Annotated in this window: 53 protein-coding genes and 1 pseudogene (1 of these 54 running past the window's edge); 16 read left to right on the top strand and 38 right to left on the bottom strand. The window is 54.9% G+C overall.

Features of this window, described 5'->3' with window-relative positions; genetic code table 11:
- Positions 1-103 precede the first annotated feature (103 nt).
- The 6 genes from tal to pdxA all read right to left on the bottom strand — a co-directional run bounded on the left by tal (position 104) and on the right by pdxA (position 5,821).
- Positions 104-1,054 (bottom strand): transaldolase, encoded by a 951-nt coding sequence (gene tal / locus HMPREF3178_RS28260; RefSeq protein ID WP_017146113.1) that lies wholly within the window; start codon positions 1,052-1,054, stop codon positions 104-106.
- A gap of 30 nt (positions 1,055-1,084) precedes the next feature.
- Positions 1,085-1,543: a ribose 5-phosphate isomerase B gene (gene rpiB, locus HMPREF3178_RS28265; RefSeq protein WP_004101165.1), complete on the bottom strand. Its 459-nt coding sequence runs from the start codon at positions 1,541-1,543 to the stop codon at positions 1,085-1,087.
- Positions 1,544-1,571: 28 nt separating this feature from the next.
- The gene (locus tag HMPREF3178_RS28270; RefSeq protein WP_016807640.1) at positions 1,572-1,946 is read right to left on the bottom strand and encodes a PTS glucitol/sorbitol transporter subunit IIA; all 375 of its coding nucleotides are present in this window, start codon (positions 1,944-1,946) and stop codon (positions 1,572-1,574) included.
- A gap of 1 nt (position 1,947) precedes the next feature.
- Positions 1,948-2,967, bottom strand: coding sequence for a 2-keto-3-deoxygluconate permease (locus HMPREF3178_RS28275; RefSeq protein ID WP_004101158.1), 1,020 nt, complete (start codon positions 2,965-2,967; stop codon positions 1,948-1,950).
- A gap of 92 nt (positions 2,968-3,059) precedes the next feature.
- Positions 3,060-4,778: a four-carbon acid sugar kinase family protein gene (locus tag HMPREF3178_RS28280; protein ID WP_004101151.1), complete on the bottom strand. Its 1,719-nt coding sequence runs from the start codon at positions 4,776-4,778 to the stop codon at positions 3,060-3,062.
- Positions 4,779-4,813: 35 nt separating this feature from the next.
- Entirely contained in the window at positions 4,814-5,821 is a 1,008-nt protein-coding gene (gene pdxA / locus HMPREF3178_RS28285) for a 4-hydroxythreonine-4-phosphate dehydrogenase PdxA (RefSeq protein ID WP_023320718.1), read from the bottom strand.
- A gap of 241 nt (positions 5,822-6,062) precedes the next feature.
- On the opposite strand from pdxA, the gene HMPREF3178_RS28290 reads away from it, so the two are divergent.
- Positions 6,063-6,857, top strand: coding sequence for a triose-phosphate isomerase (locus tag HMPREF3178_RS28290; RefSeq protein WP_070585663.1), 795 nt, complete (start codon positions 6,063-6,065; stop codon positions 6,855-6,857).
- A 41-nt stretch (positions 6,858-6,898) separates the two neighbouring features.
- Positions 6,899-7,861 carry a sugar-binding transcriptional regulator gene (locus HMPREF3178_RS28295; RefSeq protein ID WP_004101147.1) on the top strand — a complete coding sequence of 321 codons (963 nt, stop codon included), beginning with the start codon at positions 6,899-6,901 and terminating at the stop codon, positions 7,859-7,861.
- 89 nt (positions 7,862-7,950) lie between these two features.
- Here the strand turns inward: HMPREF3178_RS28295 and HMPREF3178_RS28300 are convergent, their stop codons facing one another.
- The 7 genes and pseudogenes from HMPREF3178_RS28300 to HMPREF3178_RS31990 form a co-directional block, all read right to left on the bottom strand.
- Positions 7,951-8,262 carry a hypothetical protein gene (locus HMPREF3178_RS28300; RefSeq protein ID WP_017146115.1) on the bottom strand — a complete coding sequence of 104 codons (312 nt, stop codon included), beginning with the start codon at positions 8,260-8,262 and terminating at the stop codon, positions 7,951-7,953.
- Between the two features lie 43 nt (positions 8,263-8,305).
- Positions 8,306-9,136 (bottom strand): Sir2 family NAD+-dependent deacetylase, encoded by an 831-nt coding sequence (gene cobB / locus HMPREF3178_RS28305; RefSeq protein ID WP_004101139.1) that lies wholly within the window; start codon positions 9,134-9,136, stop codon positions 8,306-8,308.
- A 14-nt stretch (positions 9,137-9,150) separates the two neighbouring features.
- Positions 9,151-10,062, bottom strand: a complete 912-nt coding sequence (nagK, locus tag HMPREF3178_RS28310; protein ID WP_004101137.1) for an N-acetylglucosamine kinase — start codon at positions 10,060-10,062, stop codon at positions 9,151-9,153.
- 48 nt (positions 10,063-10,110) lie between these two features.
- On the bottom strand, positions 10,111-11,355 hold the full coding sequence (gene lolE, locus HMPREF3178_RS28315) for a lipoprotein-releasing ABC transporter permease subunit LolE (RefSeq protein WP_016807634.1): 1,245 nt from the start codon (positions 11,353-11,355) through the stop codon (positions 10,111-10,113).
- Positions 11,355-12,056 carry a lipoprotein-releasing ABC transporter ATP-binding protein LolD gene (gene lolD / locus HMPREF3178_RS28320; RefSeq protein ID WP_017146116.1) on the bottom strand — a complete coding sequence of 234 codons (702 nt, stop codon included), beginning with the start codon at positions 12,054-12,056 and terminating at the stop codon, positions 11,355-11,357. Before lolD ends, lolE begins: the two co-directional genes overlap by 1 nt.
- On the bottom strand, positions 12,049-13,248 hold the full coding sequence (gene lolC / locus HMPREF3178_RS28325; RefSeq protein WP_017146117.1) for a lipoprotein-releasing ABC transporter permease subunit LolC: 1,200 nt from the start codon (positions 13,246-13,248) through the stop codon (positions 12,049-12,051). The genes lolD and lolC overlap by 8 nt, the downstream gene beginning before the upstream one ends.
- 192 nt (positions 13,249-13,440) lie before the next feature.
- Positions 13,441-13,521: pseudogene (locus tag HMPREF3178_RS31990) on the bottom strand (hypothetical protein); the annotation flags it as partial.
- A 39-nt stretch (positions 13,522-13,560) separates the two neighbouring features.
- Here HMPREF3178_RS31990 and mfd point away from each other — a divergent pair.
- A complete protein-coding gene (gene mfd / locus HMPREF3178_RS28330) occupies positions 13,561-17,007 on the top strand; it encodes a transcription-repair coupling factor (RefSeq protein ID WP_017146119.1) in 3,447 nt (1,148 codons plus the stop codon).
- Between the two features lie 164 nt (positions 17,008-17,171).
- On the top strand, positions 17,172-18,131 hold the full coding sequence (gene ldtC, locus HMPREF3178_RS28335) for a L,D-transpeptidase LdtC (RefSeq protein ID WP_004112192.1): 960 nt from the start codon (positions 17,172-17,174) through the stop codon (positions 18,129-18,131).
- Positions 18,132-18,351: 220 nt separating this feature from the next.
- Here ldtC and bhsA read toward each other — a convergent pair whose 3' ends face one another.
- The gene (gene bhsA, locus HMPREF3178_RS28340) at positions 18,352-18,609 is read right to left on the bottom strand and encodes a multiple stress resistance protein BhsA (protein WP_004131427.1); all 258 of its coding nucleotides are present in this window, start codon (positions 18,607-18,609) and stop codon (positions 18,352-18,354) included.
- A gap of 249 nt (positions 18,610-18,858) precedes the next feature.
- Between bhsA and HMPREF3178_RS28345 the strand changes: the two genes are divergently transcribed.
- A complete protein-coding gene (locus HMPREF3178_RS28345) occupies positions 18,859-19,494 on the top strand; it encodes a TetR/AcrR family transcriptional regulator (protein WP_004101129.1) in 636 nt (211 codons plus the stop codon).
- A 367-nt stretch (positions 19,495-19,861) separates the two neighbouring features.
- Positions 19,862-22,039 (top strand): TonB-dependent siderophore receptor, encoded by a 2,178-nt coding sequence (locus tag HMPREF3178_RS28350; protein WP_016807630.1) that lies wholly within the window; start codon positions 19,862-19,864, stop codon positions 22,037-22,039.
- A gap of 56 nt (positions 22,040-22,095) precedes the next feature.
- On the opposite strand, the gene HMPREF3178_RS28355 is transcribed toward HMPREF3178_RS28350, so the two are convergent.
- The 8 genes from HMPREF3178_RS28355 to hinT all read right to left on the bottom strand — a co-directional run bounded on the left by HMPREF3178_RS28355 (position 22,096) and on the right by hinT (position 28,207).
- Entirely contained in the window at positions 22,096-22,635 is a 540-nt protein-coding gene (locus HMPREF3178_RS28355; protein WP_004101127.1) for a glycine zipper 2TM domain-containing protein, read from the bottom strand.
- A gap of 229 nt (positions 22,636-22,864) precedes the next feature.
- The gene (locus tag HMPREF3178_RS28360) at positions 22,865-24,169 is read right to left on the bottom strand and encodes an NAD(P)/FAD-dependent oxidoreductase (RefSeq protein WP_004101125.1); all 1,305 of its coding nucleotides are present in this window, start codon (positions 24,167-24,169) and stop codon (positions 22,865-22,867) included.
- 233 nt (positions 24,170-24,402) lie between these two features.
- Positions 24,403-24,945 (bottom strand): alpha/beta hydrolase YcfP, encoded by a 543-nt coding sequence (ycfP, locus tag HMPREF3178_RS28365; protein WP_004101110.1) that lies wholly within the window; start codon positions 24,943-24,945, stop codon positions 24,403-24,405.
- 36 nt (positions 24,946-24,981) lie between these two features.
- Positions 24,982-25,992, bottom strand: a complete 1,011-nt coding sequence (gene nagZ, locus HMPREF3178_RS28370) for a beta-N-acetylhexosaminidase (RefSeq protein WP_029779317.1) — start codon at positions 25,990-25,992, stop codon at positions 24,982-24,984.
- 31 nt (positions 25,993-26,023) lie between these two features.
- Positions 26,024-26,842 (bottom strand): thiamine kinase, encoded by an 819-nt coding sequence (gene thiK / locus HMPREF3178_RS28375; protein ID WP_016807627.1) that lies wholly within the window; start codon positions 26,840-26,842, stop codon positions 26,024-26,026.
- Positions 26,823-27,458 carry a penicillin-binding protein activator LpoB gene (gene lpoB / locus HMPREF3178_RS28380; protein WP_004101106.1) on the bottom strand — a complete coding sequence of 212 codons (636 nt, stop codon included), beginning with the start codon at positions 27,456-27,458 and terminating at the stop codon, positions 26,823-26,825. The genes thiK and lpoB overlap by 20 nt, the downstream gene beginning before the upstream one ends.
- A gap of 12 nt (positions 27,459-27,470) precedes the next feature.
- Positions 27,471-27,845, bottom strand: coding sequence for a YcfL family putative periplasmic lipoprotein (locus HMPREF3178_RS28385; protein WP_014228846.1), 375 nt, complete (start codon positions 27,843-27,845; stop codon positions 27,471-27,473).
- A 5-nt stretch (positions 27,846-27,850) separates the two neighbouring features.
- Positions 27,851-28,207 carry a purine nucleoside phosphoramidase gene (hinT, locus tag HMPREF3178_RS28390; RefSeq protein WP_004112181.1) on the bottom strand — a complete coding sequence of 119 codons (357 nt, stop codon included), beginning with the start codon at positions 28,205-28,207 and terminating at the stop codon, positions 27,851-27,853.
- 353 nt (positions 28,208-28,560) lie between these two features.
- Between hinT and fhuE the strand changes: the two genes are divergently transcribed.
- Complete coding sequence (gene fhuE, locus HMPREF3178_RS28400; protein WP_017146122.1) at positions 28,561-30,744, top strand: ferric-rhodotorulic acid/ferric-coprogen receptor FhuE; 2,184 nt, start codon at positions 28,561-28,563, stop codon at positions 30,742-30,744.
- A 99-nt stretch (positions 30,745-30,843) separates the two neighbouring features.
- Here fhuE and ptsG read toward each other — a convergent pair whose 3' ends face one another.
- The 6 genes from ptsG to pabC all read right to left on the bottom strand — a co-directional run bounded on the left by ptsG (position 30,844) and on the right by pabC (position 36,847).
- On the bottom strand, positions 30,844-32,277 hold the full coding sequence (gene ptsG, locus HMPREF3178_RS28405; RefSeq protein WP_004101102.1) for a PTS glucose transporter subunit IIBC: 1,434 nt from the start codon (positions 32,275-32,277) through the stop codon (positions 30,844-30,846).
- A gap of 298 nt (positions 32,278-32,575) precedes the next feature.
- Positions 32,576-33,370, bottom strand: coding sequence for a metal-dependent hydrolase (locus tag HMPREF3178_RS28410; protein WP_004112178.1), 795 nt, complete (start codon positions 33,368-33,370; stop codon positions 32,576-32,578).
- A gap of 10 nt (positions 33,371-33,380) precedes the next feature.
- Positions 33,381-34,385, bottom strand: a complete 1,005-nt coding sequence (gene holB / locus HMPREF3178_RS28415; protein WP_017146123.1) for a DNA polymerase III subunit delta' — start codon at positions 34,383-34,385, stop codon at positions 33,381-33,383.
- Positions 34,382-35,023, bottom strand: a complete 642-nt coding sequence (gene tmk / locus HMPREF3178_RS28420; RefSeq protein ID WP_017146124.1) for a dTMP kinase — start codon at positions 35,021-35,023, stop codon at positions 34,382-34,384. The genes holB and tmk overlap by 4 nt, the downstream gene beginning before the upstream one ends.
- On the bottom strand, positions 35,013-36,035 hold the full coding sequence (yceG, locus tag HMPREF3178_RS28425) for a cell division protein YceG (protein WP_017146125.1): 1,023 nt from the start codon (positions 36,033-36,035) through the stop codon (positions 35,013-35,015). Before yceG ends, tmk begins: the two co-directional genes overlap by 11 nt.
- A 2-nt stretch (positions 36,036-36,037) precedes the next feature.
- Positions 36,038-36,847, bottom strand: coding sequence for an aminodeoxychorismate lyase (pabC, locus tag HMPREF3178_RS28430; RefSeq protein WP_004112174.1), 810 nt, complete (start codon positions 36,845-36,847; stop codon positions 36,038-36,040).
- A gap of 394 nt (positions 36,848-37,241) precedes the next feature.
- On the opposite strand from pabC, the gene HMPREF3178_RS28435 reads away from it, so the two are divergent.
- The 6 genes from HMPREF3178_RS28435 (at position 37,242) to HMPREF3178_RS28460 (ending at position 43,195) form a co-directional block, all read left to right on the top strand.
- Positions 37,242-37,784, top strand: coding sequence for a fimbrial protein (locus HMPREF3178_RS28435; RefSeq protein ID WP_004112172.1), 543 nt, complete (start codon positions 37,242-37,244; stop codon positions 37,782-37,784).
- Between the two features lie 76 nt (positions 37,785-37,860).
- Positions 37,861-38,535 (top strand): fimbrial biogenesis chaperone, encoded by a 675-nt coding sequence (locus HMPREF3178_RS28440; protein WP_004101093.1) that lies wholly within the window; start codon positions 37,861-37,863, stop codon positions 38,533-38,535.
- Between the two features lie 34 nt (positions 38,536-38,569).
- Positions 38,570-41,122 carry a fimbria/pilus outer membrane usher protein gene (locus HMPREF3178_RS28445; protein WP_017146126.1) on the top strand — a complete coding sequence of 851 codons (2,553 nt, stop codon included), beginning with the start codon at positions 38,570-38,572 and terminating at the stop codon, positions 41,120-41,122.
- A 20-nt stretch (positions 41,123-41,142) separates the two neighbouring features.
- The gene (locus HMPREF3178_RS28450) at positions 41,143-42,120 is read left to right on the top strand and encodes a fimbrial protein (RefSeq protein WP_017146127.1); all 978 of its coding nucleotides are present in this window, start codon (positions 41,143-41,145) and stop codon (positions 42,118-42,120) included.
- 13 nt (positions 42,121-42,133) lie between these two features.
- Entirely contained in the window at positions 42,134-42,643 is a 510-nt protein-coding gene (locus tag HMPREF3178_RS28455) for a fimbrial protein (protein WP_017146128.1), read from the top strand.
- Positions 42,644-42,724: 81 nt separating this feature from the next.
- On the top strand, positions 42,725-43,195 hold the full coding sequence (locus tag HMPREF3178_RS28460; RefSeq protein ID WP_224226410.1) for a fimbrial protein: 471 nt from the start codon (positions 42,725-42,727) through the stop codon (positions 43,193-43,195).
- 102 nt (positions 43,196-43,297) lie between these two features.
- Here HMPREF3178_RS28460 and fabF read toward each other — a convergent pair whose 3' ends face one another.
- The 8 genes from fabF to yceD form a co-directional block, all read right to left on the bottom strand.
- Entirely contained in the window at positions 43,298-44,539 is a 1,242-nt protein-coding gene (gene fabF, locus HMPREF3178_RS28465; RefSeq protein WP_004101085.1) for a beta-ketoacyl-ACP synthase II, read from the bottom strand.
- A gap of 89 nt (positions 44,540-44,628) precedes the next feature.
- A complete protein-coding gene (acpP, locus tag HMPREF3178_RS28470; RefSeq protein ID WP_000103754.1) occupies positions 44,629-44,865 on the bottom strand; it encodes an acyl carrier protein in 237 nt (78 codons plus the stop codon).
- Between the two features lie 210 nt (positions 44,866-45,075).
- Positions 45,076-45,810, bottom strand: coding sequence for a 3-oxoacyl-ACP reductase FabG (gene fabG, locus HMPREF3178_RS28475; RefSeq protein WP_004101082.1), 735 nt, complete (start codon positions 45,808-45,810; stop codon positions 45,076-45,078).
- A gap of 12 nt (positions 45,811-45,822) precedes the next feature.
- A complete protein-coding gene (gene fabD, locus HMPREF3178_RS28480; RefSeq protein ID WP_004112164.1) occupies positions 45,823-46,752 on the bottom strand; it encodes an ACP S-malonyltransferase in 930 nt (309 codons plus the stop codon).
- Between the two features lie 15 nt (positions 46,753-46,767).
- Positions 46,768-47,721 (bottom strand): beta-ketoacyl-ACP synthase III, encoded by a 954-nt coding sequence (locus tag HMPREF3178_RS28485; RefSeq protein WP_004101080.1) that lies wholly within the window; start codon positions 47,719-47,721, stop codon positions 46,768-46,770.
- Between the two features lie 53 nt (positions 47,722-47,774).
- Positions 47,775-48,872, bottom strand: a complete 1,098-nt coding sequence (gene plsX, locus HMPREF3178_RS28490) for a phosphate acyltransferase PlsX (RefSeq protein WP_024274027.1) — start codon at positions 48,870-48,872, stop codon at positions 47,775-47,777.
- 202 nt (positions 48,873-49,074) lie between these two features.
- A complete protein-coding gene (rpmF, locus tag HMPREF3178_RS28495; protein WP_004101077.1) occupies positions 49,075-49,248 on the bottom strand; it encodes a 50S ribosomal protein L32 in 174 nt (57 codons plus the stop codon).
- A 16-nt stretch (positions 49,249-49,264) separates the two neighbouring features.
- Positions 49,265-49,786: a 23S rRNA accumulation protein YceD gene (yceD, locus tag HMPREF3178_RS28500; RefSeq protein WP_004101075.1), complete on the bottom strand. Its 522-nt coding sequence runs from the start codon at positions 49,784-49,786 to the stop codon at positions 49,265-49,267.
- A 141-nt stretch (positions 49,787-49,927) separates the two neighbouring features.
- On the opposite strand from yceD, the gene HMPREF3178_RS28505 reads away from it, so the two are divergent.
- Both HMPREF3178_RS28505 and HMPREF3178_RS28510 read left to right on the top strand, forming a co-directional pair.
- The gene (locus HMPREF3178_RS28505; RefSeq protein WP_004101073.1) at positions 49,928-50,512 is read left to right on the top strand and encodes a Maf family protein; all 585 of its coding nucleotides are present in this window, start codon (positions 49,928-49,930) and stop codon (positions 50,510-50,512) included.
- Positions 50,513-50,734: 222 nt separating this feature from the next.
- Positions 50,735-51,880, top strand: coding sequence for a dienelactone hydrolase family protein (locus HMPREF3178_RS28510; RefSeq protein WP_017146131.1), 1,146 nt, complete (start codon positions 50,735-50,737; stop codon positions 51,878-51,880).
- Positions 51,881-51,891: 11 nt separating this feature from the next.
- Here HMPREF3178_RS28510 and rluC read toward each other — a convergent pair whose 3' ends face one another.
- Positions 51,892-52,845, bottom strand: coding sequence for a 23S rRNA pseudouridine(955/2504/2580) synthase RluC (gene rluC / locus HMPREF3178_RS28515; protein WP_115240149.1), 954 nt, complete (start codon positions 52,843-52,845; stop codon positions 51,892-51,894).
- Positions 52,846-53,542: 697 nt separating this feature from the next.
- On the opposite strand from rluC, the gene rne reads away from it, so the two are divergent.
- A complete protein-coding gene (rne, locus tag HMPREF3178_RS28520) occupies positions 53,543-56,797 on the top strand; it encodes a ribonuclease E (RefSeq protein ID WP_017146133.1) in 3,255 nt (1,084 codons plus the stop codon).
- A 35-nt stretch (positions 56,798-56,832) separates the two neighbouring features.
- Here rne and HMPREF3178_RS28525 read toward each other — a convergent pair whose 3' ends face one another.
- On the bottom strand, positions 56,833-57,671 hold the 3' portion of the coding sequence (locus HMPREF3178_RS28525) for a LysR family transcriptional regulator (protein ID WP_004112158.1). Its footprint extends 97 nt past the window's final position; only the last 839 of its 936 coding nucleotides appear in the window; its start codon lies beyond the right edge, outside the window; it ends in the stop codon at positions 56,833-56,835.

Genomic DNA, 57,671 nt, shown 5'->3' on the forward strand with positions numbered 1-57,671 from the left:
CGGATTTGGCTTTCTGTACTGCGTCCATGCTCAGGGCTCGCAGCGCGTTGGCGCAGAGGCTGCGGGTGGTTTTTGTGGTATTCATAAGTCTCTTTTCCTGCCCTTACAGCATCTGCTGAATCTGATTTTCCAGTTTGACCTGATCGACCGCGAACAGGCGGATACCTTCCGCCAGTTTTTCCACCGCCATCGGATCCTGATGATGTTGCCAGAGGAACTCCGCCTGAGTCATCGGGCTGGGGCGGGTTTCCGTCACGCAGCCGGGCGCCAGCTGGCGACTCAGCGTCCCTTCACTGGCGGCCAGCTCATCAAGCAGCGCCGGGGAGATAGTCAGGCGATCGCAACCTGCCAGCGCCTGGATCTGCTCGATACGGCGGAAGCTGGCCCCCATCACCACGGTGTCGTAGCCGTGCGATTTGTAGTACTGATAAATCTGGCGCACGGAAACCACGCCCGGATCGCTGTCGACCTGATACTCCGGCTGCGGTTGGTTTTTCTGATACCAGTCGTAAATACGCCCCACGAACGGCGAGATTAAAAAGACGCCGGCTTCGGCGCAGGCCCGCGCCTGGGCAAAGGAGAACAGCAGGGTCAGGTTACAGTTGATACCGCTTTGTTCCAGCTCCTCTGCGGCGCGAATCCCCTCCCAGGTGGCGGCAAGTTTGATGAGGATGCGTTCCGGCCCGACGCCGTTCTTTTCATACATCTGAATAAGCTTGCGCGCCTTCGACACGCACATCCCGCGATCCCAGGCAAAACGGGCATCGACTTCGGTAGAAATACGCCCGGGCACATGACGCAGCACCTCGGTACCGATATCCACCGCCACCTGATCGCAGGCGTTTATCAGCTGCGTTTCCGGGCTGCCGCCCTGCCGACGCGCCTTGCCGATGGCGTCGGCAATGAGCGCCTGATACTGCGGGAGCTGCGCGGCCTTCAGCACCAGTGAAGGGTTGGTAGTCGCATCCTGCGGGGCAAATTTTTTGATCGATTCGATATCGCCGGTGTCGGCAACCACCGTGGTGTATTTTTTCAGTTCGTCTAACTGGCTCATAGTCTGTTCCTTATATTACGACTGCGGATATTAATCTCTGGCGTGCTGGTGTTCGTAATAGTCGATACGCTCCACTTTCGACGCGGAGCCGCCGCCTTCATATTCGGATTCAAGCCAGGCCTGAATAATTTTTTTGCCCAGCTCCGGGCCAATCACGCGCGCGCCAAGAGTGATAATCTGCGCGTTATTACTTTTGCGCGCCCGCTCGGCGGAGAAAGTATCGTGGCATTGGGCGGCTCGTATCCCCGGCACTTTATTCGCCACAATGCTCATTCCAATACCGGTGCCGCAAATCAGGATGCCGCGATCGTGCTCGCCCTGCTTTATTGACATTGCCACCGCATGGGCAACATCCGGGTAGACCATGCTGCCCTGGCGTTTATCGCTGCTGTAATCCGCGACCTTAATTCCCTGCCCATTCAGATAAGCGACGATAGCGTCGCGAAAAGCATAGGCGGCATCATCCGCACCAATAGCGATTGTTTTCATGATAATTTCCTTAATTTAGCTGTACGTCTTAATTTAGTTCCGGATAGAAAAAGATTTGGTCGCCACGCTGAATATTCTGGGGGACGTCACCACTGAGATGCACCATCCCCGGTAATTCAGCGGTGGCAGCGCCATCAAATTTTAAAGTGATATGGCCAAGCTGTTTTAAATTTGCCGTTGCAACACCACCTACCGCCGTGACTCGATAAATAGTCTCATTTATTTTCATTATCTGCCCGGGTACCAATTCAGCTGTCAGCTCACTGCTCTGATGTACGGCGCAATACATCGCAATATCGTCAGGAACGGATTCAGAAAATAAAATCAGCTGATGCTCCTGTAGATAGTCTTTGACATATTTCCCGACAGCCGTGATAAGTAATGAATACAACGGCGCAGTCATATTATTTGTTCCCTTTGGTGGCAGGCGAAGATAACGTCACTTTCTCTTCACTGGTTTCTTCTTTTACCGGTTCAACCCTCGGCGCGCGCTTTTTCAGACGCTTATCAAACCAGGCCACCAGTATCGGCGCGGTAATCATGGTGATGATGCTCGCCGTCGCCAGCTGCGCGGTCGCGGCATCCACGTACATCGCCAGCGAGGGATCGGCCTGAGCCACCATTGCCGGCGTCAGCGCAGAGCTGGCGGCGGTTGTCCCCAGCGCGGCGCCCAGCGCGGTTTTCTTCTTCAGGAACAGGTTGTAGATAAAATAGAACACAATGCCGGTTAGCGCAGAGATAATGCCAAGCAGGATCCCGGACAGTCCGGCGGTAAAGACCGTGTTAATGCTGGAATTGGCGCCGATGGCAAACGACATAATAATGATAATCAGCGGCTGAGCGGCGGCGCACAGCTGTTTGAAACGCTCATCAAGGTTGCCCCACAGCATACCAATCAGCAGCGGGATAAGCATCGATAGCAGCGCGGCGAAAGGAATATTGGCCAGGCCGCTGACCCCCAGCACCATCATGGTAACAAAGGGCCCATCCTTGACGCAGAAGACGGAGATCGCCCCGGCATCGCTGGCATCGCCGTAGTTGCTGCACAGCGCGATATACAGCGAGCTGTTGGAGCTGGTTAAACAGGCAATCAGCGCCAGGGTCGAAATACCGAGGAAACCGTTGGGGCCAAACATCGCCCCGGCCACCCATACGGCCAGCGCGCCGGCGAGGCATTTCAGCAACAACAGCACCGCGCCTTTATAGAGCGGCAGGCCGGCCTGGCGGATATTGATCGAGGTACCACAAATCAGCAGAAAAATCCCCATCATTGCGCTGGAACCGACTTTGAATAATGCGGTCGTCGGGCCGCCGATGCCCAGGACTTCTGGAGCAAAGGTATTAATAAGAATCGCCACGAGCAACGGAATAATAATTAAACCGCCTGGCACCTTATTCATCTTCTCTAATATATTTATGTTCATAGGGTAACTCATAAATTATGATTTAACAGAGATAACGACGCAATACTACCCGGACGACCATTACGTCGCTTTTTATTTATATGACCTGTGGGTTATAGCTGCGCTTCTTTATAAATTCTTTCAACAATCGTGCTAATAATATCTTCTGGTCCGGTTAAACCGCCTTTGCCGACGCAAATCAATCCCGCATAATCGCCGCCGATAATACGCACCATATCGGTTTGCGGTATCACGTAGTCGATCATTTCAATGCCGGTCGCGCCAAGCTCTTTAAGAACATTTACCATCGTATCGCCGCCGGTCATATACAGGCCTTTAATTTCTCCGGCTGCGCAGTTAAGCACTTCACGAACAATATTCCCCAGTCCCTGGTTAATATTTTCCGCAGCCTGTCCGTGGGCCAGCCCAAAGCGCTGCTCTTCTTCCTGAAGATTCAGCAGCCGCCCGGTTAACGCGGATTCAAAAACGAAGATAGCGTTCTGCTGCGCCGGCACGCACTGCCGGGCATGCTGCACCACGCGATTCACTTCGATTTCAGCGGCGTTTTTCCTGTCAACCAGCAGTTCGGCATCAACAGGGATGTGACACACTCTTTCATCATTAGCGATCAGATGCTGAAGCTGCTTTTTGGTCACCGGCGTGGCGCTACCGGCAACCACCAGAATCGAACCGCGCGGGTTTTCCGCCCCTGACGACGCTGTCGCGCTGCTGCGCGCTTCCCGCATCAGGCCACGACGGACCGCAAGCCGCTCGGTAAAAGGCCCCGGGTCGACTGCCAGCACGTTCCAGTTCAGCGCCACCACCGCCCCGGCAATCGCATCGACATCGTCAACAGTAATCGCATCGACGACGATCACCCGCACGCCGCGCTGCTGCTGTTCCTGGAGATCCCGCTGCAGTTGCTCCTCGCCTTTCATCACCGAGGCCAGCGCGATATGCCCGACCTGATGATGGGTCTGCGCCGCCAGCAATCCCGGCACCCAGGATTCGGTAACCGGAGTACGCACATCGCGTGCGACATCGGTTCGCGAAAGCGCGACGGAGTCAATTACCGAATAGCCGCCAACCAGAATACGCCGCGACTGCGGCATCGCCGGCACGACGACGGCAACCGTTTCCAGCGGCAATTGTTCCAGCATGGCATCAATTTCAAAGCCGATGCCGCCGCGCAGCGTGGTATCAATACGCTTGGTAAAGTAGTGCGCGCCGCGCGCCTGCAGCTGCTTCACCGCGGCGCTGACCTGCTGCTGGGCTTCCGCTTTCGGCAAAGGACGGCTGTCGCTGCTGACGACCATCGCCGGATACTCCACCTCATTGCGGGCGAAGGATTCAGTATCGAAGAACGCGGCGGTTTTTAACCCGCTACGCGCCAGCAGCACCCCGACGGTGGTCGCACCGGTCAGATCGTCGGCCACGATCCCCAGCTTACCGCCTTCCCCCTGCGGCCAGATCATTTCAATACAGGCGGGCGTCACGCCGGAGACGTAGATCCCTTCATGAATAAACTCCGCCAGCGGACCACTTTTACCGGTGGGATGGAGGTTAATCGTCGGAATACCGCGTTTGGGATAGAGACCGCAGCGTAGCGTGCCGCCGCAGTCGATAACCATCAGGCCGATCTCCTCTTCCGGCGGCTCGCCGTTTTTAAATACGTCGACGGAAGGCCAGCCAGTCAGTTCGCTCAGGCGCTCAACGACCGGGGGACAAATCCCCCCGGTGATATAAGCAATCTTTTTCGCCTGGCTAATATTAATGGTCAGCGGCCCGCCCCAGCCCTTACAGCCTTTGCTAATTAACAGATGTTTTTCCATTTCTCTGCCCTTTTGCTTCGCATTAACCTCAGCGATTAGTGGTTTTTCATTTTCCAGTAGCTCACCGCGGCCATCGTGGACTCCAGCATACTGACGGTGCCCGCTTTACCGGTGCCGGCAATATCAAACGCCGTGCCGTGGTCTACCGAGCTACGCATAAACGGCAGGCCAAAGGTAATGGTTACGGAACGCTCAAAATCGAGGGTTTTACAGGCGATATGCCCCTGATCGTGATAAAGCGAGAGGATGGCGTCATAGCGCCCCTGTTTACCCAGATGGAAGACGGAATCTGCCGGCACCGGGCCGATGGCGTTAATCCCCATTTCCTGCGCCGCTTTGACTGCCGGGATGAGGTTATCGGCTTCTTCGTGGCCAAACAGGCCGTTGTCTGAACCATGCGGATTCAGCGCGGCTACCGCAATGCGCGGATTTTTGATATTCAGCGCGGTAAACTCATGGTGGATCTGCTGCACGCAGGCCAGAACGCGCTCTTTATTGGCGTAATCGCAGGCGTCTTTAAGCGCCATATGACGGCTCACGAAGAAGACCCGCAGGTTATGAACGTGGAACATGGTCAGGCCATAATCGGATTGCGTTTCAACCTGATAGATCTCGGTATGACCCGGCAGTTTACACCCCGCCAGCTTGATTGCTTCTTTATGAATCGGCGCGGTAGAGACCACATCGATCAGGCCGGCTTTCCCCAGTTCGATAGATTTCAGCACATAGTCCAGCGACATCTGCCCCGCCAGCTTCTGCACTTTGCCCCATTCAATGCTCTCGCAGTCATACTCACCGGTTTCCAGCACGTCCACCGTACCCCAGTTGAAGCGAGCTTCCTGCGGATGGCTAATTTTGTTAATCGGAAAATCACAGCCCATGATTTTCATTGCTCTGGCGATAATCGGCGCTGAGCCAATCAAAAAAGGTTTGCACTCGTCGTAGACGCTTTTCTCCATCATCGTCGCGACTGAAATCTCCGGACCAATCCCGGCAGGGTCGCCAATGGTAAGTGCGACAACTGGCTTTTTCTCTTGTGACATCGTGGACCTCTCGTAGTGAAGTTCGGCTTGTTCATATGTTCAATGGTGAATCATATGCTCAAAACATTACCTGATGATTGAGAGGTTATTGGTGATTTAGATCACATAAAAAAATCCATAGATTTATTTTATAAAAAATGTGATCTAACATATGTTCATTGGGTGATAAAAAGTTCAACCTCTCTCATAAGCGAAAGCCATTTCACGACAAGCTATTGATTTACCTATTATGGAGAACAAGATGGAACAAATCTGGTTAGGAACCAGCTGGAAAATGAATAAACCGTTATCGCAAGCCATGGCCTTTTGTGAAACGCTGGCGCAGCGGTTACCGCAGGTGAGGCATCCGAAAATCCAGCCGTTTATTATTCCCCCTTTCACCGCCATTTATCCCGTCAGCCAGTATCTACAGCAGCATCAGATCCCCTGCCTGACCGGCGCGCAGAATATGCATGAAGCGGAAAACGGCGCCTGGACCGGTGAAATTTCCGCCGCCATGCTGGCTGAAACCGGCGCCTCCCTGGTCGAGCTTGGTCACTCCGAGCGTCGCGGCGCGTTCAATGAATCCGACGCCGCCATTAACCAAAAAGTGCATCGCGCCCTGCGTCACGGGCTTCGACCTCTGATCTGTATCGGCGACAGCGCCGATGAAAAACGCTGGCAGGTCTCACGGGAAACGGTAGTGAGGCAGATGAAAATCGCGCTTTCTGGCCTGAATGAACAGCAGGTTTTACACACTCTGGTTGCCTATGAGCCCCTATGGGCTATCGGCGAACACGGCACGCCGGCGACGCCGGAGCAGGCCGCAGAGATCCACCGGGCGCTGCGTCAGGCGTTATGCGAGACCTTCGGCGAAGAAATCGGACGGCGCATTCCCCTGCTGTACGGCGGTAGCGTCAATCGGCAAAATGCCGTAGAACTGCTTCAGCAGGATGACATTAACGGACTGTTTATTGGCCGCGCGGCATGGGATGCCAACGGCTATTGCGACATTGTTCAACGCGTTACAGAGGAATTTATTCTTCAGGCGCAGTAGTATTAGGGAGACATCAAAGATGGAAACACCAGGCGATAACTATGACTGAACAAGACTCAGATTATGCGCTGCTGACAGAAATTGCCGTGGCCTATTACGATCAGGAGCAAACCCAGGAAGAGATTGCAAAACGCTTTGGGATCTCACGCATTAAGGTCGGTCGGTTGCTGAAAAAAGCTCGCCACGAAGGGATTGTCGAGATCAGCGTGAAATACCACCCGGTCTTCAGCTCCCAGATTGAGCAGCAGTTTATCTCCCATTTCGGCATCAAGCGCGCGCTTATCGCCCTGGACCATCACGACGAGGATGAACAGCGCCAGCAGGTCGCGGCGCTGGTCAGCAACTATCTCGCCGGGATCCTCAAAAGCGATATGACCGTGACCGTCGGGCAGGGTCGCAACGTCGCCGCCGTGGCCAACCACGTGGGGATCTTTCCAGAGCGCAACTGTCGCTTTATTTGCGGTATCGGCGGCACCAAGCGCGACAACCAGCTGATCGATGCCGATCACATCAGTCGAAACCTGGCGCGTAAATTCAACGGTTTTAGCGAAACGCTGTACGCCCCGGCCTATGTCGAAACGCCGGAACTGCGCTCAGCGTTTATGCAAAACCGGCTGATTAAAGCCACGCTCGAACAGGCAAGCAAGGCGGATGTAGCCATCATTGGCCTTGGCGATATGAACGAAAATAGCTTTATGGTGCAGCTCGGCTGGTTCTCCCCGCAGGAAATTGCGACTGCGCGCCAGGAACAGGGCGTAGTGGGCGATCTCGCTGGCTATAGTTTTTTCAATATTCAGGGTAAACCGGTTGATACGGTGATGAACGATCGGGTTATCGGCCTGAGCCTTGAACAGCTTCGCGCCATCCCGTGCGTGATCGCCATTGCTTCGGAAAGCACCAAGGCAACGGCGATCCTCGGCGCGCTGCGCACCGGCGTAATTGATGTGCTGGCCACCAGCGCATCTAATGCCCGGGCGGTGATCAATATGCAGAAGGCGCTATGAATAAAGGGCGCCGAGGCGTCCTGAATTTCATGAGCGGCCTGCCCAGGCGATTGCCGTACGCTTTTTCCGGGCGGTGGCAAAAGCCGGGATTATTTCTTGCCCTGATTTTTCGTTAAGACAGCATCAAGCTTGCCCGCAATATACTTCAGCGGCTTCCACAACGCGCCCAGCACGATAAGCGGCCCGAACCACGCCGAACCGCCCTGCGCGCTCTGGCCCTCAATCAGCAGATACAGCAGATGAAACAGGCAGGAAGCCGCGGATACGACGCCGAGAATAAGAGAGAGGATGAACAGAATATTTCTGCTATCAGAAAGACGAGGCAGGCCATACTGACTCCACAGGCCAACCCCCACTGCGGCCAAAAATATCGCAGCAGATAGTGCTAATGGGCTATCCATAGCCACTCCTGTTTTCCGTAACGCGGTATTGGTGAGGTTGCGTCTACCCGGCCAGCTGTTTCAGCAGCTTTTCCACAAAGCGCGGCACTTCTTCGCTTGCCGGGCCATAGTGTTTCTCGGCAAATTCGCTGCCTACCTGGCTTGGTTCGAGATTTAGCTCAACCGTGTGGGCGCCCTGCAGCCGCGCTTCATGGACAAACCCTGCCGCCGGATAAACGTGCCCGGAAGTACCGATGGCGATAAAGATATCCGCCTCCGCCAGCGCCAGGTAGATTTCATCCATATCCAGCGGCATCTCGCCGAACCACACCACGTGCGGGCGCAGCGGCGCGGGAAACTGGCAGCAGTGACACTTATCTTCCGTCGTCACATCACCGGTCCACGCCACCACCTGGCCGCTCCACGAACAGCGCACCTTCAGCAGCTCGCCGTGCATATGGATCACCCGACGGTTGCCCGCGCGCTCGTGCAGATTATCGATATTCTGGGTCACCAGTAGAAAATGGTCACCCAGTCTCTCTTCCAGCCGCGCCAGCGCCTGATGCGCCGCATTGGGCGCAATGTCCGGACTTTGCAGCTGACGACGGCGATCGTTGTAAAACGCCTGCACCAGCGCCGGGTCGCGGGCGAACCCTTCCGGCGTGGCGACGTCTTCTACCCGATGCTCCTCCCACAGGCCGTCGGCGGCGCGGAAGGTTTTAATTCCCGACTCCGCCGAAATACCCGCGCCGGTTAGCACCACGACTCTTGGTTTTTCCATCGTTTCAGGTGTCTCCTTATCTTCGCCGAAGAAAATCCGCTGACGCAGACGGTCTCGTAACCGACGCTTATTGCGGCGAAATCGGCTTAATCGATGTAAGCGGCGCGACTGCATAGCTACCTCTGTCGTTAATGAGTCAGATGAAGGAAGGCCGCACCGCGCATACCTCCCGCATCGCCATGACGCGCGCGTTCGATGCGCGGCACGCTGGCAACGGGGAGCAGATGTCGCGGCAGGCGCTGCGCCAGCCCTTCGGTTATTGCTGTAAAGTTAGACAATCCCCCGCCCAACACCAGCAGATCCGGGTCGACAATCGTTAAAATATTGCCCAGGCACACCGCCAGCAGATCGAGATAGCGCTCAACGTGCTCGCGCGCCTTCGCGTCGCCCTGCTGCCAGAGCGCGACGATCTCGGGTGAGGTTAAGGATTGTTGGTAAAAATGGTGGTACAGCCAGGCAAAGCCGCGTCCGGAAAGGTAGTTTTCAATGCAGCCCAGTTGGCCGCAGCCGCAGCGCGTAAGCGGGAAATCGCGCCCTACGACTTCCAGCGCATCCACCGGCAGGCGGATATGGCCGAATTCGCCGGTTATATAGCGATGCCCGGTAATCGATTTACCGTTAAGCACCAGCCCGCCGCCAACGCCGGTGCCGAGGATCATCCCCATCACCAGCGGGTATTGGGTAAATTCGTCGTCCCACGCTTCGGAGAGGGCAAAACAGTTGGCATCGTTATCAAGCCGCACATCGCGCCCCAGCCGCTCGCTCAGATCGGCCCGCAGCCGTCTGCCGCTGGCGGCAGGGACGTTGGCGGCATATAGCGTACCGTCTTCCGTCTCCGGCATGCCGGGAATACCGATGCCCACCGAACCCTGACAGCCGAAGCGCTGGTCGGCCTCCGCCACCAGCGCTTCTACCGCTTGCAAAAAATCTTCATAGCTCTCTTTTGGCGTGGCGACGCGTTTTTCCCACTGCAGCCGCCGCGCGTTATCAAATACGCCCAACGCTATTTTGCTGCCGCCAATGTCAAATCCATAGTACATTTCAGCCATTCCTCTTTACCGATCGGCAACGCCGACCATGACGATAAATTACTGGCCACTCAGCACCCTCGCCGGGTCAATGCGGCTGGCGCGGCGGGCGGGATACCAGCTGGCCAGCAAACTCAGCAACAGTGCCGTCACCAGCACGTAAACGACGTCCAGCCAGTGCAGTTCAGACGGCAGGAAGTCAATAAAATAGATGTCGCCGGAGAGGAATTTATGCCCGATCAGATCCTCAATACCGTTAATGATTGCGGTCAGCTTAAATGCGCAGATAATGCCAATAGCCACGCCAATCAGGCTACCTACCGAACCGGCAAGTAAACCATACCATACGAAAATCGCGCGGATCAGCCCGTCTTTTGCGCCAAGCGTGCGCAGCACCGCAATATCGCCGCTTTTATCTTTCACCGCCATCACCAGGGTCGAGACGATATTAAAGCAGGCCACGCCAATCACCAGCACCATCGCCAGATACATAATGGCGCGAATCATCTGAATATCCCGGTACATATAGCCGTAGGTACCGATCCAGCTTTTGATGTAAACGTAGCTGTTGGTCACTTCGCCCGCATCGCGTACCAGCGTATTGGCATGAAACACGTCGGTCACTTTGATAGCGATCCCCGTCACGCTGCTGCCCATATCCAGGTACTGCTGCGCATCCTGCATGGGAATCATGGCAAAACTATGATCGAGCTGGCCGCTGAGCTGCAAAATGCCGGTAACATGAAGCCTGACGCGCTTTGGCTGCAGCAGCTGGTGCTCGGCATCGGAGTTAGGGATCATGATCGACACCCAGTCGCCCTGCTTGACGTGCAGCGCATCGGCAACGCCCTTACCGAGGATCACCTGCTGCTCGCCGGCTTTAAAGCTGGCCCACGCATTGTTCTGCACAAAGTTGGGTAACGAACTGAGACGACTTTCCTGCTGCGGGTCGACGCCTTTCACCTGAATTGCGCGCATGTTGCTGCCGCTCTCCACCAACCCGGTGAAGTTAATATAAGGCGCCGCGGCAACGATGCCTTTGACCTTCTCAACCTTCGCCAGCGCCTCGTTCCAGTTGTTCCACGGCTGGTTTACCGGCTCAATTTCACCGTGCGGGACCACCGCCAGAATGCGGTTATTGAGCTCGCGTTCGAAGCCGTTCATCGCGCTCAGGCCAACGATCAACACCGCCACGCCCAGCGCGATACCGATGGTCGAAATAACCGAAATCAGCGACACCATCCCACCGCGCCGCCGTCCACGGCTAAAGCGCAGAGCAATTAATAACGATAACGGAGAAGCCATTACTCAGCCCCCATCAGGGAGAGTTCGGCTGTCAGGCGCCCGTCGCGCATCTCCAGCTGGCGGCTCATGCGTTTTGCCAGCTGGAGGTCGTGCGTCACCACCAGGAAGGCGGTACGCTGGGCGATGTTCAGCTCGCCAAGCAGCTGAAAAATGCTGTCGGCGTTGCGGGCGTCAAGGTTACCGGTGGGTTCGTCCGCCAGCACCAGACGCGGTTTATTAACCAGCGCACGAGCAATCGCGACGCGCTGACGCTCGCCGCCGGAGAGCTCCGACGGACGGTGATCGCTACGGTGCTCAAGCCCAACGGAGCGCAGCATCGCTTTCGCCTGACGCTCGATATCCGCCGCCTTCTGTTTACCAATCAGCAGCGGCATCGCTACGTTTTCCAGGGCAGTGAAATCCGGCAGCAGATGGTGAAACTGATAGATAAAGCCCAGTTCGCGATTGCGCAGATCGGCGCGGGCGGCGGCGGAGAGCCGGCTCATTGGCTGGCCGGAAAAGATAACGTCACCGGAGGTTGGCGTGTCCAGCCCGCCCAGCAGATGCAGCAGCGTACTTTTGCCGGAACCGGAGGTACCGACAATCGCCATCATCTCGCCCTCTTCAATGCTGAAGCTGACATCGTGCAACACGTCGGTTTGCACGGTGCCTTCCTGATAGCGTTTGCACAGGTTGTCGCATTGCAGCAGGATCTTATTCATAACGTAAAGCCTCAGCGGGTTGAGTGGCGGCAGCGCGCCATGAAGGATACAACGTAGAGAGTAATGCCAGCGCCATGGCCACGAGGGCAATGACGATGACCTGCAGCGGCTCAATAGCCACCGGCAGCGCGGCGCCGTCGAGGAACGCGCCGATAATCGGCATCAAATTATTGAGCTGGCTGGCAAGCAGCGCGCCCAGCCCGGCGCCGAGCAGCGCACCGACGATCCCGGCGCTGGCCCCCTGGACCATAAATACCAGCATGATCTGCCGCGGCGTCAGGCCGAGGGTCTGCAGGATCGCCACTTCACCCTGTTTTTCCATCACCATCATGCCCAGAGAAGTAATGATGTTAAAGGCGGCCACGGCGATAATCAGGCTCAGCAGCAGGCCCATCATATTTTTTTCCATCCGCACGGCCTGGAACAGTTCGCCTTTTCGCTCTCGCCAGTCCTGCCATTTGGTGCCTTCCGGCAGTTTCTGCTGGCTGAGCGTGTCGACCTGCAGAGGCTGATTCAGCCACAGACGCCAGCCGGTAATGTTCCCCTGGGGGTAACGCATCAGGCGAGAAGCATCGTCGATATTGGTCAACATCTGATAGCCATCGACTTCGCTGCTGGCGGCAAAGGTACCGATCACGTTGAACAGGCGCTGGCTGGGAAGCCGCCCCATCGGGGTAAACTGGCTGGCGGAAGGCACCATCACGCGGATCCGATCGCCGCGGTTGACCCCCAACTGCCCTGCCAACTGCTCACCCAGGATGACGTTATATTTTCCGGCCTGCAGATCGCTCTGCTTCACGTTAACCAGATAAGGGGTCAATGGATCTTTTTGCGCCGGGTCGATGCCGAGCATCACGCCAACCGCTACGCTGCGGGCGCTTTGCAGCACCACATCGCCGGTGGTCAGCGGCGCCACGCGGGTGACGCCCTGTAGTCTGGCTGTGCTTTCCGGCAGTTTTTGCGGGTTTATAGACCCCTGCTGTGCGCTGAGAATGGCCTGCGGCATCAGCCCCAGGATGTTGTTTTGCAGCTCGCGCTCAAAGCCGTTCATCACCGAAAGAACGGTCACCAGCGCCATCACGCCAAGCGTAATGCCAATAGTGGAAAGCCAGGAGACGAAACGACCGAAGCGGTCGGCTGCGCGCCCGCGCATATAGCGAAGGCCGATAAAAAGTGCGGCAGGTTGATACATGTAATCCATCTGATTGCTGATAGCCGATGTCCGATGTCCGAGTATATAAGCGATTATGAGCAGCGTAAATGACTGAAACCTGTAGATTTTATTGGCAAAATCAGTAAAAAATCAATATAAACAACAACATAGAAACATAAGTCGTTATTTAACTTTACGCTTATCGGAGTTCGTTACATTTTCGTCCGTAACATGACATTTGCGATACGGGTTGGCGAATCCTGGTCGATCGCTGATAATCAGACTATTGAATATCAGCGAGTTGCCCTCCATATCGGCAGAGCGAATCCTCAAGAGATCATGATACCGTCTATGCCTGAACAATACCGATACTCTCTGCCGGTTAAAGCCGGCGATCAGCGCCAGCTTGGCGAACTGACCGGCGCGGCCTGCGCCACTCTGGTGGCTGAAATGGCCGAGCGCCACGGCGGCCCGGTGGTACTGATAGCCCCCGATATGCAGAACGCCCTGCGTCTGAATGATGAAATCAGGCAGTTTACCGACAGCATGGTAGCAGGCCTGGCGGACTGGGAAACGCTCCCCTACGATAGCTTCTCTCCGCACCAGGATATTATCTCTTCACGTCTCGCCACCCTGTACCAGCTCCCGACCATGGAACGCGGCGTGCTGATCGTCCCGGTCAGCACTCTCATGCAGCGCGTCTGTCCGCATAATTTCCTCCACGGCCACGCGCTGGTGATGAAAAAAGGCCAGCGGCTGTCGCGGGATGCGCTGCGCTCGCAGCTGGATAGCGCCGGCTATCGTCACGTCGATCAGGTCATGGAGCACGGCGAGTACGCCACGCGCGGCGCATTGCTTGATCTGTTCCCGATGGGCAGCGAGCAGCCCTACCGTCTCGATTTTTTTGATGATGAGATCGATAGCCTGCGTCTGTTCGACGTCGACAGCCAGCGAACGCTGGAGGAAGTCGCCAGTATCAACCTGCTTCCGGCGCACGAATTTCCGACCGACCAGGCCGCTATCGAGCTGTTTCGCAGCCAGTGGCGCGACCGCTTCGAGGTTAAGCGCGACGCCGAGCATGTTTATCAGCAGGTCAGTAAAGGCACGCTGCCTGCGGGGATCGAATACTGGCAGCCTCTGTTCTTTAACGAACCGCTGCCGCCGCTGTTCAGCTATTTCCCGGCGAAAACGCTGATCGTCAACACCGGCGATCTCGAAGCCAGCGCCGAACGCTTCCAGAATGAAACCCGCGCTCGCTTTGAAAATCGCGGCGTTGATCCGATGCGTCCGCTTTTGCCGCCGGAGCAGCTGTGGCTGCGCAGCGATGAACTGTTCAGCGAGCTGAAAAAATGGCCGCGCGTGCAGCTCAAAACCGAACGCCTGGCGGAGAAGGCCGCTAATACCAATCTCGGCTATCAAAAATTACCCGAGCTGGCGATTCAGGCGCAGAACAAAGCGCCGCTGGATAACCTGCGCCGATTCCTCGAATCCTTTAGCGGGCCGGTGATTTTCTCGGTTGAGAGCGAGGGACGCCGCGAAGCACTCGGTGAAATGCTGGCCCGCATCAAGATCGCGCCAAAGCATATTTTGCGTCTTGAAGAGGCGACGGGTAACGGCCGCTATTTGATGATCGGCGCCGCCGAGCATGGCTTTATTGATAGCCAGCGCAACCTGGCGCTGATTTGCGAAAGCGACCTGCTGGGCGAGCGCGTTGCCCGCCGTCGTCAGGATTCACGCCGCACCATCAATCCGGATACGTTGATTCGTAACCTGGCGGAGCTGCATATCGGTCAGCCGGTGGTGCATCTTGAGCATGGAGTTGGGCGCTATGCCGGAATGACGACCCTTGAAGCGGGCGGCATTAATGGCGAATACCTGATGCTGACCTACGCCAACGACGCCAAACTGTACGTCCCGGTATCCTCACTGCATCTGATTAGCCGCTATGCGGGCGGGGCGGAAGAGAATGCGCCGCTGCATAAACTGGGCGGCGACGTCTGGGCGCGAGCGCGGCAGAAAGCGGCCGAGAAAGTGCGCGACGTGGCCGCCGAGCTGCTGGATATCTATGCCCAGCGCGCGGCGAAAGCCGGCTATGCGTTTAAACATGATAAACAGCAGTATCAGCTGTTTTGCGACAGCTTCCCGTTCGAGACCACGCCCGACCAGGCGCAGGCTATTAACGCCGTCCTGAGCGATATGTGCCAGCCTCTGGCGATGGACCGTCTGGTGTGCGGCGATGTTGGCTTCGGCAAAACGGAAGTGGCGATGCGCGCCGCTTTCCTGGCGGTCGAAAACCATAAGCAGGTGGCGGTGCTGGTGCCAACCACCCTGCTCGCCCAGCAGCACTTCGATAACTTCCGCGATCGCTTTGCTAACTGGCCGGTGCGTATTGAGATGCTTTCGCGCTTTCGCAGCGCCAAAGAGCAGGCGCAGATCCTTGAGCAAGTCGCGGAAGGAAAAATCGATATTCTTATCGGCACCCATAAACTGCTGCAGCCGGACGTTAAGCTGCGCGATCTCGGTCTCCTGATTGTTGATGAAGAGCACCGCTTTGGCGTGCGTCACAAAGAGCGCATCAAGGCAATGCGCGCCGACGTCGATATCCTGACCCTGACCGCGACGCCTATTCCGCGCACGCTGAATATGGCGATGAGCGGTATGCGCGATCTTTCGATCATCGCCACGCCGCCCGCCCGCCGTCTGGCGGTCAAAACCTTCGTGCGCGAATATGACGCGCTGGTGGTACGCGAGGCGATCCTGCGTGAGGTGCTGCGCGGCGGCCAGGTTTACTACCTCTATAATGACGTGGAAAACATCCAGAAAGCCGCCGAGAGGCTGGCGGAGCTGGTGCCGGAAGCGCGCATTACCATCGGTCATGGACAGATGCGCGAGCGCGAGCTCGAGCGGGTGATGAACGATTTCCATCACCAGCGTTTTAACGTGCTGGTCTGTACCACCATTATCGAAACCGGGATCGACATACCCACGGCGAACACCATTATTATTGAGCGTGCCGATCACTTCGGCCTGGCTCAGCTGCATCAGCTACGCGGACGCGTTGGCCGGTCGCACCATCAGGCCTATGCCTGGCTGCTGACGCCGCATCCGAAAGCGATGACCCCCGATGCGCAAAAACGCCTTGAGGCTATTGCATCGCTGGAAGATCTCGGCGCTGGCTTTGCGCTGGCGACCCATGACCTCGAAATTCGCGGCGCGGGCGAGCTGCTGGGCGAAGATCAGAGCGGTTCTATGGAAACCATCGGCTTCTCCCTCTATATGGAGCTACTGGAAAACGCCGTTGACGCGCTGAAGGCCGGGCGCGAGCCCTCGCTGGAAGATCTCACCAGCCAGCAAACCGAAGTTGAGCTACGGATGCCGTCGCTGCTGCCAGACGACTTTATCCCGGATGTGAATACTCGCCTGTCGTTCTACAAACGCATTGCCAGCGCGAAGAGTGAGAATGAGCTGGAGGAGATCAAAGTCGAACTTATCGATCGCTTTGGCCTGCTGCCGGATCCGGCCCGCAATCTGCTCGATATCGCCCGGCTGCGCCAGCAGGCGCAGAAGCTGGGGATCCGCAAGCTTGAGAGCAACGAAAAAGGCGGCACCATTGAGTTTAACGAGAAGAATAACGTTAATCCGATGTGGCTGATTGGCCTGCTGCAGAAGCAGCCGCAGCACTATCGACTGGATGGCCCGACGCGCCTCAAATTTACGCAGGACCTCGCCGAGCGTAAAACGCGGATGGACTGGGTGCGCCAGTTTATGCTTCAGCTGGAAGAGAACGCCACCGCTTAACGGTGCCCCGGGATACGATCCGCGCGTCGTATCCCGGCCCCCTCATATTCGGCAAAATTTACAAACATTTTGCAATCCCTCTGCACTTCCACACACTCGTTCGACCATAATCTCAGGGACTTTTCGTATAAAAATAACCACTTACTTGATATGGAATTAAGGTGATGAAGAGCTTTTCGCGACTTTCTTTCTGGCTGGGGATGATGGCTATCGCCGCCGCGCTGGCGCTGCCCGCTCGCGCCAATACCTGGCCCCTGCCGCCTCCGGGCAGCCGTCTGGTCGGGCAGAACCAGTTCCACGTGGTCGAGAATAATGGCGGCTCGCTGGAAGCGATCGCTAAGAAGTACAACGTCGGTTTTCTGGCCCTGCTTCAGGCGAACCCCGGCGTGGATCCTTACGTTCCGCGAGCCGGTAGCGTACTGACCATCCCGCTGCAAACGCTGTTGCCCGACGCGACGCGGGAAGGGTTAGTCCTTAACCTGGCCGAACTTCGTCTCTATTACTATCCGCCGGGCAAAAATGAAGTGACCGTGTACCCTATCGGCATCGGCCAGCTCGGCGGTGATACCATCACCCCAACGATGGTCACCACCGTATCCGACAAACGCGCCAACCCGACCTGGACGCCTACGGCCAATATTCGCGCCCGCTATAAGGCGATGGGCATTGACCTGCCTGCCGTCATGCCCGCCGGGCCGGATAACCCGATGGGCCACCACGCCATTCGTCTGGCAGCGTACGGCGGCGTCTACCTGCTACACGGCACCAACGCCGATTTCGGTATCGGCATGCGCGTAAGCTCCGGCTGTATTCGTCTGCGCGATGATGATATCAAAGCGTTGTACAATGAAATTAGCCCGGGCACCCGAGTGACGATAATCAATACGCCCATTAAGGTATCCGTTGAGCCGAACGGTACCCGTCTGGTAGAAGTGCACCAGCCGCTGTCAAAGCATATTGACGACGATCCGCAGACCCTGCCGATTACGCTCACTGACAGCATGCAGGCTTTCAAACAGGCGCAGTTGACCGATACCGAAGTGATGGAACGTGCAATGATGCTGCGCTCCGGTATGCCGGTTGATGTGACCCGTCACCCCCGGGCCAGCGAACAGTCGCTATAGTTCATCCGCTAACGGACGTAAAAAAACCGCCTTCAGTTCACACTGAGGCGGTTTTTTTATGGCAATAATCAAACAGAGTACAGCTTTACTGCGTTTCGCGGCGCCATAAAGGGGTGGGCGCCGCGTCTCAGCAGGGAATAACTTACTTCTTACTTCGCGCGGTCAACTGAAGGGGGTCAGAACCGCGCGTGGTCAGTGGCAAAACAGGGGTGGTGCTAAATTACTTATAGATAACCGCGGTTCCGTGAAGGGTATTTGGACCGGTTACTGAAGTGATACGGTAAGAGGTTGCACCCATCTCTTCCGCTTTTTGCGCCAGCTGATCTTCCAGAGAACCCAGGTTGGTACCAGCAGAGGCGGAAACGGTACCGATTTTATGCTGGCCTGCCGGAGTGGATTGAACTTCAACAGCGGCAAAGCTGGCGAAAGAGAGCGAGCTGAGAACAGCGGCGATGGCTAATGTTTTAACATTTTTCATGATTATTAAACCTGTGCAGATGAATATTTTTGTAGGGACGAACGCATTTACTTAACGATCGATAGGTAAATAATAATGTGATCCACATCACACGTCAAACTATTTTTATAACGTTCGTTTAACTATTTACAAACAGCTTAAAATTCATACATATATGAATTATTTATTTTTAGGCCTGCATCGCTGGCAGCCCATCAGCTTTATTTTTATAATGCTTCTTCAACACACCAACACAGGTACAGCGGCACCATGACAACTGACGTTCAAAGTTGCACGAAAAAAAGCCGTGGCCGACCTAAAGTGTTCGACAGGGAAGCGGCGCTGGATAAGGCCATGACACTCTTCTGGCAGCACGGCTATGAAGCCACCTCTCTCGCCGATCTGGTCGAAGCGACGGGCGCAAAAGCGCCAACGCTTTATGCCGAATTCGTGAATAAAGAGGGGTTGTTTCGGGCGGTGCTGGATCGCTACATCTCGCGTTTTGCCGCCAGGCATGAGGCGCTTTTGTTTGACGACGAGAAAACCGTCGATCGGGCCTTGCGCGATTATTTCACCGCCGTCGCGACCTGCTTCACCAGCAAAGAGACGCCAGCAGGCTGTTTTATGATCAATACCTCTGCGGCGCTGGCGGCCTCCTCAACCGATATCGCCAATACCGTGAAGTCGCGGCACGCGATGCAGGAACAGACGCTCACTCATTTTCTCCAGCAGCGGCAGCTGCGCGGCGAACTGCCGCCAGACGGCGATGTTCATCAGCTGGCGCAGTTCCTGAACTGTATACTGCAGGGGATGTCCATCAGCGCCCGCGAAGGCGCCGATTTCACTAAAATCATGCAAATTGCCGAAACCACGCTGCGGTTGTGGCCCCAGGTTCTTCAGCGCTAATTTCTCCTTTACCGGTGGGCGCACCACCGGTTTCACCCCGCCTTACCCACACATTACGTCATGTTTTCAGTCGTTTATTTGTTTTTTTCTCGAGAATGATATTGATAACAATAATCAATACGGGCAGAATTCAGCCTTAAACATTTCTGTTTATTTCACCCTGTAACAACCGGTGCACCCGTACCGGAAAATTAAAACAACGATATCGTTAGCCCTAACTAATTCGAGTTGCAGGACAAGGTACTTGTGCCTTGAACTGCGCTAGTGCTGGCCCCGTAGGGGCCAGCGCCATGGATGGGCCGAGTAATCCAAAGCCAACACCTGCGACTTGAAGAATGACGGGCATAAACTCATAAAAGGAATGAGCATGAACAAGCGTCTCTGGGTACTCAACCCACTGCTGCTGGCAACCGCCCTGCCCGCCTGGGCCGCTGATGACAATATGATCGTCAGCGCTAACCGAACGCATCGCACCGTCGCTGAAATGGCGCAGACCACCTGGGTCATTGAAGGCCAGGAGATTGAACAGCAGGTACAGGGCGGTAAAGAATTTAAAGATGTGCTTGCGCAGCTGATCCCTGGCATCGACGTCAGCAGCCAGGGACGCACCAACTACGGCATGAACATGCGCGGCCGCGCGATCGTCGTCCTGATCGATGGCGTTCGCCTTAACTCCTCCCGTACCGACAGTCGCCAGCTGGATTCAATCGATCCGTTTAACATTGAACACATTGAGGTGATCTCCGGCGCCACCTCGCTCTACGGCGGCGGCAGTACCGGTGGTCTTATCAATATCGTCACCAAAAAGGGACAACAAGAGCGTCAGGTCGATCTGGAACTGGGAGGCAAATCCGGCTTTGCTAATAGCAACGATCGCGATGAACGCGTGGCGGCAGCGGTCAGCGGCGGTACCGACCACGCTTCCGGTCGTTTGTCGGTCGCTTATCAGCGCTTCGGCGGCTGGTATGACGGTAACCACGATGCGCTAATCCTGGATAATACCCAGACCGGCCTGCAGCATTCCGATCGCCTCGACGTCATGGGGACGGGAACCATTGAAATTGACGATAACCGTCAGCTGCAGCTGGTTACGCAGTATTATAAAAGCCAGGGCGACGATTATGGCCTGTACCTGGGGAAAAATATGTCGGCGGTGACCGGCGACGGCAAGGCCTTTACCACCGATGGTCTGAACTCGGACCGCGTACCCGGCACCGAGCGTCACCTCATTAGCCTGCAGTATTCCGATGCCGATTTCCTTGGCCAGAACCTCGTCAGTCAGGTTTATTATCGCGATGAATCCTTGTCCTTTTATCCCTTCCCTACGCTGAGCAAAGGCCAGGTTAGCAGCTTCTCATCCTCAAAACAGGATACCGATCAATACGGGGCGAAAGTCACCCTTAACAGCCAGCCGCTGGACGGATGGGACCTGACCTGGGGGCTGGATGCGGACCACGAAACGTTCAACGCCAATCAGATGTTCTTCGATCTGAATCGATCAATGTCTTCCGGGGGCCTGAATAACCAGGCAATCTATACCACTGGCCGTTATCCCGGCTACAGCATTACCAACCTGGCGCCGTTCCTGCAGTCCAGCTACGATCTGAACGATATTTTCACCCTCAGCGGCGGCGTACGTTACCAGTGGACGGAAAACCGGGTCGATGACTTTGTTGGCTATGCCCAGCAGCAGGATGTCGCCGGCGGTAAGGTCAGCTCGGCGGATGCCATTCCGGGCGGAAAAACCGATTACGATAACTTCCTGTTTAACGCCGGGATCGTTGCTCATCTCACCGACCGCCAGCAAACCTGGTTTAACTTCTCTCAGGGCGTTGAGCTACCGGACCCGGGGAAATACTACGGCATCGGCAAGTACGGCGCGGCGGTCAACGGCCATCTCCCGCTTCTCTCCAGCGTTAACGTCGGCGACTCGCCGCTGCAGGGGATCAAAGTCAACTCTTACGAACTGGGCTGGCGCTATACCGGTGATAACCTGCGCACCCAGCTGGCGGCATACTATTCGACCTCCGATAAGACGATTGTTGTTAACCGTACCGACATGACCATCGACGTGCAGTCCGATAAACGCCGTATTTACGGCCTTGAAGGGGCCGTAGATTACTTCTTCCCGAATAGCGACTGGAGCGCCGGAGCTAACTTTAACGTGCTGAAATCTCAGGTGAAGAGTGACGGTAGCTGGCAGAAGTGGGACGTGACGCTCGCCTCGCCGTCAAAAGCCACCGCCTGGGTTGGCTGGGCGCCCGAACCGTGGTCGCTGCGGGTACAGAGCCAACAGGTATTCGATCTCAGCGATGCCAGCGGCAATAAGCTTGATGGTTATAATACCGTGGACTTTATCGGCAGCTACGCGCTACCTCTTGGCAAACTGACCTTCAGTATCGAGAACCTGCTTAATGAAGATTATGTCACCGTCTGGGGCCAGCGCGCGCCGCTGCTCTACAGCCCAACCTACGGCAGCAGCTCTCTGTACGAATATAAAGGTCGCGGCCGTACCTTTGGCCTGAACTACGCACTGAGCTTCTGATAAAAAAAGCCCCTCGGCCTGAGCGACTGAGGGGCTAATAGAGATAAACATCTTTTTTACGCTTTGTTAGTCAGAATCAGTTGACCATTGCTGTCCAGCGGGATTTGCGCGCCGGGGTCGCGATCCATACGGATTTTGCCCTGCTGGTCGCCGATTTTGTAAGTGACGTCATAGCCGAGCATTTTTTCCGATTTGTCATACACCGTTTTACAGCGCTGCTGCGTGGTTGTGTAGGTGTCCCCTTCCTGCATTGAGCCCTGAATCTGGTTACCAGCATAGCCGCCGCCCAGCGCGCCCACGACGGTGGCAACGTCGCGGCCGCGGCCGCCGCCGAACTGATGACCAATCACCCCGCCGGCCACTGCGCCTAAGACTGAACCGGCAATACGGTTTTCATCCTGCACCGGGCGACGATGAGTGACGGTGACGTTTCGGCACTCTTTACGCGGGGTTTTAATGCTCTCTTTTATCGGCGTACTGGACACCACCTGCGCATACTGCGGTCCGCGATCTAACACGTTAAGACCGGCAACGGCTGCAACGCCCAGCGCGGCAGCCACGCCAATCCCTATACCCGCCAACATAGATTTATTCACGGGACATCCTCCTTTGTTGCTATTACCGCTAAGTTTGCCGCTCAGCCATAAGCCTTGCAAATAAGAAAGCGGATGAAAAGTGCGTGAACGTACGGCAAATCAAGGTGATTCGGAGAAATCTGAGGGGGTTTTACGGAAAAGACAGGAGGATATTCTGGATATTTCCGGGGGAAAGCTTAGCGGAGGGATCCGGGCGACAGCACCTTTTGGCTCTGCCGCCCGAACAACATTAATGCAGCTTCAGGCGCGGGCGAATAATACGGTTGATACGCCCTACCAGCATCATCAGGCCGGTTTTGAAGTAACCGTGCAGCGCAATCTGGTGCATACGGTACAGAGAGATATAGACGAAACGCGCAATGCGCCCTTCAATCATCATTGAACCGCGCATCAGGTTGCCCATCAGGCTGCCCACGGTGGAATAGTTGGAGAGCGACACCAGCGAACCGTGATCCTTATAGGTATAGGCTTTAAGGGGTTTACCTTTCATCTGCGCCAGAATGTTGTGCAGAGCGCAGGTCGCCATCTGGTGCGCAGCCTGAGCGCGCGGTGGGACAAAACCGCCTTCAGGACGGGCGCAGGAGGCGCAGTCGCCAATGGCGTAGATATCCTCGTCGCGAGTGGTTTGCAGCGTCGGCTCAACCACCAGCTGGTTAATGCGGTTGGTTTCCAGGCCGCCAATCTCTTTCATGAAGTCCGGCGCTTTAATGCCGGCCGCCCAGACCATCAGATCCGCGTTAATAAATTCGCCTTCTTTCGTGTGCAGACCGTTAGCATCGGCGCTGGTGACCATGGTTTTGGTCAAAACGCGAACGCCCAGCTTGGTCAGCTCGTTGTGCGCCGCGCCGGAGATACGCGGCGGCAGTGCCGGCAGAATACGCTCGCCGGCTTCAACCAGCGTCACGTTAAGGGCTTCATTGGTCAGACCTTTATAGCCATAGCTGTGCAGCTGCTTCACCGCGTTATGCAGCTCGGCCGACAGCTCAACGCCGGTTGCGCCGCCGCCTACGATGGCGATATTCACCTTACCGTCCGCCCCAAGATTCGCCGAGTACTTGAGGAACAGATCCAGCATTTCCTGATGGAAACGACGCGCCTGATGCGGGTTGTCGAGGAAAATGCAGTTTTCTTTAACCCCTGGCGTATTGAAGTCGTTAGAGGTACTTCCCAGTGCCATCACCAGCGTGTCGTAAGGCAGCTTACGCTCAGGTACCAGCAGCTCACCCTTTTCGTTACGCAGTTCAGCAAGGGCGATCGTTTTGGTCTCGCGGTTAATATCCACCACTGACCCCAGCTGGAACTGGAAGCCGTGGTTACGGGCGTGGGCCAGGTAGCTCAGCGCGTCTACACCTTCATCAAGTGAACCGGTCGCTACTTCATGTAGCAGCGGTTTCCACAGGTGGCTGTGGTTACGATCGACCAGCGTAATTTTGGCTTTCTTATTGCGGCCCAGCTTTTTACCCAGCTGGGTAGCCAGCTCCAGCCCACCGGCACCACCACCCACAATCACTATTTTTTTCAATGGTGTAGTCACGCGACCCCCTAAAATTATTAACCAATTGTTAATTAAAAGTTATTGATATAGCCTTTAATTAACAACAGGTTACGGCATTGAAACCATTCAGCGAGATCGAGAATAACATGAACGGTGCATTGGTCATACCAAAATTGATATGCATCAAGTTTTACTGCATATTTTTTGAGCTCGCAATCGCAGAAATGGATAAAAAAAGCCCGCATTGTTTTCACATTGCGGGCCGGGAGCGATTAGCCGAGGGTTTTGAAGGCTTTTATTCGCTGGAGATGCGGGGAGATATTTTTAAACTTGTGGGTCTGTTCTTCATCCCAGATGATCTCATAGTAGTGGTGCAGCAGGTCCGCAGAACGCTGGCTATCCAGCGCTTCATCCTGTCGTGACAGCACCACCAGGCAGCGGTCGCGGTTTTTTTCACGGAAATTATTCACGCACTTGGTGGCGATATCCGCATACTCTTCCGGCCGGTCAATCTTGCCTTCCATATTTTCATCAGGAAACAGGTTGGGGTTGAAAACGGCCTGGCGAATATCGCAAAGAAAGCCAATTCTCTCCGCCCAGAAACCACCGAGACCCACGCCGCAAATGAGGGGTCGATCGTCGGCGCTTAGCTGCAGCATTTTATCGACTTCTTTTAACAAATGCTGCATATCATGTTTAGGATGCCGCGTGCTGTAGCTAATTAACCGGACATCGGGGTCAATAAACTGAAGCTGTAGCACCTTCTCATGGTTACCGGGGCTGTTTGAGTCAAAACCATGTAAATAGATAATCATCGCATCCTCACCAGACAACAACGCCTTTCAGGTATATTACGCGGACTTCGCCTCTTGCCAGCGCGCGTGAAGCTGCTCCAGCTGCGCGCTTATTGTCTTCCAGCGGGCGGAATCCCTTAACGCCTGACGGCTAATGGAACCTTTATGATACAATTTCGTAACACGCTCTGCTTTGATCGGCGACAGGTTATCCAGCACGCTGACCGCACCCTTACGATTATTGCAGACAAGGATCATATCGCAACCCGCATCCAGGGACGCCTGGCCGCGTTCGGCATAGCTGCCCATAATCGCCGCGCCTTCCATTGACAGATCGTCAGAGAATATTACGCCGTCAAATCCCAGCTCGCCGCGCAGGACCGTTTTCAGCCAGTGCGCGGAGCCGCTGGCGGGACGGGGGTCAACGTCGCTGTAAATAACGTGGGCGGGCATAATAGCATCCAGACGCTGCTCGCCAATCAGCGTGCGGAACACGGCCATATCTTTCGCGCGAATTTCCGCTTCCGCACGCGGATCGCGCGGCGTCTCTTTGTGAGAGTCTGCCGTCACCGCCCCATGCCCCGGGAAGTGCTTGCCGGTGGTTTTCATACCCGCGCCGTGCATGCCATCGATGAAATGGCGAGCTATCGCCAGCGCCTTGTCGGGGTCCTGATGATAAGAGCGCTCGCCAATAGCGGCGCTGATATGTCCGACATCCAGCACCGGCGCAAAGCTGATATCAATATCCATAGCGATCATTTCGCTGGCCATCAGCCAACCGGCTTCTGCGGCCAGCCGGCCGCCCTCTTCCATGCCTAGCAGGGCGGCGAAGGATTGCGCTGCAGGAAGACGGGTAAAGCCCTCGCGGAAACGCTGCACGCGACCGCCTTCTTGATCGACCGCCACCACCAGATGGTTGCGCGAAGCCTCGCGGATCTGGCGAACCAGCTCACGCAGCTGCGCCGGATCGTGATAGTTGCGGGTAAACAGGATCAGCCCGCCAACCAAAGGATGCGCCAGAATCTCACGCTCTTCCGCATCCAGTTCAAAACCTTCGACATCCAACATTACCGGGCCCACAGCCACCTCTCTTATCCTTTTATTTTTTGTCTAACTGACGCCATATCTCATCGGCCAGCGTGATAAACTGCCGGTCGCCGGTTTGCTGCCAGCGTCGTTCATACCAGCCCGCCATCAGCAGCCGCACCCAAGGGCGCCAGCGCTGAATTTGCCGCCAGAGCTGAAGCTCATCAATGTGCGCCTGTCGCGCATACTCTGCGGTAAGCTGGCGATGCGCAACGGGGTCGATCCACACCGCCGCCAGTTCCAGCGCGATATCGCCATCGCCCGCATATTCCCAGTCAATCAGCCGCAGTCCCGCCTCGCCGCGAACAATATTGCCCGCATGGACATCCATATGTAAGGGCGCCAGACGTAACGGCTGCGGTTCGCCCCGGCGAAGCAGCCGCTTATGCCACCGTAGCCACAGCGGTGTACGGCGCGCAGGACTGCACTGCTGCCAGTAACGCTCAAGCAGCGGCCGAAGCGCGACACGCCAGCCAAAGCGTGGCTGCCGGTGCAGATGATACAGCAACCCTGCGAGCGCCGGACACTCCGGTAATGCGTTGACCACGTCGCCAGAGCAATATTCCACCACCATCCAGGCGGGAGAATAAAAAACCGGCGCAGGCGCTAAGGTATTGGGAAGGCGGGAAAGCACACGGTACTGGCGGCGGAAGTCGCAGGACGGCGCATGCGGGTCGTGCGGCTGGCGCAGCACCCGCTTTCGCCGGCCATCGCTGAGAATACAGCTGCCGCCGCTCAGCCCGGTTTCGGACAGCGCGGCGACAGGCGTATAGTGGGGGAAAAAGCGCGACAGCACTTCGTCGCGCGTGAGCTTATTGTTGCTGAACAGCACCTTTACCCGACCAGATAATTTCGCCGGTTTGTACCAGCATCAGCTGCATTTTCAGCTCAGGTGAATTGACGTTGCCGGTTGCGTTGGAATAGAGCACATACTGTGCGCCAACGGTGCGCGCAATGCCCATCGCTTTGCTGCGACTACCAAGGCTATCCTGTGGCGACAGGCCAAGCTGCTGTTTGGCCACGCCCAGCTGCTGCTGGGAAACCAGGGTGAATTTTCCGTTACCCTCAAGCGCATTACGCAGCGCCGTGGTGGCTTCACCCGCATTCAACGTGCCGTTAGTGCGGTTGTTGACGCTGTCGACCAGCAAAATGCTGCCCGCATTTACGCCGCTGGCCTGCAGCATCTGACCAATCATCGGCTGCACCGCGGAGTGCCAGTCAAAATGACGCACGCGCGGCGCCGGCTGCGCAGGCTGCTCGCCGTGTTCAATCGGACCCGGCTGGGTCGGTATCACGGGAATAGTCGGCACAGTCGGCTGCGGCTGAACAGGCTGCTGCGGCTTCGGCTGCGCTTCCTCAACGGGAGCGGGTTCCTGACGTTGACCCACGCATCCGGCAAGGAATATCGCCAGTGCGGTAACTAATGCATAGCGACATAGTTTAATCATTACGATTACCTCTTACAGATAAAGATAAAGTCGGGCCTTGTGCGCCCCCAGAATATTGGCGCTGCCATAAAGCGTAACGGAAGAGTGCGCAGGAACCGTTATGCTGCGTGCAGACTCCAGCGGATGCATTTCCAGTCCCCTGGCGTCATACCAGAAAAAGCGATAATGCACGGTCACCGGAACCTGGCGTTCATTGAACAATCTGGTGGTCGCCGTCGCCTGAATCTCGGATGCGGTTACCGTTGGTACTTCAGCGCTGATTCCTGCTGCCAGTACGTTTGATTCCATCACCAGACTTTGCTGATCGCTGACCGGTATTTCCGGATGCGAACTGCACCCGGCCAGTAGTGTCACGGCCAGTAATGCGCCGAAATGGGCTGCACGCATGGAGTTTAACCTTTATGAGCCAGCATCGGGCCTAACGGACGGCCGCCCAGCAGGTGCATATGGATATGATAGACCTCCTGGCCGCCGTGGCGATTGCAGTTAACGATCAGGCGATAGCCATCGTCGGCGAGCCCCTCGTCGCGGGCGATTTTCGCCGCTACGGTCATCATGCGCCCCAGAGCCAGCTCATGCTCTGCGGTCACATCATTGACGGTGGGAATCAGGATATTGGGAACGATCAGAATATGGGTCGGTGCCTGCGGAGAGATATCGCGAAAAGCGGTAACGAGCTCATCCTGATAAACCACATCCGACGGGATCTCCCGGCGAATGATTTTGCTGAAAATCGTTTCTTCTGCCATGACTGATTCCTTAATCATTTTTATACCGTGCACTGGCCTGCCCCTGCAGGTAAACGCGGACGCACGAAATTCCTCTAAGAGTATGAGCGAGTTACTCCCCCTCTTTCAACCTGAATGCGTTTTTTCTTACGCCACAAAGCGCCTGGCTGCCGACGGATTAATCGTTTATTACCTGGAAACGATGCAACGGCAGAAATAACGCCTTTATGACCTTCATGCTTACCCTTATTTACAGCTTAAATATTAATGCGTATATTTCTCATTTGTATTCAAAATGAATGCAGTGCGCTTACGATCGACCGCGGCCAGAGAGCCGTAGCGAATAACAATTATCTCATGATCAAGGGTTTATGATGTCTCTCTCCACTCACTCCCGGGATGGGCGAAACGCTCCATCCCTGCTTGCGATGGGCATAGCGCTGGCGCTCTCCCCAAACCTTAGCCAGGCTGCCAGTCACTCCGAAGACACTATTATTGTAGAAGGTTCCGCAGATAGCGCTTCGGATACGCAAGAACAGGATTACAGCGTCAAAACTACCTCCGCAGGGACAAAAATGGAGATGGCCCAGCGCGATATCCCGCAATCGGTCAGTATCATCACCGAACAACGGATGCGCGATCAGCAGTTGCAAACGCTGGGTGATGTGATGGAGCACACCATGGGGATCAGCAGCAGCCAGGCAGATTCTGACCGCACCAGCTACTACTCTCGTGGTTTTGAGATCGATAACTATATGGTCGATGGCATTCCGACCTGGTTTGAATCCCGCTGGAATCTGGGCGACGCGCTTTCCGATATGGCTCTTTTCGAACGGGTGGAGGTCGTCCGCGGCGCGAATGGTCTGCTGACCGGCACCGGTAATCCCGCCGCGTCGATCAATATGATCCGTAAGCATGCGACCAGCCGCGAGTTCAAGGGAAATGTCTCTGCGGAGTACGGCAGCTGGAACAAGCAGCGCTACGTTGCCGATATGCAAAGTCCGCTAATCGAAGATGGCAACGTGCGGGCGCGCATTATCGCTGGTTATCAAAATAATGACTCATGGCTCGATCGTTACAACAGCGAAAAAACGTTCTTCTCGGGGATTGTGGATGCGGATCTCGCGACGTCGACCAGTTTATCCGCCGGCTACGAGTATCAGCGTATCAACGTCAATAGCCCGACATGGGGCGGTCTGCCGCGCTGGAATACCGATGGCAGCACAAACCGTTACGATCGCGCCCACAGCACCGCTCCAGACTGGGCCTATAACGACAAAGAGATCAATAAAGTCTTCGTTACGCTGAAACAACGCTTTGCTGATACCTGGCAGGCAACGCTGAACGCCACTCACTCCGAGGTCAAGTTCGACAGCAAAATGATGTACGTAGATGCTTACGTCAATAAAGCGACCGGGATGCTGGAGGGGCCTTATAGCAGCTACGGTCCGGGCTATGACTACGTAGGCGGTACCGGCTGGAATAGCGGAAAGCGTAAAGTCGACGCCGTGGATCTGTTCACCGACGGCGGCTACGACCTGTTCGGCCGCCAGCATAATCTGATGATAGGCGGCAGCTACAGCAAGCAAAATAACCGCTATTTCAGCTCGTGGGCAAACGTCTTCCCCAATGAGATTGGCAGCTTCTACAGCTTCAATAGCGCTGGGTTCCCGGAAACCAGCTGGGGCCCGCAGAGTCTGGCGCAGGACGATACCACGCGCATGAAATCACTGTATGCCGCGACGCGTATTTCCCTGCTTGATCCGCTGCATCTGATCCTTGGCGTCCGCTATAACAACTGGAGCATTGAGACGCTGACCTACAACATGGAGAAAAATCATACCACCCCATACGCCGGACTGGTTTACGACATAAACGACAATTGGTCGGCCTACACCAGCTATACCTCGGTCTTCCAGCCGCAGAACAAGCGCGATAGCTCGGGTAAGTATCTGACGCCGATTACCGGGAATAACTATGAAGTGGGCCTGAAGTCGGACTGGATGGACAGCCGATTAACCACGACTCTCGCGATATTCCGCATCGAGCAGGATAATCTCGGCCAGGCGACCGGCGGGCAAATCCCCGGTAGCAACGGCGAAGCAGCCTATAAAACCGTCGATGGAACCGTGAGCAAAGGGGTGGAGTTCGAAATCAACGGTGCGATTACCGATAACTGGCAGATGACCTTTGGGGCGACGCGTTTTGTCGCTGAAGATAATGAAGGCAATGCGGTGAATCCCAACCTGCCGCGAACCAGCGTCAAACTGTTTACCAGCTACCGTCTGCCGGTAATGCCTGAACTGACCGTTGGCGGCGGCGTTAACTGGCAGAACCGGGTATATAAAGATACCGCGACGCCATACGGCACCTTCCGTGCGGAACAGGGCAGCTACGCGCTGGTTGATTTGTTCACTCGCTACCAGGTCACTAAAAATTTTGCTTTGCAGGGTAACGTCAATAACCTGTTCGATAAAACCTACGACACCAACATCGATGGTTCAATTGTCTACGGCGAACCGCGCAACTTCAGCATTACCGCCAGCTATCAGTTCTGATCTCTGGTTAACGTGACAAAATCCGCGGGCGCGCTTTTAACGCCTGCGGCCATTAAAAAAGGCAGCCAGTTGGCTGCCTTAGTCTCCCCATATCACAACTTAGCTGTTGCGGATGTATTCATCCATTTCAGTTTTCAGGTTATCGGATTTAGTACCGAAAATAGCCTGAACGCCCGAACCTGCAACAACCACGCCTGCGGCGCCCAGTTTTTTCAGGCCAGCCTGATCAACTTTCGCCACATCCGCCACGCTCACGCGCAGACGAGTGATACATGCGTCAAGGTTAGTAATGTTCTCTTTACCGCCGAAAGCAGCGATCAGTGCCGGAGCCATTTCGCTGGTCGCGCCAGCTTTGCTGTCTTCGGTTGCATCTTCGCGACCCGGAGTTTTCAGATCCAGCGCTTTAATCAGCACGCGGAAGACCACGTAGTACACGATCGCGTAGCAGATACCGACGATCGGGAACAGCCACAGCTTGCTGCTGTTGCCGGAGAGAACGATAAAGTCGATCAGGCCGTGAGAGAACGACGTCCCGTCACGCATACCCAGCAGGATACAGATCGGGAAGGCCAGGCCCGCCAGAATTGCGTGGATAATGTACAGGATCGGCGCAACGAACATGAAGGAGAACTCGATCGGCTCGGTGATACCGGTCAGGAACGAGGTCAGCGCTGCGGAGATCATGATACCGCCCACTTTCGCGCGGTTTTCTGGCTTAGCAGAGTGCCAGATAGCGATAGCGGCAGCCGGCAGACCGTACATTTTGAACAGGAAGCCGCCGGACAGTTTGCCCGCCGTTGGGTCGCCTGCCATGTAGCGCGGAATATCGCCGTGGAAGACCTGACCTGCTGCGTTGGTGTATTCGCCAATCTGCATCTGGAAAGGTACGTTCCAGATATGGTGCAGACCAAACGGCACCAGGCAACGTTCAATGAAGCCGTAGATACCGAACGCGACAACCGGGTTCTGGTAAGCAGCCCACTGGGAGAACGTCTGGATGGCAGTACCGATCGGCGGCCAGATAAAGGACAGGATCACGCCCGTGAAAATCGCTGCCAGACCGGAGATAATTGGCACAAAACGCTTGCCCGCAAAGAAGCCCAGATACTCAGGCAGCTTGATGCGATAGAAGCGGTTGAACATGTACGCTGCGATGGCACCCGAGATGATACCGCCGAGTACGCCGGTATCTGCAAGGTGTTTAGCCGCAATCTCTTCAGCAGGTAAATGCAGAACCAGAGGCGCAACCACGGACATGGTTTTCACCATGATGCCGTAAGCGACGACCGATGCCAGAGCGGATACGCCGTCGTTATTGGTGAAGCCAAGTGCGACACCGATAGCAAAAATCAGCGGCATGTTAGCGAAGACTGAACCGCCCGCTTCTGCCATGACGTGGGAAACTACGGCTGGCAGCCAGCTGAAGTTTGCGGAACCGACGCCCAGCAGGATACCTGCGATAGGCAGTACGGATACCGGCAGCATCAGCGATTTACCGACCTTCTGCAGGTTAGCAAATGCATTCTTAAACATAATTGAGAGTGCTCCTGAGTATTTGGTGCTTTTTTTACGCTTTCACGCATTGGCCCGGGGGGAGAACCGCGCCGTGGACAGGACATCTAAGCGCCCTTTATTTATTACACAGAGTAAAATAATTACCGGGATGATTGTTTGACGGCTATCACGTTTCAATCAGACACGAGCCAAAAACTTACACTGGTTTACATAACTCGTGTCTGAATGTTACCAAAAAACCTTCACCGCCCCATTTGTGGCGGTGAACTTTACTCGCTTTAGCTATTAATTACGAGCCTTAAAATAATAAGGAATATCAGAGAGGTTGCAGCCGGGAGGGGTCGATATGAAAAAGCGTCGCGAAATTTTCCGTGGTCTGTTGTGCCAGTTGCTCCAGCGATACGCCTTTAAGAACCGCCATATACTCGGCGACATCCCTGACCAATGCCGGTTGGTTCTCTTTACCACGATGCGGTACCGGAGCCAGATACGGCGAATCGGTCTCTACCAACAGGCGATCGAGAGGTACATAGCGCGCCGCATCGCGAAGCTGCTCCGCATTACGGAACGTCACAATGCCGGAAAACGAGATGTAGAACCCCATATCCAGCAGCTTACCCGCTGTCTCTCTATCCTCAGTGAAACAGTGTAGTACGCCACCGCAATCCGTCACTTTTTCTTCGCGTAAAATTTCCAGCGTATCGGCGCGGGCATCTCGGGTATGCACGATAACCGGCTTATTCAGCTCCCGGCCTATCCGGATATGGTCGCGAAACGACGTCTGCTGGCGCGCTTTGGTTTCCGGCGTGTAGAAATAATCCAGTCCGGTTTCACCCATCGCCACCACGCCATCCTCTGCGGCGAGCTGGCGCAGCGCCTCAACGTCGTACTCTTCATCCTGGTTCAACGGATGCACGCCGCAGGAGAAAACGACGTCGTTACGCTGGCCCACCAGCTCGCGCATACCGCGATATCCCGGCAGGGTTGTGGCCACCGCCAGGCAAAATTTCACATCGCGGGCGGCGGCTTTAGCCAGCACATCGTCCACGTTTTTATGCAGCGTTTGATAATCCAGGCCATCGAGATGGCAATGGGAGTCGACTAAAAACATAATGTCTCTCTCAGAGGTGGGATACGGGAAGGACCGCCCCAGGTTGCAGGTAATGTTCCCAGCGCAGAAGGCGCTCGGTAAGCAGCAGTTCGCGATTGATACCGACAACGCTCAGCAACTGCTCGCGGCAGGCGTTAACGTCGCACGCGATCGCCTGTAAACGCGCGGCTGGCAGCGCAGCGGCCAGTTGATTCACCAGAGGCCAGGCATCGGGATTGCTGATAAGCGTAATTCCCTGCTGCCTTTTTTGTGCATCGACCAGCAGTGATGCCAGCCAATGCAGACGAATCGCGGCCTGCTCATGATTCAATACCGGCAGCAAAGACAGCCAGTCGCCGTGGGTTAAAACAGCACCCAGGGTCTGGCAAAGCTGCAGCCGCACGCTCCAGTGAGCGTCCTGCAGCAGATCCAGCGCCGCCGCCGGGGCATTGGCGCTAAGCCGCAGCGCCGCGAGCAATGCATCTTGTGACATTGTCACTTCTCGCTCTAACCACGCCAGCGCATACTGTTCAGAAGGCGGAGCAAGATGATGTAACCGGCAGCGGCTGCGCAACGTGGCCAGCAGGCGTGCGGGCTCCTGACAGGCAAGGAAGAACCATGTGTTTTCCGGCGGCTCCTCCAGCGTTTTCAGCAGGGCGTTGGCCGCCGCGTCGGTCAGCAGAGCGGCATCGTCTATCCAGACGACCTTCGCGCCGCCCAGACGGGCTCGTTCATAGAGTTTTTCGCTCACTTCACGCACGGCGTCAATCCCGAGCGAGCTCTTCCCCTTTTCCGGGATCAACGCATAATAATCCGGATGCGTCCCGGCTTGCATCAGCTGACAGCTATGGCATCGACCGCAGCTTTTATGCCCCTCCGGCTGCCGGCACATCAGAAAACGACACAGCGCGTAAATCAACGCGTCGCTTCCCATACCCGGCAGCGCCTGAACCAGTAGCGCATGGTGACCCCGTCCCGCCTGATAGCCGGAAACTAGCTGTTCAAAAGAGGGACGTAACCACGGATACCATTTCATGCGCGCTGCTCCACGACCCACTGATTCACCACCGCGCGGATATCGCGCTCAACGGCCTCAAGCGGCTGGGTGGCGTCAACGGTGCGTATGGTGTCGTCCTGCGCTGCCAGCTCAAGGTAGCGCGCGCGCGTGCGGTTAAAGAAATCGAGCGACTCCTGTTCGATACGGTCGAGTTCGCCGCGAGCGCGGGCGCGCTTCAGCCCTACCTCGGGAGTCACATCCAGGTAGAGCGTCAGATTGGGACGAAAATCGCCCAGTACCGCATCGCGCAGGGTTGCCAGCATCGTTTGGTCGATACCGCGGCCGCCGCCCTGATAGGCCTGGGTCGAGAGATCGTGACGATCGCCAATGACCCACTGGCCGCGGGCCAGCGCGGGTTTAATGACCGTCTCAACCAGCTGCACGCGCGCCGCGTAAAACATCAGTACTTCGGCTTTATCATTGATAACTTCATCGCCGGTGGACTGTATATCCAGCACCAGACTGCGCAGCTTCTCGGCCAGGATAGTGCCACCCGGCTCGCGGGTAAACACCATGTCGCTAATGCCCAGCTGTTTTAGCGTCTCTACCACAAGATTACGTGCGGTGGTTTTCCCTGCGCCCTCCAGGCCCTCGATGACGATATAGTTACTGCGCATTTTTTTCCTTAAGTACTTTCAGATAGTCCTGAACCGAGCGGTTATGGCCGATCAGGTTGGTATTAAACGTATGTCCGCCCTTCCCGTCCGCGACAAAATAGAGGTACGGCGTTTTTGCCGGATGCGCGGCGGCGTTGAGCGAGGCTTCCCCCGGCGCGGCTATCGGGCCGGGCGGCATGCCGTTAATGACATAGGTGTTGTAAGCGGTTGGGATTTCCAGGTCTTTACGCGTCAACTTACCATTATAACCCTCACCCATGCCGTAAATCACGGTTGGATCGGTTTGCAGACGCATGCCGATACGTAAGCGGTTGATAAACACCGAGGCTACGCGGTCACGCTCTTCGGCCACTGCGGTCTCTTTCTCAATGATCGAGGCCATGGTCAGCAGCTGATTTTTATCTTTGTACGGCAGATTATCCATCCGCCCTTCCCAGGCTTTATCGACCGCGGCAACCATCTTCTGATGCGCGCGCTTAAGGATCGCCACATCGCTGGTGTTGGCGGTATACATCCAGGTATCCGGCCAGAACCATCCTTCGACCCAATCGGGATGCTCCAGATCGAGAGCCTTTGCGACGGTTTCATAGCGATCGTCCGCCAGCGTATGCTTTACGTAGGGCGCATCGCGCAGCTGGCGCAGGTAGTCGCTCACCCGCATCCCTTCCACGAAGCGTAGCGGAAACTGGGCCTCTTTGCCGCTGGCTAACAGCTGCAGCATTTGACGTACCGTCATTTCAGGCGTGAAGCGATAGGTTCCGGCTTTAAAGTGGGATAGCTCAGGCTCAATGCGCAGCAGCCACTGAAACACCCGAGGTCGGTTGATCACTTTATCGCTGTAGAGCTGCTGCCCAAGCGCCAGGCGACCTGTGCCGGTCTCGAGGGTAAAGATGGTCTCTTCTTTAATCAGTAATTTGCTGTCCGCCAGCTGGCGAACTTTCCACATACCGACGCCGGCGGCGATGCCCAGCACCACCACCAATAGCAGGATGAAACGTAACATTTTCTTCATGACTAATCAGACAGCTCACACAAGGGGGCTAAAAAATGGTAAAGCTCGCGCGCGGACCAGCATTTATCGTCCCAGCGGCGAACCGGCACCAGCGGCATCAATGCGTTACAGACAACGACCTCGTCGGCTTCGCGTAACGCATCGGGGCGCATGGTGACTTCGACAACGCGAAACGGCGATGGTGCCAGCTTAGCGAGAATGTGTTGACGCATAATGCCATTGACTCCCGCCCGATCGAGGCGCGGGGTAAAGACGTCAAAGCCTGTACGCCAGAATATGTTCGCGGCACAGCATTCCGTAAGCCACCCTTCGCTGTCAAGGACCAGCGCCTCATCGGCATCCGTCTGCTCAAGATGAGAACGAATCAGCACCTGCTCAAGGCGATTAAGGTGTTTGAGTCCGGCAAGTAAAGGGTTGCATCCCAGCTGAACCGGGCTCAGCGAGACGGAGATCCCTTCTTTACGCCAGCGGTGGTAGTGAGCCGGGTAAGGCGATACGCTGAGGATGCGGCTGGGATTTACGCAGCCTGCGGCGCTATAGCCTCGACCGCCCACTCCGCGCGTGATGATCGCTTTCAGCACGCCATCAGAATGGGGCTGCGCAAGGCGTGCCATCTCCCCTGCCAACAATTCCCAGTCGTTAAAGGGGATAAAGAGCTTTTTGCAGGTCGTTTGTAGCCGAGTCAGGTGTGCGTTGAGGAACTGAACCTGTCCCGCCACAATTCGCGCGGTGGTAAAACAGCCATCGCCAAACTGCACGCCGCGATCGTTCACCGGTAACACATTCGCCCATGCGCCATTCAGTAGATACATTCACCCCCCTCATTATTAATAACGATAAGAGTGCCTTCAGAGGACGCATTATGCAACCATCTGTACAAATCAATAAACCCTTCTGTGCCTACTTGTTTAGTTGCCATAATTAGTGAATTCATAATCCACAAAAACTGATTTTACCTTCCATCAAAGCATTCAGAGAAATAATAAGGATACACATCAAGTAATACTATTCACATGAAAAATCACATAATAAATATTGATTTTTAAAAAAATCTACAATCCAGTTTTAGAAAACATAGCTACCCACATCACTAAGAATACCTATAATCAAATTGCCCGAAATTAATATTAAATTCTGTACGATTATTATTTCCCTATCGATGAAATGGAAAAATCATCGTCACTTATCTTTATCAAGGACTCATCAATGAAATTAAAATTAGCTACTATCGCTTTTGTTGCCACCATGGGGATTGCCTCTTCTGCATCAGCACAGGATGGCCAGATTAATTTTACCGGTAAAATAACAGAAACCGGTTGTAAAATTAATGGCGGAGTCACCAGCGCACAGGATGTGAAGCTCGGTGAAGTCTCTAAAACCGCACTGCCGGCTGCTGGCGACACGGCGGCGACCACTCGCTTCTCGCTGGTATTGACGGAATGCCCGGAAGACCTGTTGGGTAAGCCGATTAGCGTTAAATATGACGGTACTCCGGATAGCATCAATACCGATTATTTACAGTTGACCGGTGCGGGTAGTGAAAATGTTGCTGAAGGCGTGGCGATTCAGTTACTCAACGACGATACCTCGGCGCTGCCGCTGGGCACGTCTTCCAGACCGGTAACTATTAGCAACAATGCAGCTGAAGAAACCACTCTTAACTTCTTCGCTCGCTATATCGCAACCACAGATACAGTGAAAGCCGGTGATGCTAATGGTACCGTAAACTTCACGCTGACCTACAACTGATCGCCCCTTTCTTCATTTATCACAACCATACAAAAATAAGGCCGGGAACCCGGCTTTATTTTTCGGGATATTGCCAATGAAAAAAAGCTTAGTATTAATTGCCACAACGCTATTAATGATGACAGTATCAGCTCAAGCCGGCGTTATTATCGGTGGAACGCGCGTTATTTATAACGGTGATAAAAAGGAGACTTCAATTAGCGTAAAAAATCCTGACAAATCATCATATCTGATACAATCCTGGAGCGATAGCGGAGAAAAAAACAACGATAAATCACCCTTTATGGTTACTCCACCGCTCTTTCGTCTCGGGCCTGGACAAGAGAACACGCTAAGAATAATTCGCACCGGCGGTAACTTACCTGAGGACCGGGAGTCTCTGTACTGGATGAATATTAAATCTATTCCTTCGACGGAGAAGCAGGATAATGTAAATAGCCTGCAAATAGCCATAAAAACGCGCATCAAGTTAATATATCGCCCCCAGGCGCTTATCAAAATGCCGGAAGATATTGCCGAAAAATTAACCTGGCAGCGTAACGGTAATACTCTGATCGTTAGCAATCCTACAGCGTACTACATGAACTTCAGTACCATCAAAATGGGCAATACTTCGGTAAAAAATGCCGCCTGGGTTGCACCGAAGAGCTCGGTTAGCTTTGCCATTCCTGCCGGCGCGAGCGGCGATGTGGTATGGACGCTGATTACTGATTATGGCTCCGTCGGAAAAGAGCATCGAGCACGTTTATAACGCTAACCAGTGTTAGCACCGAAAGGATATCGGGATGAATGTAGACGCCTACAAAAAGAAAATAACGCTCAGTCGTATCGCCTGCTTTATTGCCTTGCAGTGTGCTTTATCTATTCATAATACCGCATTAGCTCGCGAGTATTTTAATCCGGCCTTTCTCGGGATCGATGGGCCGGGAAAGGATCTGACCGACCTCTCTGCTTTTGAAGAAGGCATCGGCCAGATACCGGGAAACTATCATGTTGACGTTATCGTCAATAAAACATCAGTCGGTCTATATGATATTGATTTTGTAATGCAAAAAGATAGCCAGGGCAACGCTACGCTCCAGCCCTGTCTTAGCCTTGAGGCATTACAAAAATTTGGTATCCGTACACAGTCATTTCCCCAGCTTGCTGACGGTAAAGATTGCGCCAACTTACAGGTTATTCCACAGGCCAATGCGGAATTTGTCTTCGATCGCCAGCAGCTACGCCTCTCTATTCCACAAGCTGCATTAAACAACCATGTCCGCGGCTATGTGGCTCCAGAGCGGCTAGACGAAGGAATTAATGCGCTACTGCTGAACTACAACTTTAGCGGCGCCAATACCGAAGCTCGTCAACGCGGCGCAGAAGACTCGAACAGCTATTATCTGAACTTAAGACCCGGTTTTAATATCGGCCCCTGGCGAATCCGCAACTACACGACCTGGAACCGTAACAGCAGCGGTGGGCAAGCACAGGAGAGCTGGGATTCACTCTATACCTATGCACAGCGCAATATCATCGCCCTGAAAAGCCAGCTCACAATTGGCGACAGCACCGCGCCTTCGGACATCTTTGACAGCGTCCCCTTCCGCGGTGCGCAGCTCGCCTCCGATGACGATATGCTTCCCGATAGCCTCCGCGGCTATGCGCCAGTAATTCGCGGTATTGCACGCACTAACGCTCAGGTGATCGTTAAACAGAACGGCTATACCATCTATCAGAGCTATGTATCTCCGGGAGCGTTTGAGATCGCTGACATGTACCCCACCGGCAGCAGCGGCGATTTTGACGTCACGATTAAAGAAGCTGACGGCAGCGAACAACATCAGAAAATCGCCTTTGCCTCCCTTCCCGTACTGCAGCGTGAAGGCCGGTTGAAATATAGTCTGACCAGCGGCCAGTACCGCCCTTATGACAGCGATATTAATAAAGACACGTTTACGCAAGGGACCGTCATTTACGGTCTACCGGCAGGCTTTACCGTTTATAGCGGCGGTCAGTTCTCTCAACATTACCAGTCCGTCCTTCTGGGTGCAGGTAAAAATTTAGGAATGCTGGGAGCGCTATCGATAGACAGCGCGCAGGCATGGTCAAGAAAACAGGACGAAAGCAAAGAAAGTGGTCAATCATGGCGCATACGCTACAGTAAGAACATTATTGAAACGGGAACCAATTTCTCAATTGCGGGCTATCGATACTCAACCTCGGGCTACTATAGCCTGTCAGAGGTACTGGACACGTGGCGCGATAACGACTGGAAAAGTCAAAACGATCGCCGCCGCAATCGCGCCGAGCTTCAGCTTAACCAGAATATCAGCCAAAACCTGGGTTCGCTCACCCTCAACATGATGAGTGAGGATTACTGGAATAGCGAGCGTAAAATGCGCTCCATCAGCGTGGGATATAGTAACAACTGGGCAGGAGTAACTTACAACCTCAACTATAGCTATAACGAAAACACCACCGATACCGACAATAAAAAAGTTTATGACAAAGATCAGATCTTCTCATTTAACATCAACGTTCCTTTCGATCTCGGGTCAGGTAATAACTACGCTACCTACAGTCTGAACACCAGTAAGCACGGCAGCACCAGCCATAATCTGGGGATGAATGGCTCTACGCTGGCAGACAACAATCTGAACTGGAACATCCAGCAAAGCCAGACAAATCACGGTGAAGGCAATGGTGGTTATGCCAGTCTTGACTATCAGGGCACCTATGCCCGGGTCAATTCGGCGTACAGCTATGACCGCGATCAGCGCCGCGTCAACTATGGTATTGACGGCGGAATCGTCGCCCACGCTCACGGCCTGACGCTCAGTCAGGAGTTAGGCGAAACTGCAGCCCTGGTCGAAGCGCCCGGCGCAGATGGCGTGACGGTAATGAATCAAACAGGGGTAAAAACCGATTATCGCGGCTATACCATTGTTCCGTATGTCTCCCCCTATCGTGAAAGCGTGATTTCCCTGGATACGGCGACGCTACCGGATAATGCCGACGTAGAGCTGACCTCACAAACCGTTACGCCCACTCGTGGAGCCATCGTCCGCACCCACTTTGCGGCTCACGTCGGCAAACGAGTGTTAATGACGCTCATTCGCCGCAGCGGTGACGTCGTCCCCTTTGGCGCAATGGTCTCAGTCAACGGCGTCGACAAGCCGTCCGGTTCTATCGTCGGCGACGGCGGGCAAGTTTATCTTACCGGCATGCCGACTAACGGTACCGCTACGGCAAAATGGGGGCAAACAGCGTCAGAACAGTGCGAGTTTCTCTGGCAGCTACCTGACGTCGTCCCCGCAAGCGGGGTCGCTGAACTAACATCTTCCTGCCAATAGAAAGGAAAAGGCGCCACGAGATGAACGCAAAACTCTATTTACCCATCGCGGCAATCACTTTCTTTGCCCTCTTCCCCGCGCATGCAGACTATTTTGATGCGGTCAGGGGAAGCGTAATGAACTATAAATTTGGTGATTTCACGCTGCCAGCTAATCCTGGAGAAACGACCTATTGGGAAGAAGCGGGTTCGCTGCCGACAACGGTATCGAGGAGTGATACAACCGGCTCTTATATTGCCCTTTCAATTAACGGACCCCTGGTCGGTGACAATATCTACGCGACCAGCAATCCGGGTATTGGCATTCAATATAAAACGAGCGTGGATACACTGACTGATGCGGGTGGAGGCACAGAATCGACTCCGAATAGTCGCTTCAATTTAGGGCAGCAGGTCGCTGCAGATATAAGCACTTACGTCCACGTAAAATACCGACTTGTCAGGCTGACAAATAAGATCCCTGCCGGTAAAATTACCAGCGCACCGCAGGTAACTGCCACTTTTTACAACCCAGATGGAAGGGGGACCGCTGTATTCACTCACGGTATTTATAGCTCAACGATTGCGTCGCAACCTAAAACAACTTCCTGCACGGTAGACGCACCGACGGAAATAAAGCTTCCTGCGCTTTACGGTAATAAGCTGAAAAATGGTGCGCAAACTATTACTGAAGCTCCGACCATCAAATTAATCAACTGTCCCGGCGCGATTGACGGTATTTCTTATAACTTTAGTGCCGTTTACGGCGCGCGCGATGCCTCAAATGGAATACTCAACGCCGTTAATGGCGATGGCTACGCGCAAAACGTTTACATTCAGGTCCAGAATGCCGACGGAACCCCCCATACGGTTAATAGTTCAATAGCACTCAGTGATTACGCAGGTTCAGGTGAATATGAAATCCCTGAATTTAAAGTTGCTTATTATATTGAGAATATTGAAAGCGTGACGGCTGGCGAAGTGAAATCCGCTATCGAACTCAAATTAACCTATAACTAAACAAGGAAAGGAAATGAAAATTAAACAAGGACTTTTGGCAACCTTAGTTACCGCCAGCTGCGGATTATTCACGCCTTTAAGCCACGCGGTCAATATCGATATCACGGGAAAAGTTATCGCCTCTCCTTGCGAGGTCAATGGCGGTAATGAAACCCTCTCCATTGATCTGGGAGATTCTATTCGGGCCGGAGATATTTTTGAACCAGGTAGCGGCAGTGAATGGAAAACCGCAGATCTTGAGCTTGTTTGCCCCCCTTCGGCCAGATTCTTTAATGTGACCTTCACGGGTACTAGCGATGATGACGATCCGGCTTATTACAAAAATACCGGTACCGCTCAACGCGTCATGGTTGAATTAACCAATACCCTGTCAGAAACCGCTTACAAAAATGGGACCACGCTGGAAAATCTCGAAGTAGGAGGAGTCTACATAATCAACTTGCGCGCCCGTGCCGTCTCTAAATGGAATCCTCTGCCGGGCACCATTTCAGCTCAAGTCCAGGCCACCATCACCTATCCGTAGGATAACTTAAGAGACCGGATATAAATAATGAGACTGCGAATAATAGAGGTTATTTCATGCCTTACGGCTGCGCTCGGGATAATGATGACCGCCGTTCCGGCATTTGCGACAAACATTAATCTGACGGGGACGGTGGTCGCCTCTGCCTGCACGGTAGATACTGCACATTCGCTCAATCAGACCATTACATTCCCGGATTCAAAGACATCTGATTTTACCAGGGCAGGGGATGCCAGCGAGTGGCAGAATTACACCATCGTATTCACCTCTTGCCCACCGTCAACAACGGACATAATTGTTAACTTCTCCGGTACGCCAGATCCATCCAATAAATGTCTGGCAAAAAATGACGGAAGTGCCACAGGTATTGCACTGCAATCGGCCTTTGGCAAAGATGGTGGTTATTTGCAAAATTGCTTTGGTGGAATGACTGGAACTGCTTATGAAACAGGAAGGACCATAGAGTTGTCCTCTCGAATGATTGCCACCTCCGATCGTGTCACCGGAGGGAGTTTTCATTCAACCCTGTTACTTACTGTGACCTACAAATAACATTATGCTGACGCCTTGATAGCGAATGCCTCTGCCCTCTAACGTCAGACATAAAAAAACGGCACGTATAAACGTGCCGTTTTTTATTGACTGCATCGACCGCTAGACGCGCTTGAAAATCAGCGAGCCGTTGGTACCACCGAAGCCAAAGGAGTTACACAGGGTATACTCCATTCCGCTAACCTGGCGCGCTTCGTGCGGAACGAAGTCCAGGTCACAACCTTCATCCGGGTTATCCAGGTTAATGGTTGGCGGAACGGCCTGATCGCGCAGCGCGAGGATGGAGTAGATAGACTCTACTGCGCCCGCCGCGCCCAGCAGGTGGCCGGTCATGGATTTAGTCGAGCTGACCATTACGCGGCTGGCAGCGTCGCCGAAGACGGATTTCACCGCCTGCGCTTCTGCTTTATCGCCTGCTGGCGTAGAAGTTCCGTGAGCGTTGACGTAGCCAATCTGGCTTGCTTCAATGCCCGCGTCGCGAATAGCGTTAACCATCGCCAGCGCTGCGCCAGCGCCATCTTCCGGCGGTGAAGTCATATGGTAGGCATCGCTGCTCATACCAAAACCGACGATTTCCGCATAGATTTTCGCGCCGCGTTTTTTCGCGTGTTCGTACTCTTCCAGCACGACCATGCCTGCGCCGTCGCCCAGTACGAAACCATCACGCTCTTTATCCCATGGACGGCTTGCCGCCTGCGGGTTGTCATTGCGCGTGGAGAGCGCTCGTGCTGCACCAAAGCCGCCTACGCCCAGAGGGGTACTGGCTTTTTCTGCGCCACCGGCAACCATTGCGTCAGCATCGCCATAAGCGATAACGCGCGCTGCGTGACCAATATTGTGGACGCCAGAGGTGCAAGCGGTCGCGATGGAAATGCTTGGTCCACGCAGACCAAACATGATGGTCAGATGCCCGGCCACCATGTTAACGATTGTGGAAGGAACAAAGAACGGGCTGATCTTACGCGGTCCGCCTTTTACCAGCGAACTGTGGTTTTCTTCGATCAGGCCAAGTCCGCCAATACCGGAACCAATAGCGGCACCGATGCGGGTAGCATTCTCTTCCGTCACTTCAAGGCCAGAATCCTGCATGGCCTGAATGCCAGCGACAATTCCATATTGAATGAAGGCGTCCATCTTGCGCTGTTCTTTACGCGAGATGAAGTCATCACAGTTAAAATCCTTTACTAAGCCAGCAAATTTCGTTGCATAGGCGCTAGTATCGAAATGGTCGATCAGGCTGATGCCACTCTGACCGGCAAGGAGAGCTTTCCAGGTAGACTCTACGGTATTGCCGACAGGAGACAACATGCCCAGTCCGGTCACAACTACACGACGCTTAGACACGGTTGTCCTCCAGGGAGGGAAAATAGATTCTTGTGGGACAAAATATGGATAAAACTCAGGCGGTCGAGTGACCGCCTGGAGATGTTCACTTACGCCTGGTGGCCGTTGATGTAATCAATGGCAGCCTGAACAGTAGTGATTTTCTCAGCTTCTTCGTCCGGAATCTCAGTATCAAACTCTTCTTCCAGAGCCATTACCAGCTCAACGGTGTCAAGAGAATCAGCGCCCAGGTCTTCAACGAAGGAAGCATTGTTGGTAACTTCTTCCTGCTTAACGCCCAGCTGTTCGCCGATAATTTTCTTAACGCGTTCTTCGATAGTGCTCATACTCTTAAATTTCCTATCAAAACTCGCTTTCGCGATGGTTTTCGTAGTGTATAAAATGTTGAAAAATTTGCAACTAAATCCCGGCAGGTCTTACCACGATTTTACGCTATTTTGCGGCTGTTTGCCCTCATAACGCAAATGATTTTGTACAAAACATTACAGAGAACCGCACGGACTGCGCGGTTCCTGAACGTTTTGCGCAAATCTCGGTCAGACCATGTACATTCCGCCGTTGACGTGCAGAGTTTCACCAGTGATGTAACTCGCTTCGTCAGAGGCTAAAAATGCCACCGCGCTGGCGATTTCATTTGGGGAGCCAAGGCGCCCCGCAGGAACTGCCGCCAGCGTACCCGCACGCTGCTCATCGGTCAGCGCACGCGTCATGTCCGTTTCAATAAAGCCCGGAGCAACAACGTTTACAGTAATACCGCGGGACGCAACTTCGCGAGCCAGTGATTTACTGAAGCCAATCAGACCCGCTTTCGCCGCAGCGTAGTTGGCCTGACCCGCATTTCCCATGGTACCAACCACAGAACCGATAGTGATAATACGTCCATGACGCTTTTTCATCATAGCGCGCATTACCGCTTTTGACAGACGGAAAACAGATGACAGGTTGGTTTCGATAATATCGTTCCACTCGTCATCTTTCATGCGCATTAACAGGTTATCACGAGTAATCCCGGCATTGTTCACCAGGATATCAACTTCACCAAATTCTGCGCGAATATTTCCCAGAACAGATTCGATAGATGCAGGATCGGTCACATTCAGCAGCATGCCTTTCCCGTTAGCACCTAAATAATCGCTAATCGCCTGCGCGCCGCTTTCGCTGGTCGCAGTACCGATAACTTTTGCCCCACGGGCAACGAGCGTCTCAGCGATTGCGCGGCCAATCCCGCGACTTGCACCGGTAACCAGCGCGATTTTTCCTTCAAAACTCATGGTTTTCCTCTTTTATTGCTCAAGCGCCGCAGACATAGCTGCCGGCTCGTTAAGCGCGGAAGCGGTCAGGGTGTCAACAATACGTTTAGTCAGACCGGTGAGGACTTTACCCGGGCCAACTTCATACAGATGCTCTACGCCCTGTGATGCCATAAATTCAACGGTTTTGGTCCACTGAACCGGGCTATACAGCTGACGGACAAGGGCATCGCGAATAGCTTCAGGCGTCGTTTCACTTTTCACGTCAACGTTATTCACGACTGGAATAGCTGGCGCGTTGAAGGTTATTTTTTGCAGCTCAACGGCCAGTTTCTCCGCTGCGGGCTTCATCAGCGCGCAGTGGGATGGGACGCTGACCGGCAGCGGCAGAGCACGTTTAGCGCCTGCAGCCTTACAGGCCGCCCCTGCGCGTTCTACGGCCTCTTTATTACCGGCAATAACGACCTGACCCGGCGAGTTAAAGTTCACCGGAGAAACCACCTGCCCTTCGGCAGACTCTTCGCAGGCTTTCGCAATCGCAGCATCGTCAAGACCGATGATCGCAGACATCGCCCCGGTACCTTCCGGAACCGCTTCCTGCATGAACTTACCGCGCAGTTCAACAAGGCGAACGGCGTCGGAAAAATTGATAACGCCCGCGCATACCAGCGCTGAATATTCGCCAAGGCTATGGCCAGCCAGCATCATCGGCGCTTTTCCGCCCTGCTGCTGCCAGACGCGATAGAGCGCAACGGAAGCGGTCAGCAGCGCCGGTTGGGTCTGCCAGGTTTTATTTAATTCTTCCGCCGGGCCCTGCTGTGCAAGCGCCCACAGATCGTAACCCAACGCCGCAGAGGCTTCACGGAACGTCTCTTCGATTACCGGGTAAGCGGCCGCCATATCTGACAGCATCCCGACACTCTGAGAGCCCTGTCCCGGGAAAACAAAAGCAAATTGCGTCATGTTTAAATCCTTATCCTAAAAACGAACCAGCGCGGAACCCCAGGTGAAACCGCCACCAAAGGCTTCCAGCAGAATAAGCTGACCACGTTGAATGCGGCCATCGCGCACGGCTTCATCCAGCGCACAAGGCACAGAAGCGGCTGAAGTATTACCGTGCCTGTCGAGCGTGACGACGACGTTGTCCATCGACATGCCCAGCTTCTTCGCCGTGGCGCTGATAATACGCAGGTTAGCCTGATGTGGTACCAGCCAGTCCAGCGACGAACGCTCGAGATTATTCGCAGCTAAAGTTTCATCGACGATATGAGCCAGCTCGGTCACGGCCACTTTAAAGACTTCGTTGCCCGCCATGGTCAGGAAGATCGGGTTTTCCGGATCGACGCGATCGGCGTTCGGTAGCGTCAGCAGTTCGCCGTAGCTCCCATCCGCATGCAGATGCGTAGAGATAATACCCGGCTCTTCGGAAGCCCCCAGCACCACGGCACCTGCGCCGTCGCCGAAAATGATAATGGTTCCGCGATCGGCAGGATCGCAGGTACGCGCCAGAACATCAGCGCCGATCACCAGCGCGTAATCGACCGCGCCGTTTTTCACGTATTGATCGGCAACGCTGAGCGCGTAGGTGAAACCCGCGCAGGCCGCAGCGACGTCGAAGGCCGGGCAACCTTTAATACCCAGCATTGATTGAATCTGGCAAGCCGAGCTGGGAAACGCATGGGTACCGGAGGTGGTCGCAACAATAATCAGACCAATTTGCTCCGGCTTTACGCCCGCCATATCCAGCGCATGCTTAGCGGCTTCAAGGCCCATGGTAGCAACTGTTTCGTTCGGCGCGGCAATACGACGCTCACGGATACCGGTACGAGTGACAATCCACTCGTCTGACGTATCGACCATATTTTCCAGTTCAGCGTTCGTACGCACGTGCTCAGGCAGATAGCTGCCGGTACCAATAATCTTCGTATACATGTACGCTCAGTCACTCTTGGGTAATATACCTGGTTAACTCAAACTGCGAGGCGTCAGTCGTTTCCGGTCACCGGGCTTTGAGGCCTGGCGTTCCCGCTTCTGCCGTCCTCAGGCAATTCGAAACCTGCAGGGTATAAAGATTCCAGGCGAGCGGCAATTCGCTGAGGAATCTGCCGCTGCACAGCCTGCACTGCCTGCTCTATCGCCACGCAAAAAGCGCGCTGATTGGCAGCCCCATGACTTTTGATCACGGAACCGCGTAATCCTAACAGACAGGCACCATTATACTGGTCGGGGTTGAGGTGACTGAATCGCCTCGACAGGCTTTTTTGTAACCAACGCTTTAATAAAAGCAGCCACCACGACCTTTTCTTCCCCTCTCCCTGTGATTTCAACAGTGAAAGGAACATTCTGACAACACCTTCCATCGTTTTTAATGTGACGTTGCCCGTGAATCCATCACAAACCAACACATCCGTTTTACCCGTCAACAACTCGTTGGCTTCCAGATACCCAATATAGTTGAGGGTTGGCAAAGTTTTCAAAACGGCCGCCGCGTCGCGAATGCTGCTGAGACCTTTCATCTCTTCTTCGCCGATATTCAGTAGCGCAACGCGGGGATCCTTAATACCAATAACTTCTTCCGCAAGGACCGCCCCCATGACGGCAAACTGCACCAGCATAGTGCTATCGCAATCCACGTTGGCGCCTAAATCCAGCACCACCGTTTTGCCCTTCAGCTGGTGCGGCAGCATGGTAACCAGCGCAGGGCGCTCAATCCCCTCAATGGGTTTGAGCAACAGCTTCGCCAGCCCCATTAGCGCTCCGGTATTACCCGCGCTGACGCAGGCCTGCGCCCGCCCTTCTTTTACTAACTCCAGCGCAATGCGCATTGAGCTACCGCGGCTGGCGCGAATCGCTTGCGCGGGCCGGGCATCACTGGCAATAACTGACTGCGCAGGGATAACCTGCAGACGTGAACGTTGTTCAAAATCAGCTTTGGCAAGTAATGGCGCGATAGTGTCGGGATCGCCGACTAAAAGAAGTGTGAGCTGTGAATTAGAGTTCAGTGCCTGCAATGCTGCAGGCACTGTCACGGAAGGGCCAAAATCCCCGCCCATGACATCTAACGCCAGGGTTAGACGTGTCAAGGTATCGTCGCTGCTCGGTTCGGTTATTCCCCAGTTACCCGGGGAGATCCTCACTAAGCTTCATCACGCTTTTACTCTTCGTCTTTCGCGCTGCAAGTGCGTTGACTGCGCTCGTTCACACCAGTCACATAGTGAGCTATGCTCCCGGCGCTTCTCTCGCTTGCGTCTTCTTGCAACGCGAAATCCATGGAGTAATGCGTGATTACTTAGCGATAACCTTGCGACCGCGGTAGAAACCGTCGGCAGTGATGTGGTGACGCAGGTGTTTTTCACCAGAAGCTTTGTCTACAGACAGGCTGGTGACTGCGGTCAGAGCGTCATGGGAACGACGCATGCCACGTTTGGAACGGGTTGGTTTATTCTGTTGTACGGCCATGGACCTTACTCCTCAATTACTTATGCTTTAAGCTGGCTAATACGGCAAATGGATTTGGTTTTTGTGCCTCTTCAGGCAGTTCACCAAAGACCATGTCCGCGTCGGACACTTCACAGTGTTCAGAATCATGCACCGGAACTACAGGCAAGGAGAGGATAATTTCATCTTCAACCAGCGCCAGCAGATCGATTTCACCGAATTCGTTAACCTCAATCGGCTCATACGCTTCCGGCAGTGCCTCGGCCTGTTCGTCATTTCTGACGGGGCTGAAACAATACGTTGTGTGAACATGATGGGGGAACGGTTTCCCGCAACGCTGACATTCGAGGGTTACCGACACCGTCGCATCGCCGCTTAAAACGGCAAGACGCTGGTTATCAATAGCGAACGACATGCTGCATTCCACATCGCTGTCCACGCTGACAACAGAATCAGCGACGCGCACAGCCTGATCACGGGTATAGATACCTTGGTAATCTAAGCGCTTTTGAGCCGTGCGAACCGGATCGAGAGTCAGGGGTAATTTTACCTTTTGCATAGGGCGCGCATATTAACTTTGTAACGTCATAGAGTCAAAGAAAAAGGCAGCCTCAGGTTGCCTTTTGCCATTTATTCGCACACATTGCGGCGCATAGTTTAAAATGATGCTCTGCGAAGCGCTATATGTGGATGAAAAAATATGTCTGAACTGATCCTCGCGTCAACCTCGCCCTGGCGGCGAATGCTGCTGGAAAAGCTGTCGGTGCCTTTTGAATGCGCGGCGCCGGACGTAGATGAAACCCCGCTGCCCGGCGAGCCCGCCCGCCAGCTGGTGATGCGTCTGGCGCAGGCAAAAGCGCAGGCCCTCGCCGCACGCTATCCGCAGCACCTCATTATAGGCTCCGATCAGGTTTGTGTCCTGGACGGTGAAATTACCGGCAAACCGCATACCGAAGAGAACGCCCATCGCCAGTTGAGAAAGGCCAGCGGCACCATCGTCACGTTCTACACCGGCCTCGCGCTATATAACTCTGCCAGGGGTCATCTACAAACTGAATGTGAACCCTTTGACGTCCACTTCCGCCATTTAAGCGATCGGGAAATTGAAAGCTATATCCGCAAAGAAAATCCGCTGCAGTGCGCCGGCAGTTTCAAAAGCGAAGGATTAGGCATCACGCTGTTCGAGAGACTCGAGGGCCGCGATCCTAACGCGCTGGTCGGTTTACCGCTCATCGCGTTATGTCAAATGCTGCGCCGGGAAGGATTCAATCCCCTGCTCACCTGAACATAATGACGCATGGCATCGGAGAGAGTGTGTTTTTCCCGATGCCATAACGCCGTTTATCAAGAACTTAAGTCACAGAACCATCCGCGTCGGGTTTGTTTAACGCCACGCAGCAGTTCAACGCGTACTCCCCCACAACAGTAATGCCTTACCTGTCACAGTTTATTTTTGCCGCACCATTAAAATAATAAAACAACGTTTTATTTTAAAAATGGAGCCACTATGCCTTTTCGCGCTACGCTTTTGACCCTCACCCTGCTGGCCGCCGCCAGCGTCAACGCGAACGACTGGCAGCGCCAGGGCGTCGTAGAAGGCAATTTACCCGCCTCCTGGCAGCAGTTGAAAGCGCAGATGACGTATCCGGACTCGTGGCTCTCTGGAAACTATCGTCATTTCGATCAATGGCGAGAGCACGCCCGCACGCTGCTTCGGCAATCCCTGCTAACGCCGACATCAGCAAGCCCGTTCACCCCGCAAACGCTGATGAGCGAAGATCGGGGCACCTATCGCGCCGAGAAACTGGCATTTAACGTCACAGATGAAAACCGGATTGCCGCTCTGATGTTAACGCCCAAATCAGCAGGCCCTCACCCGGCCATTGTCCTGCTGCACGACCATGGCTCAAAATTTGACATAGGCAAGGAGAAACTGATTCGTCCTTTGCGGGATGCCGCACGCCTGGCCAGCGCCGAGGCATGGGCAGATAAATTTTTCAGCGGTCGGTTCATCGGCGATGAGCTGGCGCAGCGCGGTTATGTTGTCATCGCTATTGATAGCCCGGGCTGGGGGGATCGCGGCCCCATGACCTACGAGCAGCAGCAGGCGCTGGCCAGTAACTATTTTAACCTTGGGCGCTCGCTGGCAGGGGAAGTCGCCTATGAAGATCTGCGAACCGTGAATTTCGTCAGTACGTTAAAAGAGGTTGATAATAAACGCATCGGGGTACTGGGTTTTTCAATGGGTGGTTTTCGCGCCTGGCAACTGGCCGCCCTGACTGACAAAGTCGCCGCCACTGCCGCGATCTCCTGGTTTGGTACCTGGAACGGCCTGATGCAGCCAGGCAACAACGTTCTGCGCGGTCAATCGGCGTTTTATATGCTTCATCCGGGCCTGGCCGGACATCTTGATATTCCCGACATCGCCAGCATTGCAGCGCCCAGGCCGATGCTGATTTATAGCGGCGGGCAGGATAAGCTGTTTCCCGCTGCAGCCGTTAATGACGCCTTCGCTAAGGTGCATAACGTATGGGCGTCACAGAACGCGCAGGATAAGCTGGAGACCAGAACGTGGCCGGAACTGGGCCACGTCTTTTATCAAGAACAGCAGGATGAAGTGTTCCCCTGGCTTGATAAGTGGCTCAAGCCCTGAGCAAGTCCGTATCACTTCGCGTTACGTAAAACCTGCAGGCAACGCTTAAGCTGGTTATCTAAAGGCGCTTCAACACGCATCACTTCCCCTGTACCCGGATGCGTAAACTTCAGCGCCGCCGCATGCAGGAACAGCCGGTTAAGGCCGGTGCCTGACAGCTGCTTATCGAATTCCCGGTCGCCGTAGCGATCGTCAAAAGCGATAGGGTGACCGGCATATTGGGTATGCACGCGGATTTGATGGGTACGCCCGGTTACCGGGCTGCAGCGCACCAGGGTCGCATGGGGATAACGCTCTTCGACTTTAAAACGCGTTTCCGACGGTTTCCCCTCCTGGTTAACCCGCACGATGCGTTCACCGCTCTGCAGAATATTCTTCAGCAGCGGAGCCTGCACCACTTTAGTGTGGGACTGCCACTGCCCGCGCACCAGCGCCAGGTAGTCTTTTTGCATTCCTTTGTCGCGCAGCTGCTCGTGCAGGGAACGCAGCGCGGAACGCTTTTTGGCGACCAACAGAACGCCAGAGGTATCGCGATCGAGGCGATGCACCAGCTCAAGGAAGCGCGCTTCCGGGCGCAGCGCGCGCAGACCTTCAATCACGCCGAAGCTCAACCCGCTGCCGCCGTGTACCGCTGTCCCGGAAGGTTTATTAAGCACCAGAATATGATCGTCTTCATATAAAATCACATCGGCCAGCGCAGCAACTTTCTGCAGGTGGGGAGAGACCGCCTCTTCTTCTTTCTCCGCGACGCGGACCGGCGGAATGCGCACTTCGTCGCCGGCTTCCAGCTTATACTCAGGCTTGACGCGCTTTTTATTGACCCGCACCTCGCCTTTTCGCAAGATGCGATAAATCATACTCTTTGGTACGCCCTTCAGCTGCGTACGCAAAAAGTTGTCGATACGTTGCCCTGCTTCATCATCAGCAATGGCAACCATTTTTACGCTTGGGATCTCAGTTTTCATGGTGCGCGATTCTAAATAGCCCGACGCATTAGCGCCACTCATTTTTATATGCTTATATTTATTATCATCCGGTTTTCGCCGCATGCTTCATCATCGTTTTGTTTGTTATTAGAACAATCCGTATACGCGGGTGAAAAAACTGTGGGTAACCGGGTGATAAAAGGTGAAAGTCAACTTGCTATAACGAGCTTAGCAATGGAATAATGATGCCGTTTTCCGTGCTGAAACTTGTTAGAACAAGAAATTAGCGGAATGACCAATTTTGTCTGACCGATCATCAACGCAGCAATGGCGTAAGACGTATTGATCTTTCAGACAGTTAGCGGGCTGCGGGTTGCAGTCCTTACCGGTACAGGCTCTATGGATTTCACGTCGCAGGAAGGCGTTCACACTGGGATATCCCGGCGCTCATTTCGATCAAATGATTAGAATGAGCAGGTTAAGCCGCCACGCCTGCTGCTTGAAAAACGATGGGTATAAATGGAATCTTCTCTGGTGATACATCCCAGGCAGTTCCCCTGATAATTGCGCTGTGTTTCCGTTTGAAATACAGGCGACCGACACTCTGCGCCTCTTAAGCGCGCGACAACCGTGAGGTTGGCGACGTGAAACAGACACGAGGCCATCGGTTTCCCCCGGTAAGGCGTTACTCTGCCCGTAGCTTAGTCGTCAATGTAAGAATAATGAGTAAGTTACGATGAAAAGAATGTTAATCAACGCAACTCAGCAGGAAGAGTTGCGCGTCGCCCTTGTTGATGGGCAGCGCCTGTACGACCTGGATATCGAAAGCCCCGGGCACGAACAGAAAAAAGCGAACATCTACAAAGGCAAAATCACTCGTATTGAACCTAGCCTCGAAGCCGCGTTTGTTGATTATGGCGCCGAACGTCATGGTTTCCTCCCTCTTAAAGAAATTGCCCGCGAATACTTCCCTGCCAACTACAGTTCCCACGGCCGCCCTAACATCAAGGACGTGCTGCGTGAAGGTCAGGAAGTGATTGTGCAGATTGATAAAGAAGAGCGCGGCAATAAAGGCGCCGCGCTGACCACCTTTATCAGCCTGGCGGGCAGCTACCTGGTACTGATGCCGAATAACCCACGCGCTGGCGGTATTTCACGCCGTATCGAGGGTGACGATCGTACCGAGCTGAAAGAAGCGCTGGCCAGCCTTGAGCTGCCGGATGGCATGGGACTTATCGTTCGCACCGCTGGCGTCGGCAAATCCGCCGAAGCGCTGCAGTGGGACTTAAGCTTCCGCCTGAAGCACTGGGAAGCCATCCAGAAAGCCGCTGAAAGCCGCCCTGCTCCGTTCCTGATCCATCAGGAAAGTAACGTGATTGTGCGCGCTTTCCGCGACTATCTGCGTCAGGATATCGGCGAAATTCTTATCGACAACCCGAAAGTGCTTGAGCTGGCGCGCCAGCATATCGCGGCTCTTGGGCGTCCGGATTTCAGCAGCAAAATCAAGCTGTACACCGGTGAAATTCCGCTGTTCAGCCACTACCAAATCGAGTCGCAGATTGAATCCGCTTTCCAGCGTGAAGTGCGCCTGCCTTCCGGCGGTTCTATCGTAATCGACAGCACCGAAGCGCTCACCGCTATCGATATCAACTCCGCCCGTGCTACCCGCGGCGGCGACATCGAAGAAACGGCGTTTAACACCAACCTGGAAGCGGCCGATGAAATTGCTCGCCAGCTGCGCCTGCGCGACCTCGGCGGTCTGATCGTTATCGACTTCATCGATATGACCCCGGTACGTCACCAGCGTGCGGTAGAAAACCGCCTGCGCGAAGCCGTACGCCAGGACAGAGCGCGCATCCAGATCAGCCACATTTCACGCTTTGGCCTGCTGGAGATGTCGCGTCAGCGTCTGAGCCCGTCGCTTGGCGAGTCCAGCCATCACGTCTGCCCGCGCTGTAGCGGAACGGGTACCGTACGCGATAACGAATCGCTGTCGCTTTCCATTCTGCGCTTGATCGAAGAAGAAGCGCTGAAAGAGAACACTAAAGAAGTTCACGCTATCGTTCCGGTGCCGATTGCTTCGTACCTCCTGAACGAAAAACGTGCTGCGGTAAGCGCCATTGAAACCCGCCAGGCCGATGTACGCGTCATCATCGTGCCAAACGATCAGATGGAAACGCCGCACTACTCCGTTCTGCGCGTACGTAAGGGTGAAGAGACCTCCACGCTGAGCTATCTGCTGCCGAAACTGCACGAAGAAGAGATGGCTATGCCTTCTGATGAAGAGCCGGCCGAGCGTAAACTTCCGGAGCAACCGGCGCTGGCCGCTTTTGTCATGCCTGATGCCCCACCAGCGCCGGCTCAGCAAGAGCCTGCTAAAGCTACGGTTGCCGTCGGAACACCAGCCGCTTCCGCACCTAAGTCGGCAGCGCCAGCGCAGCCGGGTCTGGTTGCACGCTTCTTCAGCGCCCTGAAAAATATCTTCTCCGGCGCAGAAGAAACTAAGCCGGCTGAAGTCCAGGTTGAGAAAAAAGCGGAGGAGAAATCCGAGCGCCAGCAGGAACGTCGCAAACCGCGCGCCAACAACCGCCGCGATCGCAACGACCGCCGCGATAATCGGGATAACCGCGATAATCGTGACAACCGCGACAATCGTGCCGAGAATAGCGAAGTTCGTGAATCTCGCGAAGAAAACCGCCGTAACCGCCGCGAGAAGCAGCAGAACGTCGAACCTCGCGACATCCGCCAGACAACGGCAGAAGATAGCGATAAAGGCAAAGCTCGCGATGATCAACCGCCGCGCCGTGAACGCAATCGCCGTCGTAACGACGAGAAGCGTCAGGTTCAGCAGGAAGCTAAAGCGCAAACTCGTGAAGAACCGGTCGTACAGGATAGCGAGCAGGAAGAACGCGTGCAGACCATGCCGCGCCGCAAGCCGCGCCAGCTGTCGCAGAAGGTACGTATTGAATCTGCTGCCGCTGAGCAGGTTGTCGAGCCGGTAGCCGCGCCTCAGGTCATCGAAGCGCCAGCCGTCCAACCCGAGGCCGCAGCTCCGCGCACGGAACTGGCGAAAGTCGACCTGCCGGCAGTTGTTGAAACCGCTGCGGAACATGACGATACTGGCGAAGCACGCGAAGCTAACGGTATGCCGCGTCGTTCGCGCCGTTCCCCTCGTCACCTGCGCGTAAGCGGCCAACGCCGTCGTCGCTACCGTGATGAGCGTTACCCGACGCAATCCCCGATGCCGCTGACCGTAGCCTGCGCATCGCCGGAAATGGCATCTGGTAAAGTGTGGATCCGTTACCCTGTCGTTCGCCCGCAGGACCAGCAGCAAGAAGAAGCGCAGGTACAGGAGTTCGCTACCACCGCGGTTGACCCCGTTATCACCCCTGCGGCCGCCGTTGAACCGGCTGTCTCTGAAGTGGTTGCCCCGGAGATAGTTGAAGAGCGCGTTGTTGAGCCGGTCGTCATCTCTGAGCCTGTGGCGATGATGAACGAACCTGAAGCTCCGGTTGTCGAAACCACGCACCCGGAAGCTATCGCCGCACCGGTTGATGAACAGCCGCAGCTGATTGCCGAGGCTGATGAAACCGTCGCCGAAGAGGTTGTCGCAGAAGCTGTCGACGTCGTGGCGAAAGAGGCTGTCGAGCCGGAAGCAGCGGTCGCTGAACCTGCTGCGGTTGAAGAAGCCGCGGCCGCTGTTGAAGAAGCGCCTGTCGTCTCCGAACCGGTGGTTGAGCCGGCACCGGCGGCAGAGCCGGTAGTGAAGACTCAACCTGTTGTCACGACTGTGCCGGTCGTTAAGGTCGCCAATCGTCACGCCACCGCGCCGATGACCCGCGCGCCTGCGCCAGACTACGTCCCTGAAGCGCCTCGTCAAAGCGACTGGGTTCGCCCGAGCTTTGATTTTGACGGTAAGGGCGCTGCTGGTGGCCATAGCGCGACCCATAAAGCCGCTGCCGGGCCTACCCGTCCGCAGCCCGTAGAGTAACGCCTACCAGACCGGCCCCAGCGGCCGGTCTTTTTTTATTCCCCTTCCGGTCGCTGCATCCCCGCAATCTGCGGCATAACCTCGCGCATCAAATCGAGAAACTTACGCAACCGCGTCGGATAATAGCGTGCCCAGGGATAGACAAGATGTACCGGCAGCGGAGAGGCACGCCACTGCGGGAATAGCTCCACCAGCCGCCCGGCGGCAATATCCTCCGCTACCGCCCAGCTCGAAACAATCGCCGCGCCCAGCCCCGCCAGCGCGGTATTGCGGGCGACATGTACGCTGTCGGTACTCAGGCACGGAGCAATGCTAAAGGTTGTAAGCTGCTCATCCACCTCTGATTGCAGCATCACCTCATGCTGATAGAACGTGCTGATGGCTACCCAGGGCAGCAGCGACATCTCCTGCGGCTCGGTTAACGGCGGATAGTTCGCCAGCAGCGACGGCGATGCCACTACGCTGCGCGGCACCTCGGCCAGCAGGACCGACACCGTAGCCGGATCCACCTCAGCCCCCACGCGAATCGCGCAGTCGATGCCATCGCTCAGGAAATCCACGTTTTTATCATTCAGCATCCATTCGACCGATAGCTGGGGATAGCGCTGCAGAAAGTCCACCAGCGGCCCCAGCAGCTGCTGCTGACCAAACGCATGCGGCGCCCGTACCCTTAATATCCCCACCGGACGGTCATCGGTGATGCGCAGGTCGTCTTCCAGCGCCAGCCACGCATCGACGATCTGTCGGGCATGCTGGTAACAGCGCTCGCCGTCATCGGTCAGCTTCATCGCATGGGTGGTACGCAGGATCAGCTTTGCGCCGAGCAGCCCTTCCAGCGACTGGAGTCGTCGACTTACCGTCGCCTGGGTCGTGT

Origin of the sequence: Klebsiella sp. HMSC09D12 (genome assembly GCF_001808475.1) — a bacterium.
Classification (GTDB): Bacteria; Pseudomonadota; Gammaproteobacteria; order Enterobacterales; family Enterobacteriaceae; genus Klebsiella; species Klebsiella oxytoca.

Bases quoted from the DNA above. Each gene is read 5' to 3' on its own strand.
- tal (WP_017146113.1), bottom strand. From the start codon at position 1,054: ATGAGCCAGTTAGACGAACTGAAAAAATACACCACGGTGGTTGCCGAC.
- rpiB (WP_004101165.1), bottom strand. From the start codon at position 1,543: ATGAAAACAATCGCTATTGGTGCGGATGATGCCGCCTATGCTTTTCGC.
- HMPREF3178_RS28270 (WP_016807640.1), bottom strand. From the start codon at position 1,946: ATGACTGCGCCGTTGTATTCATTACTTATCACGGCTGTCGGGAAATAT.
- HMPREF3178_RS28275 (WP_004101158.1), bottom strand. From the start codon at position 2,967: ATGAACATAAATATATTAGAGAAGATGAATAAGGTGCCAGGCGGTTTA.
- HMPREF3178_RS28280 (WP_004101151.1), bottom strand. From the start codon at position 4,778: ATGGAAAAACATCTGTTAATTAGCAAAGGCTGTAAGGGCTGGGGCGGG.
- pdxA (WP_023320718.1), bottom strand. From the start codon at position 5,821: ATGTCACAAGAGAAAAAGCCAGTTGTCGCACTTACCATTGGCGACCCT.
- HMPREF3178_RS28290 (WP_070585663.1), top strand. From the start codon at position 6,063: ATGGAACAAATCTGGTTAGGAACCAGCTGGAAAATGAATAAACCGTTA.
- HMPREF3178_RS28295 (WP_004101147.1), top strand. From the start codon at position 6,899: ATGACTGAACAAGACTCAGATTATGCGCTGCTGACAGAAATTGCCGTG.
- HMPREF3178_RS28300 (WP_017146115.1), bottom strand. From the start codon at position 8,262: ATGGATAGCCCATTAGCACTATCTGCTGCGATATTTTTGGCCGCAGTG.
- cobB (WP_004101139.1), bottom strand. From the start codon at position 9,136: ATGCAGTCGCGCCGCTTACATCGATTAAGCCGATTTCGCCGCAATAAG.
- nagK (WP_004101137.1), bottom strand. From the start codon at position 10,062: ATGTACTATGGATTTGACATTGGCGGCAGCAAAATAGCGTTGGGCGTA.
- lolE (WP_016807634.1), bottom strand. From the start codon at position 11,355: ATGGCTTCTCCGTTATCGTTATTAATTGCTCTGCGCTTTAGCCGTGGA.
- lolD (WP_017146116.1), bottom strand. From the start codon at position 12,056: ATGAATAAGATCCTGCTGCAATGCGACAACCTGTGCAAACGCTATCAG.
- lolC (WP_017146117.1), bottom strand. From the start codon at position 13,248: ATGTATCAACCTGCCGCACTTTTTATCGGCCTTCGCTATATGCGCGGG.
- mfd (WP_017146119.1), top strand. From the start codon at position 13,561: ATGCCTGAACAATACCGATACTCTCTGCCGGTTAAAGCCGGCGATCAG.
- ldtC (WP_004112192.1), top strand. From the start codon at position 17,172: ATGAAGAGCTTTTCGCGACTTTCTTTCTGGCTGGGGATGATGGCTATC.
- bhsA (WP_004131427.1), bottom strand. From the start codon at position 18,609: ATGAAAAATGTTAAAACATTAGCCATCGCCGCTGTTCTCAGCTCGCTC.
- HMPREF3178_RS28345 (WP_004101129.1), top strand. From the start codon at position 18,859: ATGACAACTGACGTTCAAAGTTGCACGAAAAAAAGCCGTGGCCGACCT.
- HMPREF3178_RS28350 (WP_016807630.1), top strand. From the start codon at position 19,862: ATGAACAAGCGTCTCTGGGTACTCAACCCACTGCTGCTGGCAACCGCC.
- ycfP (WP_004101110.1), bottom strand. From the start codon at position 24,945: ATGATTATCTATTTACATGGTTTTGACTCAAACAGCCCCGGTAACCAT.
- nagZ (WP_029779317.1), bottom strand. From the start codon at position 25,992: ATGTTGGATGTCGAAGGTTTTGAACTGGATGCGGAAGAGCGTGAGATT.
- lpoB (WP_004101106.1), bottom strand. From the start codon at position 27,458: ATGATTAAACTATGTCGCTATGCATTAGTTACCGCACTGGCGATATTC.
- HMPREF3178_RS28385 (WP_014228846.1), bottom strand. From the start codon at position 27,845: ATGCGTGCAGCCCATTTCGGCGCATTACTGGCCGTGACACTACTGGCC.
- hinT (WP_004112181.1), bottom strand. From the start codon at position 28,207: ATGGCAGAAGAAACGATTTTCAGCAAAATCATTCGCCGGGAGATCCCG.
- fhuE (WP_017146122.1), top strand. From the start codon at position 28,561: ATGTCTCTCTCCACTCACTCCCGGGATGGGCGAAACGCTCCATCCCTG.
- ptsG (WP_004101102.1), bottom strand. From the start codon at position 32,277: ATGTTTAAGAATGCATTTGCTAACCTGCAGAAGGTCGGTAAATCGCTG.
- HMPREF3178_RS28410 (WP_004112178.1), bottom strand. From the start codon at position 33,370: ATGTTTTTAGTCGACTCCCATTGCCATCTCGATGGCCTGGATTATCAA.
- holB (WP_017146123.1), bottom strand. From the start codon at position 34,385: ATGAAATGGTATCCGTGGTTACGTCCCTCTTTTGAACAGCTAGTTTCC.
- tmk (WP_017146124.1), bottom strand. From the start codon at position 35,023: ATGCGCAGTAACTATATCGTCATCGAGGGCCTGGAGGGCGCAGGGAAA.
- yceG (WP_017146125.1), bottom strand. From the start codon at position 36,035: ATGAAGAAAATGTTACGTTTCATCCTGCTATTGGTGGTGGTGCTGGGC.
- pabC (WP_004112174.1), bottom strand. From the start codon at position 36,847: ATGTATCTACTGAATGGCGCATGGGCGAATGTGTTACCGGTGAACGAT.
- HMPREF3178_RS28435 (WP_004112172.1), top strand. From the start codon at position 37,242: ATGAAATTAAAATTAGCTACTATCGCTTTTGTTGCCACCATGGGGATT.
- HMPREF3178_RS28440 (WP_004101093.1), top strand. From the start codon at position 37,861: ATGAAAAAAAGCTTAGTATTAATTGCCACAACGCTATTAATGATGACA.
- HMPREF3178_RS28445 (WP_017146126.1), top strand. From the start codon at position 38,570: ATGAATGTAGACGCCTACAAAAAGAAAATAACGCTCAGTCGTATCGCC.
- HMPREF3178_RS28450 (WP_017146127.1), top strand. From the start codon at position 41,143: ATGAACGCAAAACTCTATTTACCCATCGCGGCAATCACTTTCTTTGCC.
- HMPREF3178_RS28455 (WP_017146128.1), top strand. From the start codon at position 42,134: ATGAAAATTAAACAAGGACTTTTGGCAACCTTAGTTACCGCCAGCTGC.
- HMPREF3178_RS28460 (WP_224226410.1), top strand. From the start codon at position 42,725: ATGATGACCGCCGTTCCGGCATTTGCGACAAACATTAATCTGACGGGG.
- acpP (WP_000103754.1), bottom strand. From the start codon at position 44,865: ATGAGCACTATCGAAGAACGCGTTAAGAAAATTATCGGCGAACAGCTG.
- fabG (WP_004101082.1), bottom strand. From the start codon at position 45,810: ATGAGTTTTGAAGGAAAAATCGCGCTGGTTACCGGTGCAAGTCGCGGG.
- fabD (WP_004112164.1), bottom strand. From the start codon at position 46,752: ATGACGCAATTTGCTTTTGTTTTCCCGGGACAGGGCTCTCAGAGTGTC.
- HMPREF3178_RS28485 (WP_004101080.1), bottom strand. From the start codon at position 47,721: ATGTATACGAAGATTATTGGTACCGGCAGCTATCTGCCTGAGCACGTG.
- rpmF (WP_004101077.1), bottom strand. From the start codon at position 49,248: ATGGCCGTACAACAGAATAAACCAACCCGTTCCAAACGTGGCATGCGT.
- yceD (WP_004101075.1), bottom strand. From the start codon at position 49,786: ATGCAAAAGGTAAAATTACCCCTGACTCTCGATCCGGTTCGCACGGCT.
- HMPREF3178_RS28505 (WP_004101073.1), top strand. From the start codon at position 49,928: ATGTCTGAACTGATCCTCGCGTCAACCTCGCCCTGGCGGCGAATGCTG.
- HMPREF3178_RS28510 (WP_017146131.1), top strand. From the start codon at position 50,735: ATGCCTTTTCGCGCTACGCTTTTGACCCTCACCCTGCTGGCCGCCGCC.
- rluC (WP_115240149.1), bottom strand. From the start codon at position 52,845: ATGAAAACTGAGATCCCAAGCGTAAAAATGGTTGCCATTGCTGATGAT.
- rne (WP_017146133.1), top strand. From the start codon at position 53,543: ATGAAAAGAATGTTAATCAACGCAACTCAGCAGGAAGAGTTGCGCGTC.